Annotated in this window: 54 protein-coding genes and 1 other RNA gene (2 of these 55 running past the window's edge); 34 read left to right on the top strand and 21 right to left on the bottom strand. The window is 60.9% G+C overall.

From position 1 onward, the window contains the following. From F6S08_RS30925 to F6S08_RS30905, 5 genes are all read left to right on the top strand, one after another. On the top strand, window positions 1-684 hold the 3' portion of the coding sequence (locus F6S08_RS30925) for a FadR/GntR family transcriptional regulator (RefSeq protein ID WP_065926656.1). Its footprint begins 12 nt before the window's first position; only the last 684 of its 696 coding nucleotides appear in the window; its start codon lies beyond the left edge, outside the window; its stop codon occupies window positions 682-684. Between the two features lie 121 nt (window positions 685-805). Further along, complete coding sequence (gene trxA, locus F6S08_RS30920; protein WP_015886460.1) at window positions 806-1,135, top strand: thioredoxin TrxA; 330 nt, start codon at window positions 806-808, stop codon at window positions 1,133-1,135. Between the two features lie 234 nt (window positions 1,136-1,369). Then, window positions 1,370-2,629 (top strand): transcription termination factor Rho, encoded by a 1,260-nt coding sequence (gene rho / locus F6S08_RS30915; RefSeq protein WP_003176825.1) that lies wholly within the window; start codon window positions 1,370-1,372, stop codon window positions 2,627-2,629. Window positions 2,630-2,786: 157 nt separating this feature from the next. Next, window positions 2,787-4,253, top strand: coding sequence for a 4-hydroxy-3-polyprenylbenzoate decarboxylase (ubiD, locus tag F6S08_RS30910; protein ID WP_027608362.1), 1,467 nt, complete (start codon window positions 2,787-2,789; stop codon window positions 4,251-4,253). Further along, complete coding sequence (locus F6S08_RS30905) at window positions 4,253-5,221, top strand: CDP-6-deoxy-delta-3,4-glucoseen reductase (RefSeq protein ID WP_065926655.1); 969 nt, start codon at window positions 4,253-4,255, stop codon at window positions 5,219-5,221. The genes ubiD and F6S08_RS30905 overlap by 1 nt, the downstream gene beginning before the upstream one ends. Window positions 5,222-5,255: 34 nt before the next feature. Here F6S08_RS30905 and F6S08_RS30900 read toward each other — a convergent pair whose 3' ends face one another. After that, the gene (locus F6S08_RS30900) at window positions 5,256-5,738 is read right to left on the bottom strand and encodes a sn-glycerol-3-phosphate transporter (protein ID WP_315872737.1); all 483 of its coding nucleotides are present in this window, start codon (window positions 5,736-5,738) and stop codon (window positions 5,256-5,258) included. A gap of 329 nt (window positions 5,739-6,067) precedes the next feature. On the opposite strand from F6S08_RS30900, the gene F6S08_RS30895 reads away from it, so the two are divergent. Beyond that, window positions 6,068-8,455, top strand: a complete 2,388-nt coding sequence (locus F6S08_RS30895) for a TonB-dependent receptor (protein WP_315872736.1) — start codon at window positions 6,068-6,070, stop codon at window positions 8,453-8,455. A gap of 27 nt (window positions 8,456-8,482) precedes the next feature. Further along, entirely contained in the window at window positions 8,483-9,136 is a 654-nt protein-coding gene (locus F6S08_RS30890) for a gamma-glutamylcyclotransferase (RefSeq protein WP_065926652.1), read from the top strand. Here F6S08_RS30890 and glpT read toward each other — a convergent pair. Then, window positions 9,133-10,470 (bottom strand): glycerol-3-phosphate transporter, encoded by a 1,338-nt coding sequence (gene glpT / locus F6S08_RS30885; protein ID WP_065926651.1) that lies wholly within the window; start codon window positions 10,468-10,470, stop codon window positions 9,133-9,135. The two genes, F6S08_RS30890 and glpT, sit on opposite strands and share 4 nt — an antisense overlap. Window positions 10,471-10,700: 230 nt before the next feature. Continuing rightward, window positions 10,701-11,678, bottom strand: coding sequence for an NADPH:quinone oxidoreductase family protein (locus F6S08_RS30880; protein ID WP_074847936.1), 978 nt, complete (start codon window positions 11,676-11,678; stop codon window positions 10,701-10,703). A gap of 150 nt (window positions 11,679-11,828) precedes the next feature. Between F6S08_RS30880 and F6S08_RS30875 the strand changes: the two genes are divergently transcribed. Beyond that, window positions 11,829-12,236 carry a flagellar basal body-associated protein FliL gene (locus F6S08_RS30875; protein WP_027608369.1) on the top strand — a complete coding sequence of 136 codons (408 nt, stop codon included), beginning with the start codon at window positions 11,829-11,831 and terminating at the stop codon, window positions 12,234-12,236. 92 nt (window positions 12,237-12,328) lie between these two features. On the opposite strand, the gene F6S08_RS30870 is transcribed toward F6S08_RS30875, so the two are convergent. The 4 genes from F6S08_RS30870 to F6S08_RS30855 all read right to left on the bottom strand — a co-directional run bounded on the left by F6S08_RS30870 (window position 12,329) and on the right by F6S08_RS30855 (window position 17,712). Further along, on the bottom strand, window positions 12,329-13,447 hold the full coding sequence (locus tag F6S08_RS30870; RefSeq protein ID WP_315872735.1) for an ABC transporter permease: 1,119 nt from the start codon (window positions 13,445-13,447) through the stop codon (window positions 12,329-12,331). Next, window positions 13,447-16,164: a ribosome-associated ATPase/putative transporter RbbA gene (gene rbbA / locus F6S08_RS30865; protein ID WP_315872734.1), complete on the bottom strand. Its 2,718-nt coding sequence runs from the start codon at window positions 16,162-16,164 to the stop codon at window positions 13,447-13,449. The genes F6S08_RS30870 and rbbA overlap by 1 nt, the downstream gene beginning before the upstream one ends. Further along, on the bottom strand, window positions 16,161-17,126 hold the full coding sequence (locus F6S08_RS30860) for an HlyD family secretion protein (protein ID WP_027608372.1): 966 nt from the start codon (window positions 17,124-17,126) through the stop codon (window positions 16,161-16,163). The genes rbbA and F6S08_RS30860 overlap by 4 nt, the downstream gene beginning before the upstream one ends. Window positions 17,127-17,262: 136 nt before the next feature. Further along, a complete protein-coding gene (locus F6S08_RS30855) occupies window positions 17,263-17,712 on the bottom strand; it encodes an EVE domain-containing protein (RefSeq protein ID WP_065948758.1) in 450 nt (149 codons plus the stop codon). 121 nt (window positions 17,713-17,833) lie between these two features. On the opposite strand from F6S08_RS30855, the gene F6S08_RS30850 reads away from it, so the two are divergent. Beyond that, window positions 17,834-18,055, top strand: coding sequence for a hypothetical protein (locus F6S08_RS30850; RefSeq protein WP_162556796.1), 222 nt, complete (start codon window positions 17,834-17,836; stop codon window positions 18,053-18,055). 7 nt (window positions 18,056-18,062) lie between these two features. On the opposite strand, the gene F6S08_RS30845 is transcribed toward F6S08_RS30850, so the two are convergent. The 4 genes from F6S08_RS30845 to F6S08_RS30830 all read right to left on the bottom strand — a co-directional run bounded on the left by F6S08_RS30845 (window position 18,063) and on the right by F6S08_RS30830 (window position 19,483). Continuing rightward, entirely contained in the window at window positions 18,063-18,692 is a 630-nt protein-coding gene (locus tag F6S08_RS30845) for a 5-formyltetrahydrofolate cyclo-ligase (protein WP_065948759.1), read from the bottom strand. A gap of 58 nt (window positions 18,693-18,750) precedes the next feature. Next, a non-coding RNA gene (ssrS, locus tag F6S08_RS30840) (6S RNA) lies at window positions 18,751-18,929 on the bottom strand. A 30-nt stretch (window positions 18,930-18,959) separates the two neighbouring features. Next, the gene (locus tag F6S08_RS30835) at window positions 18,960-19,277 is read right to left on the bottom strand and encodes a cell division protein ZapA (RefSeq protein WP_027608375.1); all 318 of its coding nucleotides are present in this window, start codon (window positions 19,275-19,277) and stop codon (window positions 18,960-18,962) included. Next, window positions 19,274-19,483, bottom strand: a complete 210-nt coding sequence (locus F6S08_RS30830; protein WP_007982902.1) for a TIGR02449 family protein — start codon at window positions 19,481-19,483, stop codon at window positions 19,274-19,276. The genes F6S08_RS30835 and F6S08_RS30830 overlap by 4 nt, the downstream gene beginning before the upstream one ends. A gap of 139 nt (window positions 19,484-19,622) precedes the next feature. On the opposite strand from F6S08_RS30830, the gene F6S08_RS30825 reads away from it, so the two are divergent. The 8 genes from F6S08_RS30825 (at window position 19,623) to gcvH (ending at window position 28,543) form a co-directional block, all read left to right on the top strand. Continuing rightward, window positions 19,623-20,180, top strand: coding sequence for a YecA family protein (locus F6S08_RS30825; RefSeq protein ID WP_315872733.1), 558 nt, complete (start codon window positions 19,623-19,625; stop codon window positions 20,178-20,180). 25 nt (window positions 20,181-20,205) lie between these two features. Continuing rightward, window positions 20,206-21,528 carry a Xaa-Pro aminopeptidase gene (gene pepP / locus F6S08_RS30820; RefSeq protein ID WP_315872732.1) on the top strand — a complete coding sequence of 441 codons (1,323 nt, stop codon included), beginning with the start codon at window positions 20,206-20,208 and terminating at the stop codon, window positions 21,526-21,528. Further along, complete coding sequence (gene ubiH / locus F6S08_RS30815) at window positions 21,525-22,712, top strand: 2-octaprenyl-6-methoxyphenyl hydroxylase (protein WP_065948761.1); 1,188 nt, start codon at window positions 21,525-21,527, stop codon at window positions 22,710-22,712. The genes pepP and ubiH overlap by 4 nt, the downstream gene beginning before the upstream one ends. Window positions 22,713-22,773: 61 nt before the next feature. After that, the gene (locus F6S08_RS30810) at window positions 22,774-23,991 is read left to right on the top strand and encodes a 2-octaprenyl-3-methyl-6-methoxy-1,4-benzoquinol hydroxylase (protein WP_315872753.1); all 1,218 of its coding nucleotides are present in this window, start codon (window positions 22,774-22,776) and stop codon (window positions 23,989-23,991) included. Between the two features lie 95 nt (window positions 23,992-24,086). Next, window positions 24,087-25,091, top strand: a complete 1,005-nt coding sequence (locus F6S08_RS30805) for an extracellular solute-binding protein (RefSeq protein ID WP_053127831.1) — start codon at window positions 24,087-24,089, stop codon at window positions 25,089-25,091. 160 nt (window positions 25,092-25,251) lie between these two features. After that, the gene (locus F6S08_RS30800; RefSeq protein ID WP_315872731.1) at window positions 25,252-26,868 is read left to right on the top strand and encodes an iron ABC transporter permease; all 1,617 of its coding nucleotides are present in this window, start codon (window positions 25,252-25,254) and stop codon (window positions 26,866-26,868) included. 156 nt (window positions 26,869-27,024) lie between these two features. After that, on the top strand, window positions 27,025-28,107 hold the full coding sequence (gcvT, locus tag F6S08_RS30795; RefSeq protein WP_137211696.1) for a glycine cleavage system aminomethyltransferase GcvT: 1,083 nt from the start codon (window positions 27,025-27,027) through the stop codon (window positions 28,105-28,107). A 52-nt stretch (window positions 28,108-28,159) separates the two neighbouring features. Next, on the top strand, window positions 28,160-28,543 hold the full coding sequence (gcvH, locus tag F6S08_RS30790; RefSeq protein ID WP_065926640.1) for a glycine cleavage system protein GcvH: 384 nt from the start codon (window positions 28,160-28,162) through the stop codon (window positions 28,541-28,543). Between the two features lie 65 nt (window positions 28,544-28,608). Here the strand turns inward: gcvH and F6S08_RS30785 are convergent, their stop codons facing one another. The 7 genes from F6S08_RS30785 to F6S08_RS30755 all read right to left on the bottom strand — a co-directional run bounded on the left by F6S08_RS30785 (window position 28,609) and on the right by F6S08_RS30755 (window position 34,689). Next, window positions 28,609-29,751, bottom strand: coding sequence for a DegT/DnrJ/EryC1/StrS family aminotransferase (locus F6S08_RS30785; protein WP_065926639.1), 1,143 nt, complete (start codon window positions 29,749-29,751; stop codon window positions 28,609-28,611). Window positions 29,752-29,910: 159 nt separating this feature from the next. Beyond that, entirely contained in the window at window positions 29,911-30,582 is a 672-nt protein-coding gene (locus F6S08_RS30780) for an outer membrane protein (RefSeq protein WP_083381389.1), read from the bottom strand. Between the two features lie 163 nt (window positions 30,583-30,745). Then, the gene (locus tag F6S08_RS30775) at window positions 30,746-31,063 is read right to left on the bottom strand and encodes a DUF2388 domain-containing protein (protein WP_027608386.1); all 318 of its coding nucleotides are present in this window, start codon (window positions 31,061-31,063) and stop codon (window positions 30,746-30,748) included. A 69-nt stretch (window positions 31,064-31,132) separates the two neighbouring features. Then, window positions 31,133-31,579: an NfeD family protein gene (locus tag F6S08_RS30770; RefSeq protein ID WP_027608387.1), complete on the bottom strand. Its 447-nt coding sequence runs from the start codon at window positions 31,577-31,579 to the stop codon at window positions 31,133-31,135. Between the two features lie 10 nt (window positions 31,580-31,589). After that, the gene (locus F6S08_RS30765; protein WP_027608388.1) at window positions 31,590-32,510 is read right to left on the bottom strand and encodes an SPFH domain-containing protein; all 921 of its coding nucleotides are present in this window, start codon (window positions 32,508-32,510) and stop codon (window positions 31,590-31,592) included. A 77-nt stretch (window positions 32,511-32,587) separates the two neighbouring features. Continuing rightward, entirely contained in the window at window positions 32,588-34,267 is a 1,680-nt protein-coding gene (locus F6S08_RS30760) for a GspE/PulE family protein (RefSeq protein WP_315872730.1), read from the bottom strand. Window positions 34,268-34,350: 83 nt separating this feature from the next. Beyond that, entirely contained in the window at window positions 34,351-34,689 is a 339-nt protein-coding gene (locus F6S08_RS30755; RefSeq protein ID WP_115485533.1) for a hypothetical protein, read from the bottom strand. Window positions 34,690-34,816: 127 nt separating this feature from the next. Here F6S08_RS30755 and F6S08_RS30750 point away from each other — a divergent pair, with 127 nt between their 5' ends. Next, the gene (locus F6S08_RS30750; protein WP_033897555.1) at window positions 34,817-35,287 is read left to right on the top strand and encodes an Lrp/AsnC family transcriptional regulator; all 471 of its coding nucleotides are present in this window, start codon (window positions 34,817-34,819) and stop codon (window positions 35,285-35,287) included. 41 nt (window positions 35,288-35,328) lie between these two features. Here F6S08_RS30750 and F6S08_RS30745 read toward each other — a convergent pair whose 3' ends face one another. Then, a complete protein-coding gene (locus F6S08_RS30745) occupies window positions 35,329-36,696 on the bottom strand; it encodes an inorganic triphosphatase (RefSeq protein WP_315872729.1) in 1,368 nt (455 codons plus the stop codon). A gap of 158 nt (window positions 36,697-36,854) precedes the next feature. Between F6S08_RS30745 and argE the strand changes: the two genes are divergently transcribed. From argE to F6S08_RS30695, 10 genes are all read left to right on the top strand, one after another. Continuing rightward, window positions 36,855-38,003, top strand: a complete 1,149-nt coding sequence (gene argE / locus F6S08_RS30740; protein ID WP_074847916.1) for an acetylornithine deacetylase — start codon at window positions 36,855-36,857, stop codon at window positions 38,001-38,003. Between the two features lie 133 nt (window positions 38,004-38,136). Then, entirely contained in the window at window positions 38,137-39,438 is a 1,302-nt protein-coding gene (gene argA / locus F6S08_RS30735; protein ID WP_065926633.1) for an amino-acid N-acetyltransferase, read from the top strand. A 595-nt stretch (window positions 39,439-40,033) separates the two neighbouring features. Continuing rightward, on the top strand, window positions 40,034-41,398 hold the full coding sequence (locus F6S08_RS30730) for an OprD family porin (protein WP_065948767.1): 1,365 nt from the start codon (window positions 40,034-40,036) through the stop codon (window positions 41,396-41,398). Between the two features lie 290 nt (window positions 41,399-41,688). Further along, window positions 41,689-42,327 carry a peroxiredoxin gene (locus F6S08_RS30725; RefSeq protein WP_065948768.1) on the top strand — a complete coding sequence of 213 codons (639 nt, stop codon included), beginning with the start codon at window positions 41,689-41,691 and terminating at the stop codon, window positions 42,325-42,327. 201 nt (window positions 42,328-42,528) lie between these two features. Continuing rightward, window positions 42,529-43,122, top strand: coding sequence for an NADPH-dependent FMN reductase (ssuE, locus tag F6S08_RS30720; RefSeq protein WP_027608396.1), 594 nt, complete (start codon window positions 42,529-42,531; stop codon window positions 43,120-43,122). A gap of 99 nt (window positions 43,123-43,221) precedes the next feature. After that, entirely contained in the window at window positions 43,222-44,190 is a 969-nt protein-coding gene (locus tag F6S08_RS30715) for a sulfonate ABC transporter substrate-binding protein (protein ID WP_065948769.1), read from the top strand. A gap of 25 nt (window positions 44,191-44,215) precedes the next feature. Further along, window positions 44,216-45,364: an FMNH2-dependent alkanesulfonate monooxygenase gene (ssuD, locus tag F6S08_RS30710; RefSeq protein ID WP_315872728.1), complete on the top strand. Its 1,149-nt coding sequence runs from the start codon at window positions 44,216-44,218 to the stop codon at window positions 45,362-45,364. Window positions 45,365-45,373: 9 nt separating this feature from the next. Further along, window positions 45,374-46,162 carry an aliphatic sulfonate ABC transporter permease SsuC gene (ssuC, locus tag F6S08_RS30705; protein WP_065924365.1) on the top strand — a complete coding sequence of 263 codons (789 nt, stop codon included), beginning with the start codon at window positions 45,374-45,376 and terminating at the stop codon, window positions 46,160-46,162. Then, entirely contained in the window at window positions 46,159-46,965 is an 807-nt protein-coding gene (ssuB, locus tag F6S08_RS30700; RefSeq protein WP_315872727.1) for an aliphatic sulfonates ABC transporter ATP-binding protein, read from the top strand. Before ssuC ends, ssuB begins: the two co-directional genes overlap by 4 nt. A 28-nt stretch (window positions 46,966-46,993) precedes the next feature. Continuing rightward, window positions 46,994-47,209 (top strand): molybdopterin-binding protein, encoded by a 216-nt coding sequence (locus F6S08_RS30695; protein WP_003176783.1) that lies wholly within the window; start codon window positions 46,994-46,996, stop codon window positions 47,207-47,209. A 68-nt stretch (window positions 47,210-47,277) separates the two neighbouring features. Here the strand turns inward: F6S08_RS30695 and F6S08_RS30690 are convergent, their stop codons facing one another. Both F6S08_RS30690 and F6S08_RS30685 read right to left on the bottom strand, forming a co-directional pair. Then, window positions 47,278-47,907, bottom strand: coding sequence for a TetR/AcrR family transcriptional regulator (locus tag F6S08_RS30690; protein ID WP_065924363.1), 630 nt, complete (start codon window positions 47,905-47,907; stop codon window positions 47,278-47,280). A 214-nt stretch (window positions 47,908-48,121) separates the two neighbouring features. Next, window positions 48,122-49,498 carry a glutamine synthetase family protein gene (locus F6S08_RS30685; protein ID WP_145157896.1) on the bottom strand — a complete coding sequence of 459 codons (1,377 nt, stop codon included), beginning with the start codon at window positions 49,496-49,498 and terminating at the stop codon, window positions 48,122-48,124. A gap of 597 nt (window positions 49,499-50,095) precedes the next feature. On the opposite strand from F6S08_RS30685, the gene F6S08_RS30680 reads away from it, so the two are divergent. The 6 genes from F6S08_RS30680 to F6S08_RS30655 form a co-directional block, all read left to right on the top strand. Next, on the top strand, window positions 50,096-51,454 hold the full coding sequence (locus F6S08_RS30680; protein WP_003176780.1) for a glutamine synthetase family protein: 1,359 nt from the start codon (window positions 50,096-50,098) through the stop codon (window positions 51,452-51,454). Window positions 51,455-51,512: 58 nt separating this feature from the next. Beyond that, window positions 51,513-52,877 (top strand): aspartate aminotransferase family protein, encoded by a 1,365-nt coding sequence (locus F6S08_RS30675; protein ID WP_065924362.1) that lies wholly within the window; start codon window positions 51,513-51,515, stop codon window positions 52,875-52,877. A 181-nt stretch (window positions 52,878-53,058) separates the two neighbouring features. Continuing rightward, window positions 53,059-54,153 (top strand): polyamine ABC transporter substrate-binding protein, encoded by a 1,095-nt coding sequence (locus F6S08_RS30670; protein ID WP_065948787.1) that lies wholly within the window; start codon window positions 53,059-53,061, stop codon window positions 54,151-54,153. Between the two features lie 154 nt (window positions 54,154-54,307). Next, window positions 54,308-55,402, top strand: coding sequence for a polyamine ABC transporter substrate-binding protein (locus tag F6S08_RS30665; RefSeq protein ID WP_027608404.1), 1,095 nt, complete (start codon window positions 54,308-54,310; stop codon window positions 55,400-55,402). A gap of 66 nt (window positions 55,403-55,468) precedes the next feature. Further along, entirely contained in the window at window positions 55,469-56,611 is a 1,143-nt protein-coding gene (locus F6S08_RS30660; RefSeq protein ID WP_027608405.1) for an ABC transporter ATP-binding protein, read from the top strand. Beyond that, a protein-coding gene (locus tag F6S08_RS30655) for an ABC transporter permease subunit (RefSeq protein ID WP_027608406.1) crosses the window boundary here: on the top strand, window positions 56,608-56,913 show its 5' portion. Its footprint extends 615 nt past the window's final position; the window shows 306 of its 921 coding nt (coding positions 1-306); it begins with the start codon at window positions 56,608-56,610; its stop codon lies off the right edge, out of view. Before F6S08_RS30660 ends, F6S08_RS30655 begins: the two co-directional genes overlap by 4 nt.

Raw genomic sequence — 56,913 nt, 5'->3', positions numbered from 1 at the left:
GCCCAAGCCGTACCGGAAGCGGCCCTGCAGGCCATCCGCAAACTGATCAAGGAGCAAGGCTTCGGGCCTGGCGATGTACTGCCGTCCCAGCGCGACCTGGCGGTGCAGTTGGGCGTCAGCCGGGCGTCGCTGCGCGAGGCGCTGTCGTCCTTGAGCGCCTTGGGTGTGGTCAGTGTGCAGCCGGGCAAAGGTGTGTTCGTGCAGGCGGTGGAGGATGCGCCGGGCTTTGCCTGGCCTTTTGCAGCCCAGGCCACGCCGCTCGATATCTTCCAGTTGCGCTATGCGCTGGAAGGGTTTGCGGCGGGTTTGGCGGCGGTCACGCTGACGATCGATGAGCTGGACAGCCTGGAAGACAACGTCGAGGCCATGCGCAAGGTGCTCAAGGCCGGCGACTTCGAGGCGGCCGCACGGCTGGACTTCGAATTCCACCAGCGCATCCTGCTGGCCAGCGGCAACCAGGCGATGGTGAGCATCCTGAGTGCCAGTGCCGAGGTGTTTCTGGAAAGCCAGAAACTACCGTTCATCCGGCCGGAGCGGGCCATGGAAACCTGGCAGGAACATCGCAAAATCCTGCGCGCCCTGGCCCGGCGGGCCAGTGCGTCGGCGCAGAAAACCATGCAGGAGCACGTACGCAACGCGGCGTTGCGCACGGGGATTGCCTTCGTGACTCCCGTGACGCCCTGAGTTGGGCTATGCGCAAACTCATGCGCCATCATAGGAAGACTCAATCAGAGGCGGCTTCCTGAACGGGGGAAGGGCGGCTATGATGGGCAACGTTTTTTTTGCTTACAATCCGGAGACATCCATGAGCAACGATCTTATCAAGCACGTCACCGACGCGACCTTTGAGGCCGAAGTACTCAAGGCTGCTGGCCCGGTGCTGGTTGACTACTGGGCTGAATGGTGCGGCCCTTGCAAAATGATCGCTCCGGTCCTGGACGACATTGCAACCACCTACGAAGGCAAGCTGACCATTGCCAAGCTGAACATCGACGACAACCAGGAAACCCCGGCCAAGCATGGCGTGCGCGGTATTCCTACGCTGATGCTGTTCAAGAACGGCAACGTCGAGGCCACCAAGGTGGGTGCGCTGTCGAAGTCCCAGCTGCAAGCTTTCCTCGACGCCAACATCTAAGCGTCGTCAAAAAGCCCCGCAAATAGCGGGGCTTTTTCGTGAAACAGGGCTAGACGCTCCGAAACTCAGGTGGTACATTCGGCCCCGCACTGGTTTCTCCACTGCCCCCTGCAAGCCGTCGCCGACGCATTCCTTTTCGATTAGTACGCGATCCTGTCGCCTTCTCCGCGGCGCGGCCTCATTAAGCCAAAAGCTTAATTTCCCCCCCTCCATAAATGATTACGTCATTCCTATATGAATCTGACTGAACTCAAGCAAAAGCCGATTACCGACCTGCTCCAACTGGCCGAAGAAATGGGCATAGAAAATATGGCCCGTTCGCGCAAGCAGGACGTGATTTTCTCCCTGCTGAAAAAGCACGCGAAAAGCGGCGAGGAAATCTCCGGTGATGGCGTGCTGGAGATTCTCCAGGACGGCTTCGGCTTCCTCCGCTCTGCAGACGCCTCCTATCTCGCCGGCCCAGACGACATCTATGTCTCGCCGAGCCAGATCCGTCGCTTCAACTTGCGCACCGGTGACACCATCGTTGGCAAGATCCGCCCACCGAAGGAAGGCGAGCGTTACTTCGCCCTGCTCAAGGTCGACACGATCAACTTCGATCGTCCCGAGAACGCGAAAAACAAGATTCTCTTCGAGAACCTGACGCCGCTGTTCCCGACCGTGCGCATGAAGATGGAAGCCGGTAACGGTTCCACCGAAGACCTGACCGGTCGCGTGATCGACCTGTGCGCCCCGATCGGCAAAGGCCAGCGTGGCCTGATCGTCGCACCGCCGAAAGCCGGTAAGACGATCATGCTGCAGAACATTGCAGCGAACATCGCACGTAACAATCCTGAAGTTCACCTGATCGTATTGCTGATCGATGAGCGTCCGGAAGAAGTCACCGAAATGCAGCGCACCGTGCGCGGCGAAGTGGTTGCCTCGACGTTCGATGAGCCGCCGACCCGCCACGTGCAGGTTGCCGAAATGGTGATCGAGAAGGCCAAGCGCCTGGTCGAACACAAGAAGGATGTGGTGATCCTGCTCGACTCCATCACCCGTCTGGCCCGTGCCTACAACACCGTGATCCCGAGCTCCGGCAAGGTCCTCACCGGTGGTGTCGATGCCCACGCCCTGGAGAAACCGAAGCGTTTCTTCGGCGCCGCGCGGAACATCGAAGAAGGCGGCTCGCTGACCATTATCGCCACCGCACTGGTTGAAACCGGTTCGAAGATGGACGAAGTGATCTACGAAGAGTTCAAGGGTACCGGCAACATGGAACTGCCCCTGGACCGTCGCATCGCGGAAAAACGCGTGTTCCCGGCGATCAACATCAACCGCTCCGGCACCCGCCGCGAAGAGTTGCTGACCGCCGACGACGAACTGCAGCGCATGTGGATCCTGCGCAAGCTGCTGCACCCGATGGACGAAGTGGCAGCCATCGAGTTCCTGATCGACAAGTTGAAAACCACCAAGACCAACGACGAGTTCTTCCTGTCGATGAAACGTAAGTAATAACGACGTTTCAGGTCCGAAAAAATGGCGCCCCCAGGGGCGCCATTTTTTTTGTGTCGGTTTTTCGGTCCCTGCAACGGCCAAATGCACCTCGATAAGCTGCCAGCAGCCCTCAGAGCAGGTAGGATGTACGCCTATTTTACGGGTGGCATGGTTAATGAAATTCAAGGATCTTCGGGATTTCGTGCAGCAACTTGAGCAGCGCGGAGAGTTGAAACGTATCCAGATGCCGATTTCACCGGTGCTGGAAATGACTGAGATTTGCGACCGCACCTTGCGTAACAAGGGCCCGGCGCTGCTGTTCGAGAACCCGACCGGTTTTGACATACCGGTGCTCGGCAACCTGTTCGGTACCCCCGAGCGTGTGGCCTTTGGCATGGGCGCCGAGGCGGTCAGCGAATTGCGCGAGATCGGCAAGCTGCTGGCGTTCCTCAAGGAACCCGAGCCGCCCAAGGGCTTGAAGGATGCCTGGTCGAAGCTGCCGATCTTCCGCAAGATCATTGCCATGGCACCCAAGGTGGTCAAGGACGCGGTGTGCCAGGAAGTGGTCATCGAAGGGGATGACGTCGACCTCGCCATGCTCCCCGTGCAAACCTGCTGGCCCGGCGACGTCGGCCCGCTGATCACCTGGGGCCTGACCGTCACCAAGGGCCCGAACAAGGACCGCCAGAACCTGGGGATCTACCGCCAGCAAGTGATCGGCCGCAACAAGGTGATCATGCGTTGGCTGAGCCACCGTGGCGGTGCCTTGGACTTCCGTGAATGGTGCGAGAAGCACCCCGGCAAGCCGTTCCCGGTGTCTGTGGCCCTGGGCGCCGACCCTGCGACCATCCTCGGCGCCGTGACCCCGGTGCCCGACAGCCTGTCCGAATACGCCTTCGCCGGCCTGTTGCGTGGCAACCGCACCGAACTGGTGAAGTGCCGTGGCAATGACCTGCAAGTGCCGGCCACCGCTGAAATCATCCTCGAAGGCGTGATTCACCCCGGCGAGATGGCCGATGAAGGCCCGTACGGCGACCACACCGGCTATTACAACGAAGTCGACAGCTTCCCGGTGTTCACCGTCGAGCGCATCACCCATCGGATCAAGCCGATCTACCACAGCACCTACACCGGCCGTCCGCCAGATGAGCCGGCGATTCTGGGGGTGGCGCTGAACGAAGTGTTCGTGCCGATCCTGCAGAAGCAATTCCCGGAAATCACCGACTTCTACCTGCCGCCGGAAGGCTGTTCGTATCGCATGGCCATCGTGACCATGAAGAAGTCGTACCCGGGCCATGCCAAGCGGGTCATGCTGGGTGTGTGGTCGTTTTTGCGACAGTTCATGTACACCAAGTTCGTTATCGTTACCGACGACGACATCAATGCCCGGGACTGGAACGATGTGATCTGGGCCATCACCACGCGCATGGACCCCAAGCGCGACACGGTGATGATCGATAACACGCCGATCGACTACCTCGACTTCGCGTCGCCGGTGTCGGGGCTGGGCTCGAAGATGGGCCTGGACGCTACCCACAAATGGCCGGGTGAAACGACCCGCGAATGGGGCCGGGTGATCGTCAAGGATGAGGCCGTCACGGCACGTGTCGATGCGATTTGGAAAGAATTGGGAATAGATTGATGCGTGTAACCCTGCAACCTTCCGGCGCCGTGCTGGAGCTGGTCCCCGGCGAGCGAATCCTCGAAGGCGCGCGCCGCCTGGGCTACGAATGCCCCCAGGCGTGTCGCAATGGCGTGTGCCACGTGTGCGCCGCACTGCTGGTGGAGGGCCGGGTGCAGCAAGCCGGTGAAGTGCGCGACCATGGCGAGTTCTACACCTGCATCGCCGAGCCGCTGGAAGATTGCGTTGTGTTGTGGGATGGCGTGCTGGCGCCGGGAGAGTTGCCGTTGCGCAAGTTGTCGTGCCAATTGAGCGAGTGCGTGGAAGTGGGCGGCGATGTGTGGCGTGTGCGCCTGCGGGCCCCGGCCGGCAAGGCGGTGCGCTACCACGCCGGGCAATACCTGATGATCGAGCGGGAGAATGGCGAGAAGTCGGCATTTTCCCTGGCGTCGGCGCCCCACGCCGGTCGCGAGCTGGAACTGCATGTACTGGCCCGCGAGGACAGCGCACGCAACTTGCTGGAGCAATTGCAGCGCAACCAGATGGCGCGCATCGAGCTGCCCTTTGGCGACACCCACCTGGCCGAGCTGCCGGACGGGCCATTGGTGCTGATCGCCGCCGGGACCGGCATGGCGCAGATGCACAGCCTGATCGAGCATTGCCGCGCGTCCGGCTTCAAGCACCCGGTGCACCTGTACTGGGGCGTGCGTCGCCCGGAAGATTTCTACGAGATCGAGCACTGGGACCAATGGTTGCAACTGCCCAACCTGTTCCTGCACAAGGTGGTCAGCGACCTGTGTGGCTGGGAAGGGCGCTGCGGCCTGCTGCATGAAGCGGTGTGCGAAGACATTGCCGACCTCAAGGCGGTGCATGTCTACGCCAGCGGTTCACCGGCGATGATCTACGGCACGCTGGATGCACTGGTCGATGCCGGCATGGATGCGCACCAGATGCGCGCCGACGTATTCGCCTACGCCCCGCGGCCCTGACGCAACCGAACTGTGGAGCGGGGCTTGCGCTCGCTCAGAATCGCACTCCGGTCGTGACCATTGCCGCATTGAACCCCAGCAGCACCAGTTCCGCTGCCACCGGCCCGTAATGGGTGCCTACCGACGGGATGATCACCGGCGCCACGCCGAAACGGTTCAGGGGGATCTTGTCACGGTATTTGCCGCGATAGCCCTGGATCGCCCCGCCTGTGACCTTCAGGTACACCGCAGAGTCGGTCATCTCATAGCGCTTACCTGCATAGGCGTAGTAAGAGCGCTGGCTGAACGAGTTGCGAAACGTCGCCCCGCCATACACCAATCCTGATGCCTCATTGCGCTCCAGGCCGATCAGGTCCTGGTTGTTGTTGTGGTCTTTGTCCGGCGCGAAGTGCCGGGTATAGACGCTGGTCTGCGCGTACCAGAAGCCTTTGTCGTCCTCGGCAGGCGGTGTTTCGCCAGCCAGTGCGGTGGTGGCCTGGGCCAGGAACAGCAGGCCAGGCAGTCGAAATTTCTTCATGGGTGCGACCTCGATAGGCGGTTTGATGGGCGGCTAGGTGGGTCGTGAACGTGCGCGCCAGTTTGACGGCTTGGCGTGCTCCCAGGCTGAACCGGGGCTGAAAGTAGCCGGATTGCCCTGTGCAATCCTGACGAAAGGGCGTCGGGCTTATGCATTCGCTTATGCTTTAAAGGTATTTAATTTGTTACATAAATATCTTTAAGCTATATCTCAACGGACTACCGATTTTCTTCCAATAACCATTAACTGACCGCCACCGCCCGCCAGCCGGATCGATCTTGCGAACTCAGAACACTGACGTTCTGATTCTTGATTCAAAGGGGAGCGGTATGGGGAGCTACACGCAACACGCGCTGTACACAGCGATTTTGTCGGCTAATTTGCTGGCCGCTGTGGGCTTCAATCCTGTCCTGGCGGCCGAAGCGCCCGCCACCGATGCACCCAAACTCGACACCGTGATCGTCACCGGCACCCGCGCCCAGGAGCGTACCGCCAGTGCTTCGCTGTCTCCGATCGATGTGATTTCCGGCGATAGCCTGCGCAGCACGGGCTCTGATGAGTTGGGGGCGGTGCTGGCGCGCCTGATTCCGTCGATCAACTTCCCGCGCCCAAGCCTGGTGGATGGTGCCGAACTGGTGCGCCCTGCGCAGTTGCGCGGCCTGTCACCCGATCAGGTGCTGGTGCTGGTCAACGGCAAGCGCCGCCACACCAGTGCCTTCGTCAACCTGGGCGGTGCGGTGGGCCGTGGGTCGGCACCGGCGGACCTGAACGCGATCCCGCTGTCGGCGGTGGACCATATCGAAGTGCTGCGTGACGGTGCGTCCGCCCGCTACGGCTCGGATGCGATTGCCGGGGTGATCAACGTGATCCTCAAGCACGCCGACCATGGCGGTTCGATCTCCACCAAGTTCGGCGAATACAAGAAGGGCGATGGTATCCAGCGCAATGTCAGCGGCAATACCGGCCTGGCACTGGGCGACAACGGTTTTATCAACCTGTCGGCCGAAGGGGCCGATAACGATTACACCAACCGTGCCGGTAAAGACTTCCGGCCTGGCAGCGTTGGCTCTACCACTTACGGCCAGCAGGTGTTCCGCCAGGGTGAGCCGGCCACCAATGAAGGCAAGTTCCAGTTCAACTCCGAATATTCCTTCAACGATGCGGCCGAGTTCTACACCTTCGGCGGCTACAGCAAGCGGCGCGGCGAGACGGCGGCGTTCTACCGGGCGAGTAATGCGTCCAACAACATCCCGGCGCTCAACCCCAACGGTTACCTGCCGCTGATCAAGGGCAACCTTGAAGACACCTCATTGGTGGTGGGCCTGCGCGGTTTGCTGGCCTACGACTGGCATTACGACCTGTCGGCCAACTATGGCAAGAACGAGTACGCACTCAGCACCGAAACCATCAACACCTCCCTGGGCCTGGCCACGCCGCACAAGTTCGACAATGGCACCCTGAGCAACGACCAGAAGCAAGTCAGCCTGGACCTGTCCCGCGAGTTCGACGTGGGCTGGCTGCCTTACCCGGTGTCCGTGGCGTTTGGCGGTGAATACCTGCACCAGGGTTATGAAATCGAGGCGGGCGAGCCGGCCTCCTACTTCCAGACCGGCAGTTCCGGACTGGGTGGTTTCCGTGATGCCGACGCGGGCACCAGCACGCGCCACAACTGGGCCCAGTACCTGGACCTGGAAACCAACTTCACCGAAAAACTCAGTGCCTCGGCGGCGGTGCGCCATGAGGACTACAGCGATTTTGGCTCGAATGTCAGCGGCTCGCTGTCGGCCCGTTATGACTTCACCCCGCAGGTGGCTGTGCGCGGCAGTGTTTCCAACGGTTTCCGCGCGCCGTCCCTGGCCCAGCAGAACTTTGCCTACACCTCATCGCAGTTGATCGGCAGCACCATCCAGGAAGCCGGCACCTTCCCGGCCAACAGCCAGGTGGCGCGTTTACTCGGCGCCGAAGACCTCAAGGCCGAGAAGTCGCGCAACTACAGCCTTGGGCTGGTGCTGGAGCCGGCCGATGACCTGACGGTGACGGTGGATGTGTACCGCATCGACATCCGTGACCGTATCAGCCTGTCGTCCAACCTCGGCATAAACGCGGCGACGCGCGCCTATTTGCAGGCCAACGGTGTCGGCAATATCGACTACACCACCGCCCGCTACTTCACTAACGCCACCGACACCAGCACCGACGGCGTCGACCTGGTCGCCAACTATCGCTATCAGTTCGACAGCGGCATCCGCTGGAACAGCACCGTGGGCTACAACTACAACCACACCAAGGTGACGGATGTGAAGGCCAACCCGGCCATCCTCGACAGCCTGGGCGCGAACCTGGTGCGCGTGGACCGCCGCGAGCGCATCGGTTTGCTGGGCGATACCACGCCGCAGCACAAGCTGAGCCTGGGTAACGACTTCACTTACGGCCATTGGGCCCTGCACAGCAACCTGGTGCGCTATGGTGAATTCACCAGCTACCAGGCGGACAAGGTCAACGACCAGATCTTCAAGGCGGCCTGGGTGCTGGACCTGTCGGCGGACTACAGGCTGAAGAATTGGACCTTCACCCTGGGCGGCGACAACGTCACCGATAAATACCCGGAGAAGGTCAACGCCTTCGCCAGCAGTGGTGGCAATCTGGCCTATAGCACTTTTTCGCCGTACGGTTACAGCGGCGCGTTTTATTACGGTAAAGTTGCTTACAACTGGTAACACACAGGAGGCGTACCGCTTTTCGCCATGACCGCCATTGAATCCGATCTTCTGCAATTGGCTTACCCTCCGCGGCTCGATCTGGGGCCGCAACTCACTCACGAACAGTTAATGAGCTCGATGCAGGCCACCATGGGCCGGCACAAGGGTGGCCCGGTCTGGCTATTTGCGTATGGTTCGCTGATTTGGCGCCCGGAATGTTCGTCGACTGAGCGGGTGCGGGCACGGGTCCACGGTTATCACCGGGGTCTGTACCTGTGGTCCCACGAGCATCGGGGCACGCCGGAGTTGCCGGGCCTGGTCTTTGGCCTGGATCGCGGAGGCTCGTGCAGCGGCTTTGCCTATCGCTTGCCGGAAGATCAACTGGAGGCTTCGCTTTACGCCTTGTGGCAGCGCGAGATGCCTTACCCGTCCTACCGGCCGCACTGGCTCAGTTGCCGTCTTGAAGATGGCAGTCAGGTACAGGCGTTGGGGTTTGTGTTGGAGCGGCACTTGCCCAGCTACGCCGGCAACTTGCCGGATATCGTGCTGAACCATGTGCTGCAAAGCGCTTGCGGGCGTTACGGCACTACTCGCGATTACGTCGAGCAGACCGTCAACGCCCTGCGTAGCCACGCCATGCCAGACAAGAATCTGGAGGCGCGGCTCAAGCGTTGTGCCAAGGATTGCTCAGGCGATTAACGCGCCGAGCTGACGCTGTTGGTGTGCCACAGCGTTGGGATCAGGAACGCGATGGCCAGCAGGCATGCGCCGATCAGCAGCACGAAACCACCGTCCCAGCCGAAATGGTCCACGGTGTAGCCCATGGCCGCACTGGCTGCCACCGAACCGCCCAGGTAGCCGAACAGACCGGTGAAGCCCGCAGCCGTACCGGCGGCTTTCTTCGGTGCCAGTTCCAGCGCCTGCAGGCCGATCAGCATCACCGGGCCGTAGATCAAAAAGCCGATCGAGAACAGCGCGATCATGTCGACCATCGGGTTGCCCGGCGGGTTGAGCCAGTACACCAGGGTCGCCACGGTCACCAGCGCCATGAACACGATGCCGGTCAGGCCACGGTTGCCACGGAAGATCTTGTCCGACATCCAGCCGCACAACAGCGTGCCCGGAATACCTGCCCACTCGTAGAAGAAGTACGCCCAGGACGATTTATCCACCGTGAAGTGCTTGGCTTCCTTGAGGTAGGTCGGTGCCCAATCCAATACGCCGTAACGCAGCAGGTAGACGAACACGTTGGCGAAGGCGATGTACCAGAGCATTTTGTTGCGCAGCACGTACTTGACGAAGATTTCCTTGGCGCTGAATTCGTCTTCGTGGCTGGCGTCGTAGCCTTCCGGGTAATCATTCTTGTACTGCTCGATCGGCGGCAGGCCCACCGATTGCGGGGTGTCGCGCATGGTGATGAAGGCAAACGCCGCCACCGCCAAGGCCACCGTGGCCGGTACATAGAACGCCGCATGCCAGTCGTTGAACCAGGCCATGCCCAGCAGGAACAACGGGCCGATCAGGCCGCCGCCGACGTTGTGCGCCACGTTCCACACCGACACCACGCCGCCGCGTTCTTTCTGCGACCACCAGTGCACCATGGTCCGGCCGCTGGGCGGCCAGCCCATGCCCTGGGCCCAGCCGTTGATGAACAGCAAAATGAACATCATGGTCACACTGGACGTTGCCCAAGGTGCGAAACCGAAAATGAACATCACCCCCGCTGAAACCAGCAGGCCGAAGGGCAGGAAGTAGCGCGGGTTGGAACGGTCGGACACCAGGCCCATGAGGAACTTGGACAGGCCGTAGGCGATCGCGATCGCCGACATCGCCAGGCCCAGCTCACCGCGGGTGTAACCCTCGTCGATCAGGTAGGGCATGGCCAGGGAGAAGTTTTTGCGCAGCAGGTAGTACCCGGCATAACCGAAGAAAATACCGGCGAAGATCTGCCAGCGCAGCCGTCGATAGGTACTGTCGATTTTTTCTTCAGGCAGGGGCGCCTGGTGTGCGGCAGGACGAAAGAAAGCAAACATTCAAGAGCTCCAGATTTCTTGTTTTGACTGCGGATGCGAATGTTACAGTTTCGTTACCGAAAATAGCATTGCCTCTTATGCGCAAACACAGGAAATGAGAGCAATTGCATGTTCTCTTATGAACATGTCGTAAATGGATAAGTGTGGGTCGTTATCGATTTTAAGACCGCAGGAGATCAAAGGTGGGAGGGGACAAGCCCCCTCCCACATTTGATTGCATTTCAGGTCGGTTAGCGGGTCTGGACGACGACCTTGCCGACGGCCTTGCGCTGGCCGAGGTCATTGATCGCCTGGGCAGCCTGCTCCAGCGGATACACCTGCGACACCAACGGCTTGAGCTTGCCCTCACCGAACCAAGTGAACAGTTGCTGGAAGTTCGCCGCATTGTCCTGGGGCTGGCGCTGGGCGAACGAGCCCCAGAACACCCCGACCACCGCTGCGCCCTTGAGCAGCGCCAGGTTCACCGGCAGTTCCGGGATGCGCCCGCTGGCAAAACCCACCACCAGCAGGCGGCCGTTCCAGGCAATCGCGCGAATGGCTTGGTCAAACAGGTCGCCGCCCACCGGGTCGTAGATCACATCGGCGCCGTTGCCGTCGGTCAGGCGCTTGATCTCGTCCTTGAGGTTGGCTTCGTTGTAGTTGATCAACTCATCGGCGCCGGCGGCCTTGGCCACGGCGAGTTTGTCGGCGCTGCTCGCGGCGGCGATCACCCGCGCGCCCATGGCCTTGCCGATTTCCACGGCGGCCAGGCCCACGCCGCCGGAAGCGCCGAGGACCAGCAGGGTTTCGCCGGGTTGCAGGTTGGCGCGTTGTTTGAGCGCGTGCATGGAGGTGCCGTAGGTCATGCTGAAGGCAGCGGCGGTGTTGAAGTCCATGCTCGGCGGAATCGGCAGCACGTTGTAGCCTGGCACCGCGACCTGTTCGGCGAAGCTGCCCCAGCCAGTGAGCGCCATGACCCGGTCGCCGACTTTCAGGTGGCTGACCTTTTCCCCCACTTCGCTGACCACCCCCGACGCCTCGCCACCCGGCGAGAACGGGAAGGGTGGCTTGAACTGGTATTTGCCCTCGATGATCAGGGTGTCGGGGAAGTTGACCCCGGCGGCATGCACGTCGAGCAGGATTTCGTTCTTCTTGATCGTGGGGCTCGCGACGTCTTCCAGCACCAGGGTTTCGGCGGGGCCGAAGGCTTTGCACAGCACAGCTTTCATCGGGCTATTCCTTTTGGTGTCGTGGCCGATAAGTGTAGGAGGGTAGGCCTGTGGGTCAACGAGCATGCTCGGCCCTGATAAGTCGCCATAAGCTTGTGCTCTGCCTTGCTAGCGTTATGCTACCCGGCAACCGAATGTGAGGAATGAACTGTGAAAGCGTGGATCCTATTGATGCTGGCCCTGACCTTGCCGATGGCAGCCCAGGCCGAAGAAGCCAAAGAAGGCGAGGCGCCGAAGGTCAGTTACATCAGCCTGAGCCCACCGTTCGTGGGTAACTACGGCCTGGATGGCACAGCCAAGCTCAAAGTGTTCAAGGCCGACATCGCCCTGCGCGTGACCGGCGAAGAAGCCGCCAAAGCGGTCAAGGCCAACGACGCATTGATCCGTAACCAGTTGGTCGCGCTGTTCACCCAGCAGACCAACGAGGCCATGAGCACGGTCGACGGTAAGGAGAAGCTGCGCCAGGAAGCCCTCAAGCAAACCCAGCAAGTGATGAACGACGAGACGGGCAAGCCCATGGTGGAAGATCTGCTGTTCAATAACCTGATCATTCAGTAACGCGCTGCCCCGTAGATACCGCCTTATCCAAAACCGCGCAAACCCCGTAGCAGCTGCCTCGCTTGCGCTCGGCAGCTGCTACGGGGGCTTCGTCAGGAAGCCAGGCTCTTCCTGAACCGCGCCAACGCCACCGCAAAAAACAACAGCCCGATCCCCGCCAGCGCCAGCAAGTCCGGCCACACCACACTCACCCCCGCGTCGCGAAACAAAATCGCTGCGCTCAGGCTCACAAAGTGCGTCGACGGCGAGCCCTGCATCACCCACTGCAACCACTCGGGCATGCTGTCCAGCGGCGTGCTGCCGCCTGACAACAGCAGCATCGGGATAATCACCGGAATCGCCAGCAAGCCGAACTGCGGCGTCGAGCGGGCGAGGGTGGCGAGGAAGATCCCCAGTGCCGTACTGGCAAACAGATACAGGGCAGTCACAAACAGGAACAACCCCAGCGACCCGGCCAGCGGCACGCCGAGCAGCCCTTTGACCACCACCTCCAGCGACAGCCAGGTGCACAGCACCACCACCAGCATATTGCTCCAGATTTTCGCCAGCATGATTTCCAGTGCGGTCAGCGGCAGTACCAGCAGGTGGTCGAGGGTGCCGTGCTCGCGCTCGCGCAACAGCGCGGTGCCGGTGAGCAAGATGGCCAGGATGGTGATGTTGTTGACGATCTGGATCACGGCCAGGAACCAGCCGCCCTCCAGGTTGGTGTTGAACAGTGCTCGGGTCGTGAGCAGCGCGGGCGCCTGGCGGGTGGCGTCGGTTTGCCCGCTGTAGTTGAGCAATTCGCGCTGGAAGATCCGTCCGATATAGCCCGCGCCCATGAACGCCTGGCTCATCGCCGTGGCATCGACGTTCACCTGCACGCCAGGCTGGCGACCGGCCAACAGGTCGGCCTGGAAGTTGGCCGGTACGTTGATCACGAAGGTGTACTGGCCGCTGTCCATCACCTTGTCCAACTGGTCATAGGCCAACGGTGCCGGTGCTTGGAACTCGGGCGGTTGCAGCGCCTCGGCCATCTGCCGTGAGAGCGCGCTGTGGTCTTCATCGACAAACGCTACGCTGGCGTTGTGCACGCCGATCACCGAGCCGGCGGCTGGCATGTAGATGGCGACGGTGAAGGCGTAGAACAAAAACAGCAGCAAGACGCTGTCGTGGCGCAGGCTGGTGAGTTCCTTGATGCCCAGCCGGAAGATGTGTGCGAGCTTGTGCATCAGGCCTCCTGCTTCTTGAGCATGACCAGGCTCAACCCGGTGAACCCGATAAAGAAGCCGAACAGCGCCAGGCATTGCGGCCACAACTGGCGCAGGTCCAGGGCCTTGGTGAAGGTACCCACGGCAATATCCAAAAAGTGCCCGGCCGGAAACAGTGCGCCCATCAAGGCGGCGGCGCCTTCCAGGGACGAGCGCGGCACGATCAGCCCGGAAAACTGGATGGTTGGCAGGCTGGTGATGATCATGGTGCCGAGGATCGCCGCGATCTGGGTACGGGTGAACGCGGAAATCAGCAGGCCCATGCTGGTGGTGGCCAGCACATACAGCAGCCCGCCAAATGCCAGCGTCAGGCCGCTGCCCTTGAACGGCACACCGAACAGCCAGCGATTCATCGCCACCAGCAGCGCCAGGTTGACCAGGCTCACGGCCAGGTAAGGCGCCTGTTTACCGAGCAGGAATTCCAGGCGCGTCAGGGGTGTGGCGTAGAAGTTGGTGATCGAACCCAGTTCTTTCTCGCGCACGATGCCCAGGGCGGTGAGCATCGCCGGGATAAACGCCAGGATCAGTGCCATCACGCCGGGGCCGATGGCATTCACGCTGACCACGTCCTGGTTATAGCGAAAACGGGTTTCCAGTTTGGCGGCTGCCTGGGCGCTGCGCGGCAGGCTGCTCAGTTCGGCCAGTTGCTGCAGGTTGCCTTGGTGCACCGCCTCCACATAGTTGCGGCTGGTTTCCGCACGAAACGGCATGCCGCCATCGAGCCACGCGGCCACGGTGGGTTGGCGCCCGGCATAGAGATCGCGACCAAAGCCGGGCGGGATCTCCAGGGCCAGTTTGATTTCCGAGCGTTGCAGGCGTCGGTGTAATTCGGGGGCGTCCTGGATCGGCGCCTGCTCGGCGAAGTAGCGCGAGCTGCGGAAGGCTTCCAGATAGGCGCGGCTTTGTGGCGTCTGGTCCTGGTCGTAGACGGCGAAGGCGAGGTTTTCCACGTCCAGGGAAATGCCGTAGCCGAAGATCACCATCATGAACATCGCACCGAGCAGGGCGAAGGCCATGCGTACTTTGTCGCGCAGCAGTTCCTTGCCTTCGCGGCTGGCCACGGCCAGCAGGCGAGACAGGCTGAAACCGCGCTTGCTGATGGGCGGCGCATGGGTTTCGCTGACGGTTTTGGCCGACGTGGCGGGTTCGGCATCGCCTTGGGCTTGCTCAAGGCAGGTGACGAACGCGGCTTCCAGGGTGTCGCCGTTGAACTGCCGTTGCAGTGCATCCGGTGTGTCGCAGGCCAGTACCTTGCCGGCATGCATCAAGGAGATGCGGTCGCAGCGCTGGGCTTCATTCATGAAGTGGGTAGACAGGAAGATAGTTACCCCTTGTTCACGGGACAACTCGATCAACAGTCGCCAGAAATCATCCCGGGCTGCCGGGTCGACGCCCGAGGTGGGCTCATCGAGGATCAACACTTCCGGCCGATGCAGCACCGCCACGGCCAATGACAAGCGTTGGCGCAGGCCGAGGGGCAGCTCCCCGGAGGGCTGCTCGGCCACCTCACCGAGGTCGAAACGCTTGATCAGCTCATCGATGCGCGGGCCGCTGTCGGCCTTGGGCAAATCGAACAGTTGCGCGTGCAACACCAGGTTCTGGCGCACGCTCAGCTCGCCATACAGCGAGAAGCTTTGCGACATGAACCCTACGCGCTTGCGGGTGGCCAGGTCCTTGGCGTTTACCGGGTTGCCCAGCAGCGTGGCGCTGCCTTCGGTGGCCGGCATCAGCCCGGTGAGGACTTTCATCGTGGTGGTCTTGCCGCAACCGTTGGAGCCGAGGAAGCCGAAGATCTCGCCACGGCCGATGGCAAAGCTGACCTTGTTCACCGCCGTGAAGTCGCCGAAGCGCAGGGTCAGGTCGTGGGCCTCGATGGCGATATCGGTGTTGGCGTTTTCCCTTGGCGGGATCATCAGTGGTTGGTTGTCGTGGGCGCTGTCGCCCTGAAAGTGGGTGAAGGCCTCATCCAGTTTGCCGCTGGGGGTCGCTGCCGCCAGTTCGCTGCTGAGCCCGTCGGCGATCAGCTTGCCACGGTCGAGCATCAGGCAATGTTCGAATTGTTCGGCTTCTTCCATGTAGGCGGTGGCTACCAGCAGCGTCAGTTGCGGGCGCTCGCTGCGTACGGTCTCGACCAGTTCCCAGAAGCGCCGCCGCGACAGCGGGTCGACGCCGGTGGTGGGTTCGTCGAGGATCAACAAGTCCGGGTCGTGGATCAGCGCGCAGCACAGGCCGAGCTTCTGCTTCATGCCGCCGGAGAGCTTGCCGGCCGGCCGCTCGGCGAAGCGCGCGAGGTCGGTGGCCAGCAGCAGGTTGTGCATGCGCTGGTCGCAGTCGGCTTTGGACAGGCCGAACAGCGTGGCGAAGAAGCGGATGTTTTCGCTGATGGACAGTTCGGGGTACAGGTTGCCGCCCAGGCCCTGGGGCATGAAGGCGATGCGCGGGTACAGGCTGTTGCGGTGACGACGGTCGGCGATGGAGCCGCCGAGCACCTCCAGTTGGCCGTCCTGGAGCCTTTTAACCCCGGCGATCAACCCCAACAGGCTCGACTTGCCCGCCCCATCCGGGCCGATCAGTCCGCAGCGGGTGCCGGTGGGCAGGCTGAAGGCGATGTCGATCAAGGCCTGCTGCTTGCCGTAACGGTGGTTGATGGCGGTGGCGTGCAGCGCCAGGCCGGTCATTGCAGGTTGGCCGGCCAGTCGATGTCAGCCATGCGCACGTAGCCGGCGCCGGGCATCCCCGGTTTGGCCTGGGGTACGGCGCTGGGTTGGGTCAGGCGCAGCTTGACGCGAAACACCAGTTTCTGGCGTTCGTCGCGGGTTTCCACTTCCTTGGGGGTGAACTGCGACTTGGCGGCAACAAAGCTGATCTTGGCCGGCAACGGTTGCTGGGGCAGGGCATCGAGCAGGATGCGTGCGTCGCTGCCAACCGTCAGGCGACCGGTGACGGAGGCGGGCAGGTAGAGGTTCATGTACTGATCCTCCGGGTCGATCAGCAACAGCACGCGCCCGCCGGCACCGAGGACCTCGCCGGGCTCGGCCAGGCGCAGTTGGATAATGCCGTCGATGGGCGCGCGCAAGCTGCTGTCATCGATTTCGCTGGTCAACTGGGCGACCTGGGCCTGGGCGGCACCGATGGCGGCCTTGACCGAATTGACCTGGGCTTGCGCGGCGATCACGGCGGCGTTGCCGGTGTTCTGGCGGGCCTGTTGCTGGTCGATCAACTGGCTGCTGGCAAAGCCGCGCTTGTACAGTTCCTGGGTACGCTTGAGTTCCTGGTTGGCCAGCAGTTGCTCGCTTTGACGCAGTTGCACATTGGCCTCGGCGGCGGCGAAGTTTTCCCTGGCGCGCAGCACTTCGGCTTCGGCCTGGGCGCGCTGGGCTTCCAGGGTGCGGGTGTCCATGCGCGCCAGCAACTGGCCCTTGAGCACCTTGTCACCTTCATCCACCCGCACCTCGGCCAGGCGACCGGGGATCTTGGCGGCGATCTGCACTTCGGTGGACTCCAGTCGACCGTTGCCCATGCCCAAGCCTTCGGGCAGGCGATCCTGGGTGGACTTCCAGTAACCGAAGCCGCCGGCGGCGAGCAACAAGGCAATCAACAAAGCGGCAAACAGGTGGGAGGAGCGGGGCGTGATCGACATGGGTGCATCCTGCGGCGTTAGCGTCCTAGTTTGACCGAGGCAGCCCGAGGGGCGTTGATGCCGGTCAAATGAAGCGCAAGCCTAACCCGGTTCAGGTGCAGATGCATGCGCCGGGAGCGTGACCGCAGGGTTCTGGTCAGCGCAGTGCCAGCACCGCCGCCCATTGCTCTGCCGTGACCGGCATCACGGACAAGCGACTGCCTTTTTGTACCAGGGGCAATTCGGCGAGGGCGGTTTGCTGTTTCAGGTAGCCCAGGCCCAGCACCTTGGGAAAGGTCTGGACGTGCGCGACATTGATCGCGCTCCACGGGTTTTTCTCCGGGGTGGCCTTGGCGTCGAAGTAGTGGCTGTCCGGCTCCAGTGCGGTAGGGTCCGGATAGGCGGCCGCGATGATCTTGCCGATGCCGGCAATGCCGGGCTCGGGGCAACTGGAGTGGTAGAAGAAAAACTGGTCACCCACTGCCATGGCGCGCAGAAAGTTGCGTGCCTGGTAGTTGCGGACCCCGTCCCAGCGCGCTTCGCCCAGCGTTTCCAGGCCGTTGATGGAGAGTTCTTCGGGCTCGGATTTCATCAGCCAGTAGGCCATTTTTGCGCTCCTGAAAAAGCAGTGGGCAAGTTGTCAGGCAATTTGATGACAAACCGACAGTCGGTTGGCGTCAAGGTTTGCGTGTTGGTTCACGTTATCGCAGAATGCCGGGATTTTAAGCTTGACGCAGCTGCAACGGACTACTTGGAACGTTGTTGTCATCGTGTACGAGATGCCTGAAGGGGGGCAATCGATGCAACGTAAACCGGATTTACTATGGATATTGGTGATTTTGTTTGGTCTGGGCGTCGTGACCACCGGGTATGCGCAAAGCTTGTGGTCGAACAAGACCGATGCGCCAGTTGAACTGACTCAGCAGCAGCCGCAACCCTTCAAGCGCTGACCCTTCTTCAAGGCGCCGTAGCTTCCTGCGGCGTTTCTGCGACATACCACTGCCTGTCGGTAACGGTGCCAGCCAACGGCACATCCCAGCTGGCCTGTGCCAATCGATCGACCTTCTGACATTCATGGGCCAGGCCCAGCAGTGTCGGCTTGCGCCAGCCCTGGCGACGCGCCAGGTAGGCGAGGCTGCGGTCGTAGAAACCGCCGCCCATGCCCAGGCGGCCACCGGCATCATCGAACCCTACCAACGGCAGCAACACCAGATCCAGCGCCCACACCTTGCGCTGGCGCCTGGCATTGACCCGTGGCTCCAGAATGCGAAAGCGATTGGGCAGCAGCGTTTCCCCAGGCTTCACGCGCTGGAACACCATCTTGGTCCGTGGCCAGGCGCTGAGCACCGGCAGGTAAGTGACCTTGCCCCGGCGCTGGGCGGCGCGCAGCAGCAGGCGCGGATCGATTTCACCGTCCGTCGGTAGATACAGGGAAATATGTTTGGCCCGGCGAAACAGCGGGTGCTGTGCCAGTTGCCGATACAGGCCATGGGCGGCCTGGCGCTGCTCGCTCGGCGTGAGGGCGCGGCGGGCTTTGCGCAACATGCGTCGAAGGTGCGGACGGGAAAGCGGCGCAGGTTCGTTCATGGTTTTTCGGCTCATAAAACAATGCCAGTCCGGGGACTGGCATTGAGTTCTGGAATTCAGGCTCCCCGACAGAGCCGCTGTCGACTCAGCCCTTGAACCCGAAAGTTCAAGGTGGAAGAAGCAGTAGGCTTTAAGGCTTTCCGTCTAGCGGACATGCACACCAGCCCAACGTGCAACTTCCAGGGTAGTGCGAATCGGCTCCGGGACATCGCCGACTGGCAAGCACGCCAGGGAGTGGGGCGAGTATACCTTAAACAGTCGCGGCAATCAGCCCTTGGGTTGCTCTGTGTCGCTGGAAAGCACCAGGTCCACGCGTTCGAGCAGGTCGCGCACCTGCTCACGTGTCGAGCCGCTGGCCTGTACGTCAGGGCGCTCCTGCTTATGCAGCAGGTCGTGGGTAATGTTCAGGGCGGCCATTACGGCGATGCGGTCGGCACCAATGACTTTGCCGCTGCTGCGGATTTCGCGCATCTTGCCGTCCAGGTAGCGGGCGGCGCTCACCAGGTTGTTGCGCTCTTCCTGGGGACAGATGATCGAATATTCTTTGTCGAGGATCTGCACGGTGACGCTATTGCTTGAACTCATGAGTCTTGCTCCAGGGCCTTCAGGCGCGAAATCATCGATTCGACCTTACGCCGGGCGATTTCGTTTTTTTCAATGAGGTGAGCGCGTTCCTCGCGCCAGGTCTTTTCCTGAGCTAATAGGAGTCCGTTTTGACTCTTAAGTTGCTCGACCCGAGTAATTAGCAATTCGAGTCTGGCCATCAGCGCTTGCAGGTCGGTGTCTTCCATTGGGTTCCACTGGATTTTGTCTGATGAATGGCAACTGCAGGATAAACGATCTGACGCCCTCGATAGTCTTGGTACGTCTGCCGGTGCTAGGATACAGCGCTCCATTCTAGACATTGCGCCGTCTGGCGCCTAGCTCACCATGCCCATTCAGAACTCCCCGTACGATGCTTTTTCCAAACTGCTGAGCACCAGCGGTCATCCTTGCTCGCCTGCCGAGCTGCATGGCGTGCTGCTCGGCCGCAGTTGCACCGGTGTTGGCTTTGATGCCGACAACTGGCTGGCCGATGTGGCCGAGCTGCTGGAAACCGAACCGACCGACAACGTGCGTAACGCGCTGATCGGCCTGCAAGAGATGGTCAAGGGCGAGCTGACCGGTGATGACGTCACCGTGGTCCTGCTGCTGCCGACCGACGATGCACCTCTCACTGAGCGCGCCGCCGCACTCGGCCAATGGTGCCAGGGCTTCCTCCACGGTTTCGGCGTGAACGCCAGCGGCCTGGAACTGAGCACCGACGCCAAGGAAGTGCTGCAGGACCTGGCGGCCATCTCCCAGGTGCAAGAAGCCCTGGAAGAGTCCGAAGACGGCGAAGGCGACTACATGGAAGTCATGGAATACCTGCGCGTCGCGCCGTTGCTGCTGTTCACCGAGACCAAGAAGTCCGCTGAGCCTGCTGCACCCAAGCCTTCGCTGCACTAAATAGAGAAAGGAAGCCAATCTGCCCATGATCCATATCCCCAAAGCGGAATACACCCGGCGTCGCAAGGCGCTCATGGCGCAGATGGAACCCAACAGCATCGCGATCCTGCCGGCTGCCGCCGTGGCGATCCGCAATCGCGATGTGGAGCACGTCTATCGCCAGGACAGCGACTTCCAGTACTTGAGCGGTTTCCCCGAGCCGGAAGCGGTGATCGTGCTGATGCCCGGTCGCCAGCATGGCGAGTACGTGCTGTTCTGCCGCGAACGCAATGCCGAGCGCGAATTGTGGGACGGCCTGCGTGCCGGTACCGAAGGCGCCATCCGTGACTTTGGCGCCGACGATGCCTTCCCCATCACCGATATCGACGACATCCTGCCCGGCCTGATCGAAGGCCGCGACCGGGTGTATTCGGCCATGGGCAGCAACGCCGAATTCGATCGGCACCTGATGGAGTGGATCAACGTCATCCGCTCCAAAGCGCACCTTGGCGCCCAGCCACCGAACGAGTTTGTTGCCCTGGATCATCTGCTCCACGACATGCGCCTGTATAAATCGGCGGCGGAAGTGAAGGTGATGCGCGAGGCAGCGCGCATTTCCTGCGCGGCCCATGTGAAGGCCATGCAGGCCAGTCGCGCCGGCTTGCATGAGTTCAGCCTGGAAGCCGAGCTGGATTACGAATTCCGCAAGGGCGGCGCGAAGATGCCGGCCTATGGCTCCATCGTCGCCACCGGGCGCAACAGCTGCATCCTGCATTACCAGCAGAATGACGCCGTGCTCAAGGATGGTGACCTGGTGCTGATCGATGCCGGTTGCGAAATCGACTGCTACGCCAGCGACATCACGCGCACCTGGCCGGTCAATGGCAAATTTTCGCCGGAACAGAAGGCGATCTATGAAATCGTGCTGGCTTCCCAGGAGGCCGCCTTTGCCGAGATCGCGCCGAACAAGCATTGGAACCAGGCCCACGAGGCGACGGTGCAGGTCATCACTGCCGGGCTGGTGAGTCTGGGGTTGCTGAAGGGCGACGTCGACGAACTGATCGCCAGTGAAGCCTACAAACCCTTTTATATGCATCGCGCTGGCCATTGGCTGGGGATGGATGTGCATGACGTCGGCGAGTACAAGGTGGGTGGCGAATGGCGAGTGCTGGAAGTCGGCATGGCACTGACCGTGGAGCCAGGCATCTACATCTCGCCGGATAACCAGACCGTAGCGAAGAAATGGCGTGGCATTGGCGTGCGCATCGAGGACGACGTGGTGGTGACCAAGCAAGGCTGTGTAATCCTGACCGGCGGCGCCCCCAAGAGCGTCGTTGAAATCGAAGCCCTGATGGCGGCCGCCCGATGAGCCGGGTCAACCTGGCGATTATCGGCGGCGGCCTGGTGGGCGCGAGCCTGGCGCTTGCGTTGCAGGCCGGTGCCAAGGCGCGTGGCTGGAAGATCGTGCTGATCGAACCCTTCGCGCCCGGCGACAGCTACCAGCCGAGCTACGATGCGCGGTCTTCGGCGCTGTCCTACGGCGCCCGGCAGATTTATCAGCGCCTGGGCCTGTGGCAGCAGATCTCGCGCCGCGCCGAGCCGATCAAGCAGATCCATGTGTCGGACCGTGGGCGCTTCTCCACCGCGCGACTGTCCGCCATGGAGGAGGGCGTGCCAGCCCTCGGTTACGTGGTGGAAAACGCCTGGCTCGGTCAATGCCTGTGGCAAGGCCTGGACAAGGACGTGGTGAGTTGGCGCTGCCCGGCGGAAGTCACACGCATGGAGCCGCTGCCCGATGGCTACCGCCTGACCCTCAACGATGAAACCGTGCTGGAATGCGACCTCGCGGTGCTCGCCGACGGCGGCCGCTCCGGCCTGCGCGAGCAACTGGGCATTGGCGTGAAAACCCGTCCGTACAACCAGAGCGCGCTGATCGCCAACATCACCCCGAGCGAAGCCCACAACGGCGAAGCGTTCGAGCGTTTCACCGATGAAGGCCCGATGGCCCTGCTGCCGCTGCCGGACAACCGTTGCGCACTGGTATGGACCCGTATCGGCATGGACGCACAGCGCCTGGCCAGTCTCGATGAACGCAGCTTCCTGAGCGAGTTGCAGGGCGTGTTCGGCTACCGCCTGGGCACCCTCAAGCAAGTCGGCGCCCGTCATCTGTATCCGTTGACCCTGGTGGAAGCCGAAGAGCAAGTGCGCTCGCACCTGGCGATCCTCGGCAATGCCGCCCACAGCCTGCACCCGATTGCCGGGCAGGGGTTCAACCTGTCCCTGCGTGATGCGCACGCCTTGGCCGAGGCCTTGCTGGCCGGGCCGGCGGTGCCGGGCGACCTGGCGACGTTGCAGGCTTATCGCGAGCGTCAGCGCATGGATCAGAAGTTGACCGTGGGTTTCTCCGACCAGGTCACGCGGCTGTTTGGCAGCGCGCAACCGCTGGTCGCCCTGGGCCGCAATATGGGCCTGCTGGGCCTGGACCTGCTGCCACCGGCCAAGCGTTGGTTCGCCCGTCAGGCCATGGGCCTGGGTACCCGTCCCGATGCGTGAGACTTATCAATCCTTTTACGTGCGGTGCAAGCCGCCAGCGAGACAGGCTTAAAGCATGGACATGCGCGCAGATGTGCTGATTGTCGGGGCCGGAATGGTCGGAAGCGCCCTGGCGCTGGCATTGCAAGGCAGCGGCCTGCAAGTGTTGCTGCTCGACGGCAGCCCGCTGAGCGTCAAGCCGTTCGACCGCGCGGCGGCCTTCGAACCCCGTGTGAGTGCCTTGTCGGCGGCCAGCCAGCGCATCCTCGAGCGCCTCGGTGTGTGGGATGGCATCGTTGAACGACGCGCCAGCCCGTACGGCGAGATGCAGGTGTGGGACGGCAGCGGCACCGGGCAGATTCACTTTTCGGCGGCCAGTGTGCATGCCGAAGTGCTCGGGCATATCGTCGAGAACCGTGTGGTCCAGGATGCCTTGCTCGAGCGTCTGCACGACTGCGACCTGGGCCTGCTGGCGAATGCGCGCCTGGAGCAGATGCGCCGTTCCGGCGATGACTGGCTGCTGACCCTGGCCGATGGCCGCACATTGCGCGCGCCGCTGGTGGTGGCCGCCGATGGCGCCAACTCCGCCGTGCGCCGCCTGACCGGCACCGCGACCCGTGAATGGGACTACCTGCATAACGCCATCGTTACCAGCGTGCGCAGCAGCCAGCCGCACCAGCGCACGGCCTGGCAACGCTTTACCGACACCGGCCCGCTGGCGTTTTTGCCGCTGGAGCGGGACGGGCAGCAAGATTGGTGCTCGATCGTCTGGTCGACTACGCCGGTTGAATCCGAACGCCTGATGGCGCTGGATAATGAAAGCTTCTGCCGTGAACTGGAGCGCGCCTTTGAAGGGCGCCTCGGTAGCGTGGTCAGCGCCGATCCGCGTGTGTGCGTACCCTTGCGTCAGCGCCACGCCAAACGCTATGTGGCCGAGGGCCTGGCATTGATCGGCGACGCCGCCCATGTCATCCATCCATTGGCCGGGCAGGGCGTCAACCTGGGTTTCCTCGATGCGGCGGTGCTGGCCGAAGTGTTGTTGTCGGCCACCGAGCGCGGTGAACGTCTGGCCGATGTGAAGGTGCTCAGCCGTTACGAGCGCCGACGAATGCCCCATAACCTGGCCCTGATGGCGGCGATGGAAGGCTTTGAGCGCCTGTTCCAGGCCGATCAACTGCCGCTGCGCTGGTTGCGTAATGCCGGGTTGAAGATGGTCGACCAGATGCCCGAAGCCAAGGCCGTGTTTGTGCGCCAGGCCCTCGGGTTGAGCGGGGATCTGCCGGACCTGGCCAAGCCCTGACAGGTTTGTGCAACATTTGGTAACGGCTCCGCCGAGCGTTACCAAATGTGAGTCCCTATCATTTGCGCTTATTTTGCAAATGAGAGACCGCCCCCATGTTGGCACCCAAGCGCCTCCTGACTGCCCTGGCACTCACCCTGATCGGCAGCACCACCGTGCAGGCAGCCGACGAAGTGGTGGTCTACTCCTCGCGTATCGACGAACTGATCAAACCGGTGTTCGACGCCTACACCCAAAAGACCGGTGTCCAGGTGAAGTTCATCACCGACAAGGAAGCCCCGCTGATGCAGCGCATCAAGGCCGAGGGCGAAAACGCCACCGCCGACCTGCTGCTCACCGTGGATGCCGGCAACCTCTGGCAGGCCGAGCAAATGGGCATTCTGCAACCGTTTACCTCGCCGGTAATCGACAAGAACATTCCCCTGCAATACCGCTCTTCGGCGCATGCCTGGACCGGTTTGAGCCTGCGCGCGCGGACCATCGCGTACTCCACCGACCGGGTCAAACCGGGTGACCTGACCACCTACGAGGCCCTGGCCGACAAACAGTGGGAAGGCCGCCTGTGCCTGCGCACGGCGAAAAAGGTCTACAACCAATCGCTGACCGCCACCCTGATCGAAACCCACGGCGCGGCCAAGACCGAAGAAATCGTCAAGGGCTGGGTGAATAACCTGTCCACCGACGTGTTCTCCGATGACATTGCGGTGCTGGAGGCAATCAACGCCGGGCAATGCGATGTGGGTATCGTCAATACCTACTACTACGGCCGTCTGCACAAGCAGAAGCCGGACCTGGCGGTGAAGCTGTTCTGGCCGAACCAGGGCGACCGTGGCGTGCATGTGAACCTGTCGGGTATCGGCTTGACCAAGCACGCACCACACCCGGAAGCCGCCAAGGCATTGGTGGAGTGGATGACCACGCCTGAGGCGCAGAAGATCTTTGCCGACGTGAACCAGGAATTCCCGGCCAATCCGGCGGTACCGCCGTCGGCTGAAGTGGCGACTTGGGGCAAGTTCGTGGCGGATACATTGCCGGTGGAAGTGGCGGGCAAGCGCCAGGCTGAAGCCATTCGCCTGATGGATCGGGCGGGCTGGAACTAAGTACAATTTGTAGGACGCCGCAGATCCAAATGTGGAGGGGCTTGCCCCCGATGTCGGAGTGTCAGTCTACTCATCGTGGACTGACACTCCGACATCGGGGGCAAGCCCCTCCCACATTGGATTGTGGTGATTTGAAGATTTCATTATTGAGAACCCACCCTTGGCCCACCCCGCCCAACGCCGCTGGTACCTGCCGGTCTTCAGCGTCGCCGCCCTGGTGCTACTGCCGCTGAGCGTGCTGTTGCTGTCCTGGCAAAGCATCGACGCGCAAATCTGGTCCCACCTGTGGGAAACCCAGATGCCGCGGTTGCTGGGCAACACCCTGACCCTGGTGCTGGGGGTCGGCGTCGGTGTAACCCTGTTGGGGGTCAGCCTCGCCTGGCTCACCAGCCTCTGCGAATTCCCCGGCCGGCGTTGGCTCGACTGGGCGTTGATGCTGCCCTTTGCCATTCCCGCCTATGTGCTGGCTTTCGTGTTTGTGGGCCTGCTGGATTTTTCAGGCCCCGTGCAGACCCTGCTGCGCGAATGGTTCGGCACCGGCTTGTGCCTGCCACGGGTGCGCTCCACCAGCGGCGTGATCATTGTGCTGGTGCTGGTGTTCTATCCCTACGTGTACCTGTTGGCGCGCAGCGCATTCCTCGCCCAGGGCAAGGGCCTGATGGAGGCGGCACGGGTGCTGGGACAGTCGCCCTTGCAGGCATTCTGGCATGTGGCCCTGCCCATGGCGCGGCCGGCGATAGGGGCCGGGGTGGCGTTGGCACTGATGGAGACCCTGGCGGATTTCGGTGCGGTGTCGGTGTTCAACTTCGATACCTTCACCACCGCTATCTACAAGACCTGGTACGGCTTTTTCAGTCTGTCCAGCGCGGCCCAACTGGCCAGCCTGTTGCTGTTGGTGGTGATGCTGGTGCTGTATGGCGAACGGCGTGCCCGGGGCGCCAGTCGGGCTAGCAATGAACGGCCACGGGGCAAGGCGCTGTACCACTTGCGCGGGTTCAAGGCGGCGGCTGCCAGTGCCTGGTGTGGATTGGTGTTTGCCTGTGCCTTTGTCATCCCGGTGCTGCAACTGGTGGTCTGGTTCTGGCAGCGTGGACGGTTCGATCTGGATGAGCGCTATTCGGGCCTGATCGTCCACACCCTTTACCTGGGCGGCATTGCGGCACTGATCACGGTCAGCGTGGCGCTGGTACTGGCGTTCGCCAACCGTTTGGCGCCGACCCGGGCGATTCGCTCCGGTATCAGCCTGGCCAATGTCGGCTATGCCTTGCCGGGCTCGGTGCTGGCGGTGTCGATCATGCTGGCGTTCAGTTACCTGGACCGTGAGCTGGTGGTACCGCTGTCCGGCTGGCTCGGCGGGGCGGGCAAGCCATTGTTGCTGGGCAGTCTGTCGGCGCTGGTGCTGGCGTATCTGGTGCGCTTTCTGGCCGTGGCCTACGGGCCGCTGGAAAACAGCCTGGCGCGCATCCGGCCTTCGTTGCCGGAAGCAGCGCGCAGTTTGGGCGTGAGTGGGCCGCGACTGTTTTGCAAAGTGTATCTGCCGCTGTTGCTGCCCGGCACCCTGAGTGCAGCACTGCTGGTGTTCGTAGACGTGCTCAAGGAAATGCCCGCAACCCTGCTGATGCGCCCGTTCGGCTGGGACACTCTGGCGGTGCGGATCTTTGAAATGACCAGCGAAGGCGAGTGGGCGCGGGCTTCTCTGCCAGCGTTGACGCTGGTGCTGGTGGGGCTGCTGCCGGTCATCGGGCTGATCCGACGCTCCGCCCGACCAATCGGTTAGGTGCCAGTCCTACGGCTTGCGGCTACAATGCGCGGCATTCGGTGCGGTCCGTCCTTCGGATCGAGTCGCTGTACGTGGCTGCAGGCCTTGTCATTCAAGGTGTCCGGCACGGGCAACGACGCTGCGCACCTTCGCCAAGCCCGGAAGGAGAAACCCATGGGACAGCGTACGCCTCTGTATGACCTGCATCTCGCCCTCGGCGCGAAAATGGTCGATTTTGGCGGTTGGGATATGCCTTTGCACTACGGCTCGCAAGTTGAGGAGCACCATCAGGTGCGGCGCGACTGCGGGGTGTTCGATGTATCTCATATGACCGTGATCGATGTCACCGGCCCCCAGGCCAAGGATTGGCTCCAGCACCTGCTGGCCAATGATGTCGAGCGTTTGCACGGCTGTGGCCGTGCGTTGTACAGCGCCATGCTCAACGAGCAGGGCGGCGTGGTGGACGACATGATCGTCTACCGCACCGAGACCGGATACCGGCTGGTGGTCAACGCCGCCACCCGAGACCAGGACATGGCCTGGATCCAGGCGCAACTTGGCAGCTATCAGGTGCACCTGCATGAGCGGCCCGAGTTGGCCATGCTCGCCATTCAAGGTCCCCACGCCCGGCAGAAGATTGCCGAGTTGGTCACCCAGTCTCGCGGTACCCTGATCCACCAGCTCAAGCCCTTTGAAGGGCATGCCGACGGCGATTGGTTTATCGCACGCACGGGTTACACCGGTGAAGACGGCCTGGAAATTGTCCTGCCTGCCGATCAGGCGCCGGGTTTTTTCAACGATCTGGTCGGTGCGGGGATTTCCCCCATAGGCCTCGGCGCGCGGGACACCCTGCGGCTGGAAGCCGGCATGAACCTGTACGGCCAGGACATCCATCAGAACGTTTCGCCCCTGGCGGCCAACATGGCCTGGAGCATCGCCTGGGAACCTGCCGAGCGCAATTTCATCGGGCGTGCGGCGCTGGAAGCAGAGTTGGCCGCCGGTGTGCAGTTCAAACTGGTCGGGCTGGTACTGGAAGAACGTGGGGTTTTACGTGCTCACCAGGTGGTTCGCATCGCCAATGTTGGCGAAGGGGAGATCACCAGTGGTAGTTTCTCACCTACGCTGAGCAAATCCATTGCCCTGGCGCGTGTACCGACGGCGACTGCCGATCGGGCCGAAGTGGAAATCCGCGGCAAGTGGTACCCGGTTCGAGTGGTCAAACCGACCTTCGTGCGCCATGGCAAAACCTTGATCTAACTATTTCCGGCAGGCCAATGGCTGCTGACATTTCTTCTTGAGGACACAGACTATGAGCGATATCCCTGCCGACCTGCGTTTTGCCGAAAGTCACGAATGGGCCCGTCTGGAAGCTGACGGTACGGTGACCGTCGGGATCTCCGACCATGCTCAGGAAGCTTTGGGTGATGTGGTGTTTGTTGAGTTGGCCGAAGTCGGCGCTACGTTTGAAGCCGAAGGCCAGGCGGGTGTGGTTGAGTCGGTGAAGGCTGCTTCGGATATCTACGCCCCGGTTGCCGGTGAAGTGATTGCCGTCAACGAGGAGCTGGGTGGCAGCCCTGAGCTGCTGAACTCCGACCCTTACGGCGCGTGGATCTTCAAGCTCAAGCCAAGCAACCCGGCTGATCTGGAAAAACTGCTGGATGCGGCTGGCTACAAAGCCGCCATCGGCGAGTAACCGCAAGACCCATGTGGGAGGGAGCAAGCTCCCTCCCACATTCAATCGTCGTGAGCCGTGAGTGTTCAGTTCGCTTTCAGGACTGCCTTTACCGCCGCCACCGACCGCTCCACATCTGCCTCTGTCATCGCCGTGAACATCGGCAACGACACGATCAAACGTCCAACCTTTTCCGCTACCGGGAACATCCCTTCCTTGAACCCCTGTGCCCGATAAAGGCTCAGCAGGTGAATCGGCGGGTAGTGATAGCCAATGCCAACACCCTGTGCCTGCATTTTCTCCATGAAGGTTGCGCGGGCCGGCAGGCCATCGTGACGCTCCGGCAGCACCAACTGGAACAGGTGCCAGTTGCTGTTTTCGAAGTCAGCCGGCGGCAGTTGCGCGCCGTACTTTTCTTCGAAATCACTGCCGAAACATTTGAAGTAGTGCTGTGCCAGGTGCTGGCGATGGGCGGTGATCTTCTCGATGTGGGCAAACTGCCCCAGGCCGATGGCCGCAGCGATGTCGGTCATGTTGAACTTGCCGCCCAGTACATCCACGTCCAGGCCGTCGAAGCCGGTGCGGGTGACGCCCTGCAGGCGGTATTTTTCCGCCAGGCGGGCTTCTTCGGCATTGTTCAACACCAGGCAACCGCCCTCGGAAGAGGTGATGTTCTTGTTGGCCTGGAAGCTGAACGATACAAAGTCCCCGGTGGAGCCGATGCGCTCGCCATCCCAGCTGGAGCCCAGGGCCTGGGCGGCGTCTTCGACGATGCGCAGGTTGTACTTGTTGGCCAGTGCGTACAGCATCGGCATGTCCAGGGGCAGGCCGGCCAGGTACACCGGGATGATCGCCTTGGTGCGCGGGGTGATTGCGGCTTCCACCTGGGCCAGGTCGATATTGCGGGTGACCGGGTCGATGTCGGCGAATACCGGCGTGGCACCTACTTCCAGGATCACGTTGGCTGTTGCGACCCAGGAGATTGGTGTGGTGATGACTTCATCGCCGGGCCCGATACCGGCGATACGCAAGGCGATCTCCATGGTGCAAGTGCCCGAGTTGAAGGTGCGCACCGGCCGGCCGCCAAAGTATTCCGACAGCTGTGCTTCGAACGCCTGCACTTTCGGCCCGCTGGTGATCCAGCCCGAGCGCAGTACATCGCCGACCGCCGAGATGGTGGCTTCATCGATGGTAGGTTTGGAGAACGGCAGAAAGGGCTGTTGGCTCATGACGACGAAGGCATCCGTTTCAGATTGGCGATGAGTAAGCGAGGGTTCAGTCCCGGCATGGTGGCACGGTTAGACTGAATATAGCCTGTCGCCTGTGAATGAATCGTCATGCCACGGACACGGAAGTGCCGCTTGAACGGCGGCATTTCCTGTTGCCGGTCAGAAGTACACACGGGTTTCAAAGAACACACTCTGCTCCTTGAGCTTGCCCTTGAGCTGTTCATCACGAGCGTTTATCCGGTTGGTGAAGGTGTTGTAGCCGGTCTCGATACGGCCCATGTCCACGTAGCGCCAACCTGTGCCAAAGGAAATGCGGTCGTTGACCTTGGCATCCAGGCCCAAGCCTACGCTGTAGGCAAAATTATATTGGCGGTGGCTGGCAAAGCGACGGGTGTCATTGCTCTGAAAACCCTCGGCATCAATTTGTGCGACGCCCATCCCCGCCATGCCGTAGAACGACAGCCAATGGGTGAGCGGTATGTTTTTATAGCCGTTGACCATCACGCGCTGACTGTCCGCTTCAAGACGGTTGACGTTGGCATTGAAGGGCGACCAGAAGGAGTCGAAGGTCGAGCTGCCGGAGAGGGTGTATTCCCCTTCCGCGCGCCAGCCATTGGCGAAGGCATAACCTACTGCGTAGGATCCGGTGAATGTTTTAGTGCTATCAGGCGCTTCCACTCGTTCGGTGACGCGCGGGCTGGTCAACAGTGCACTGGATAGATTCTGGCGTGCACTGTTAAATTTTGCCGAGCCGTACCAGGCCTCTGCCTGTGCATAAGGCGTTGCAATAGCAGTGAGGAACAGAAAGGAAGATAGTTTTCGCATGGTTATCGATTCACTGAGGGGAAGGGTGGAATCGATAGCTTGTCGCCGGGTGAGCGCAGTGATCGAGAGGACTTCTCCTGTTCAATCGTCAACTCATCAGTCTTTGCTGTAGGAAGAAAAGCGGCACAAAAAAGCCGCTCCCAGGGAGCGGCTGTTTTAACCGGCGGTTTTACTCGGCGGCGATAGCGTTTTTCGCCAGGATAGCGTTGGCCAGCTCCATATCCGTGGCCTGCAGGCCAGGGTTATCGGCGCGGACTTTTTGCATGGCGGCTTCCAGGTACGGGCCGCGGATACCGCCGTCGCTGGCAACGAAGCTGCCTGCGTCGTCTTGTGCGGCAACCACCAGCTTGTGGTCCTTGAAGGTCAGGTAGGTCGAGCCGGTAGTGGCGCCCGACGAGATGACATTGCGCCAGAAACTGTCGGCCATGGCTGAACCGACAGGAAGGGAAAGCACAGCGAGGGTAGCGACAGCATATTTAAGACGCATGATGGGTGACTCCGGGTGGGTGATCTGTACCGTTTGATTGCAGTTAGCCCAGCCGAGTTCCATCACTGACTAAACAGTTTCTACCTTCAAGATCACGCCATCCAGGCCCACCACACGCACTTGAGCGCCTACTGGGCTGTCAGGCCCGGTCACCATCCAGACGCCATCACCGACTTTTACCTTGCCCCGGCCCTCCACAATCGCCTGATGCACCACGAACACGCGGCCGATCAGCTCCGAGCCACGCTCGTTGAGCCCCGGCTGGTCACTGGCTTTGGCACTGCTGCGCTGGCGTTTCCACCAGTACACCGCCGTCAATATCGACAGCACAGCGAACAGCAACAGTTGCCACTCCAGCCCGAGCGGCGGCACCAGAAACTTGATCACGCCCACGGCTGCCGCAGCTATGCCCATCCACAGCAGGTAGCCACCGGCGCCGAATACTTCAAGAATCAATAGCACTGTACCCAGTGCGAGCCAATCCCAGAACGAAAGATGCTGCAGGAAATCCCACATGGCGATCGCCTCAGGCTTTCTTGTTGTCGAAGGTTGCCTTGACGATTTCGCCGATGCCGCCGACAGCGCCGATCACCTGGCTGGCTTCCAGCGGCATCAGGATCACTTTGCTGTTATTGGCCGACGCCAATTTGCCAAGGGCATCGATGTATTTCTGCGCGACGAAGTAGTTGATGGCCTGTACGTTGCCGGTGGCAATCGCTTCGGAAACCACCTGGGTCGCGCGGGCCTCAGCCTCTGCCTGACGCTCACGGGCTTCAGACTCCAGGAACGCGGCCTGGCGTCCACCTTCGGCTTCAAGAATCTGTGCCTGCTTCTTGCCTTCGGCCGTCAGGATCGCCGACGCCCGCAGGCCTTCGGCTTCCAGGATCTGTGCGCGCTTGATCCGCTCGGCTTTCATCTGGCCGGACATGGCGGCCATCAGGTCGGCGGGCGGGCTGATGTCCTTGATTTCGATCCGGGTGATCTTGATGCCCCACGGCGCCGTGGCTTCATCGACGGTGCGCAGCAGTTTTTCGTTGATGCCGTCGCGCTGGCTGAGCATGGCATCCAGCTCCATGGAGCCGAGCACGGTACGGATATTGGTTTGCAGCAGGTTGCGGATAGCGTGTTCGAGGTTGTTGACCTCGTAGGCGGCCTGGGCGGTATTGACCACCTGGAAGAAGCACACGGCGTCGATCTGCACGGTGGCGTTGTCGGCGGTGATGACTTCCTGGGGCGGGATATCCAGCACGCTTTCCATCACGTTGATCTTGCGGCCGATGCGGTCCATGACCGGGATGATGATGTTCAGACCCGGCTTGAGGGTGTTGGTGTACCGGCCGAAGCGCTCGACGGTCCACTGATAGCCCTGGGGTACCACCTTGAAGCCCATGAACAGGATGGCGATGGCCAGGCCCACGAAAAGAAGCAGTACGGTTCCGATCTGCATAGCGATTCCCTATCTGTTGGTGTCAGTTAAACGACGTTCGGCGGATTGTAACGGTCTTGTCACCGATAAGGACGGTTTCAGCACGGGGTAATCAACGCATTTGTTACCGAATCCCCAGGCGTCACTCGCAATACCTCGGCCATTGTGGTCAGCCCCGCCTTGACTTTACCCACGCCGGCCATGCGCAGGCCGCACATGCCTTGCGCCACCGCCTCCCTGCGCAGGGACTGCGCGTCGGCGCCTGGCGTGATCAGCGCCTTGAGCGAGTCATTCAGCACCATGATCTCGTAGACCCCGGCGCGCCCGCGAAACCCGCTGTTTCGGCATTCTGCACACCCTACCGCTTCGTGAGCATCGCCCGCCACCCGCTTGCAATGAGGGCACAGCAAGCGCACCAAGCGCTGCGCCATTACGCCCAATAACGTGGCCTTGATCAAATAATGAGCAATGCCCAGTTCCTGCAAGCGGCTGATGGCGCTGGGCGCATCGTTGGTGTGCAGCGTCGAGAGCACCAAATGCCCGGTCAATGCGGCCTGGATCGCCATCTCGGCGGTTTCCTGGTCGCGGATCTCGCCGATCATGATGATGTCCGGGTCCTGGCGAAGCAGGGCTCGGATGCCGTTGGCGAACGTCAGGTCGATATTGGGCTGTACCTGCATTTGATTAAACGCCGGCTCGACCATCTCGATCGGGTCTTCCACGGTGCAAAGATTGACCTCCCGGGTCGCCAAGTGTTTGAGCGTGGTGTAGAGGGTGCTGGTCTTGCCTGAACCGGTAGGCCCCGTGACCAGGATGATGCCGTTGGTGTGGCGCGTCATGTCGTGCCATCGCTGCTGGTCCTCGGCCGACAAGCCCAGCTCGTCAAAGTCCTTGAGCAGCACCTGCGGGTCGAAAATCCGCATCACCAGTTTCTCGCCAAAGGCAGTGGGCAAGGTCGACAGCCGCAACTCGACTTCTGTGCCGGCAGGGCTTTTGGTCTTGACCCGACCGTCCTGGGGTTTGCGTTTTTCCGCCACGTTCATCCGCCCGAGGCTTTTCAGGCGGCTGACCACCGCCATCGTCACTTGGGGTGGAAATTGATAGACGTCGTGCAGCAGCCCATCAATGCGAAAGCGCACGCGTCCTTGCTCACGGCACGGCTCGATATGAATATCACTGGCCCGCTGGGCGAACGCGTATTGCAACAGCCAGTCGACGATATTGACGATATGCGCGTCGTTGGCGTCCGGCTCCTGGTCGCTGGCGCCGAGGTTGAGCAACTCGACGTTGCCAGGCCCCGCCACCTTTTGATCCGCACCGCTGACGGACTTCGCCAGCCGGTAGAATTCGCTGATACAACGCTGAATGTCCTGGGGGTTGGCAACCACGCGCCTGATCGAGCGCTGGAGCACTTGTGCCAGTCCCGATTCCCAGCTGGTGACATGGGGCTGGGCGCTGGCAACGGTGACGGTCTGCGCGTCCACGGCTACCGCAAGGATGGCGTGGCATTGGGCAAACGCGTGGGACATCAGCGGCACGACCGTTGCGACATCGATCTTCAGCGGGTCGATACGCCAATAAGGTTGCCCCACATGTTGGGCAAGCCACTGGGTCAGGGTTTCCAGGGAAGGCCCATGGGCGGCGATGCACTCCAACGGATGCTGGGCGTTGCCGGCGGGCAGCGCTGATAAGCGCTTCGCGATGTCGGGAGCAATCACCCCTCCCTCGACCAGCGCCGGGAGCAACTGATGCAGTTCCAATCGGTGATCAACAGACATGAAGGTGTTCCTGGGTAGCCTCGGACGACATTTCAGGCTAGCCAGCCGCCGAATATCTTCCTCCCCGCGTATGTTGCAGGCCTTTACCGAGCTGCTGCCGCCACGGCCGCAGGCCCCACGGAATCAGCGCGCCACACGTGCAGCGTGCACACGCTGATCAGGTTTCGAATCTTTTCGGCGATCACTTGGGCGCGATGCCAGCTCAGGCTATCCATCACGATATCGATGTTCAGCAGGTCTTCCTGGCGGCTCACGTTGACCTGGCTCGGTGTCAGGAACTGCAACGCAAAATAGTTGAGTACCCGACACAACACATCGGGCTCCGCCTCGGCGACGATCCGGTAATGCGCCTGGCAATGGGCGCTGCTGGCAGCCCACGCATCGACGCGGGTCATGGGGTAGGTGGTTTCGACGGCATGCATGCTGATTCTCCAGATTCGACTGGAGAAATTTTTACATTCGCTTCGGGAGATTTCTTATCTAAGATGAGCCTGATTTGCGTTTTATTGAATCAATCAATTCATAAAATCCATACATAAAGGTATTTTTATGCACAGCGAATTGGACGTCTACGACCGCCGCATCCTGGCCCTGCTGCAAGAGGACGCCTCGCTGTCCAGCGCGCAGATCGCCGAACAGGTCGGACTGTCCCAGTCGCCGTGCTGGCGACGCATCCAGCGGCTCAAGGAGGAAGGAGTGATTCGCGGCCAGGTCACTCTGCTGGATCGCAAGAAGATCGGCCTGAATACGCAGATCTTTGCCGAGGTCAAACTCAACGCCCACGGCCGATCCAATTTCACCGAGTTCACCGACGCGATTCGTGGGTTTCCGGAAGTGCTGGAGTGCTATGTGCTGATGGGGGCGGTGGATTTTCTGCTGCGCATCGTGACGTCGGACATTGAGGCGTACGAGCGGTTTTTCTTCGAGAAGTTATCGATGGTGCCGGGGATTCAGGAGGTCAACTCGATCGTGGCGCTGTCCGAGATCAAGTCGACCACCAGCCTGCCAGTATTGCGCTGACAGGATCGGCCTCATCGGGGGCTAGGCCCCCGATGGCGATATTACAGGCGCAGCAGGGTCTTCCAGGCACGGTTCTGATACACCGCAATCGCCTGATGCATGCGCGCATCCAGCGACTCGTCGGTGATCGGCTGGTTGGCCAGTTGCGCCAGCTTGTTCAGCTCGCCGTACAAACGATCCAGTTCCGCAATGTCCACCACGTTACGCGCATGGTGCAGCCAGGCCTGGATGCGTTCGATGCGCGGCAGTTGCTCGGCCAGGTCTTCCGGTTGCTGCTGGTAGCGCGGCAGTTGCAGGGCGACGGCATCGTCGGCCAGCAGGCGCGGCAGCCAGTTGGTGATTTGCGCGGCGCCCTGGCGGTTGCCGCGCACGTTGCGGTCGGCAGTCCAGGTGCGGGCCATCAGCCAGCGTGACATGTTCAGCGAGAACAAGCCCCAGCGCACGTCGTCCAATTCTTCGGCAAACTGCTCGGGTGCGGCTTTGCGGATGTCTTCGTCGTCGTCACCGGCCTGGACCAGTGGGCGCCAGTCTTCCAGCAGTGCATCGAGTGCGCTGCGCAGTTCGCTGGTGGATTGACGCGGCGCGGCCTGGCCGAGGCTGCCGATCAGGGCGCGCAGTTCGCCGAGGTTTTCGACCCAGTCCTGCAGCAGACGCCAGTGGCCATTGAAGCGGTATTGCTCGGCCAGGCGCTGGCTGCTGCCGAGCAGGTGCCACATGATTGCGGCGAAGGCGTCGTCCAGCGGCATTTCGGCGTGGATCTGCGGCGCCGGCAGGCTCAGGGAGTAGCTGCTGGCGTCGTACAGGCGGTAGCCGCGCTCGGCCTTGCTGATGTCACACGGCATCAGTGCGAGGGTGGCGGCCAGCTCGGCGGCCAACTCCAGCAGCGCAGCCGGCTCGCCTTCGCGCAGTTCCAGTTCCAGCTCGCAGATTTCTTCTTTCTGCTTACCCACGACCACATGGCCCAGGTCCAGGGCGGCTTCGATCACCACCTTGGCCTTGCCACGGCCCCAGGCGATTTCTGCGCGCTCGCGCACGAAGTCGGTGGTGAAGATCGGCTTGAGGGTCTTTTTGTCCAGATCGGCCAGTTGCTCGGGCCAGCAGTCGCCGTCGAGTTTCTTCACGTCGAGCTTGGCCTTGGGCAGGTCCCAGTTGTACTCATTGCGTTCCGACAGGCCGGCGACGCTTTGGCCACGGGTCTTGAGGGTCTGGATAATGTCGTCACCGTCCTTGCGCAGGCGCAGGGCGACTTTGGCCTGGGCCAGGTCACGCTCGGGGGTGTCGAAGTACTGGTTCATCAACTCACGGCGTTCCCAGCCACTTTTGTTGCGTTTTTTCAGTAGCGGGTGCTCACGCAGCGCGGCGAGTGTTTCGCGGCTGACGCGGAGCTTGATTTCGGTTTCTTTCTGCATGGCCGGAAAATCCAGGATCGGGAGCGCAGCCGGGGAAAAGAGTGGCTGCCAAGGTCGTGCAGTGTACAGGACTGAGCCCGGCAACGCGCCGCAACGGTTTATTGTCTCGTGCAGATGCCTCTATAGTGGGGCTCATCCGGGAAGTTGGGAGACCGCGTATGCCGTTACCGTCCATGAAAGAGCAGTTCGCCGCGCTGATTGCCGCGCCTTCGGTGAGTTGCACCCAAGTGTCTCTCGACCAGACCAACCGCCCGGTGATCGATTTGCTCGCCGGTTGGTTGGGCGACCTGGGGTTCTCCATTGACATCCAACCGGTCAGCCCCGGCAAATTCAACCTGCTGGCCAGCTTTGGCACAGGCCCCGGCGGCCTGGTATTGGCCGGCCATAGCGACACCGTTCCTTATGACGCTGCGTTGTGGAAGACCGATCCGCTCAAGCTGACGGAAGTCGACGGCCGCTGGGTAGGATTGGGCAGTTGCGACATGAAGGGTTTTTTCGCGCTGGCGATTGAAGCGGTGTTGCCGCTGCTGGACCAACCGTTCAAGCAACCGTTGCTGATCCTCGCCACCTGCGATGAAGAAAGCTCCATGTCCGGTGCCCGGGCATTGGCCGAAGCCGGGCGCCCGTTGGGCCGCGCGGCGGTGATCGGTGAACCGACCGGCCTCAAGCCGATCCGCCTGCACAAAGGCGTGATGATGGAGCGTATCGACATTCTCGGCCAAAGCGGCCATTCGTCGGACCCAAGCCTGGGACACAGCGCCTTGGAAGCCATGCATGACGCCATCGGCGAGCTGCGCGGCCTGCGCCTGGCCTGGCAGCGCGAGTACCGCAACCCACAATTCAGCGTGCCGCAACCGACCATGAACTTCGGCTGTATCCATGGTGGCGACAACCCCAACCGTATCTGCGGCCAGTGCTCCCTGGAATTCGACCTGCGGCCCTTGCCGGGCATGGATCCCGAAGTGCTGCGTGCGGCTATCCGGCAAAAGCTCGAACCCCTGGCCGAGCGCCATAAGGTCAAGATCGACTACGCGCCGTTATTCCCCGCAGTGCCGCCGTTCGAGCAGGTCGAAGACGCCGAGTTGGTGCGGGTCGCGGAACGATTGACCGGGCATCGTGCCGAAGCAGTAGCGTTCGGCACCGAAGCGCCTTATCTTCAGCGCCTTGGTTGTGACACCCTGGTGCTCGGCCCTGGCGACATCGCCTGTGCCCATCAACCGGGCGAGTACCTCGAAATGTCACGCTTGACGCCTACAGTGCGTCTATTGCGGGAACTGATCGAACATTACTGCCTGAAACCTGCGTAAATTAACCCCTGTCCATTCGTACATAAGGAGAGCGAGCGTGTCGCCAAGCCTGTTCCGACGATAACCATCAGCCCGCTGTGCGTTTTCACGACTCATCCTTTTTCGGCTGCTTTTTATTACAGGCCCAGGTTCCATGCCCGACTACGTTAATTGGCTTCGTCACGCTTCGCCCTACATCAATGCCCACCGCGACTGCACCTTTGTGGTCATGTTGCCCGGCGACGGTGTGGATCATCCGAATTTCGGCAATATCGTCCACGACCTGGTGCTGCTCCACAGCCTGGGCGTGCGTCTGGTGCTGGTGCACGGTTCGCGCCCACAGATCGAAGCGCGCCTTGAAGCGCGCGGCCTGGTCCCGACTTACCATGAAGGCATGCGCATCACCGATGCCGCGACGCTGGAGTGTGTGATCGACGCGGTCGGCCACCTGCGTATCGCCATCGAAGCGCGCCTGTCGATGGACATGGCCTCGTCGCCGATGCAGGGCTCGCGCCTGCGGGTGGCCAGCGGCAACCTGGTGACGGCGCGGCCTATCGGTGTGCTTGACGGCGTGGATTACCACCACACCGGCGAAGTGCGCCGGGTCGATCGCAAGGGCATCAATCGCCTGCTGGATGAGCGCTCCATTGTGCTGCTGTCGCCCCTGGGCTATTCGCCGACGGGGGAGATCTTCAACCTGGCCTGCGAAGACGTCGCCACCCGCGCCGCCATCGACCTGGGGGCGGACAAGCTGCTGCTGTTCGGCGCTGATCTCGGCCTGATCGATGAAAATGGCCGCCTCGTCCGCGAACTGCGCCCGCAACAAGTACCGGCACACCTGCAACGCCTGGGCAGCAGCAACTACCAGTCCGAATTGCTCGATGCGGCGGCCGAGGCCTGTCGTGGCGGGGTAGGGCGCAGCCACATCGTCAGCTACGCCGAAGACGGCGCCTTGCTCACCGAACTGTTCACCCGCGATGGCGGCGGCACGCTGGTAGCCCAGGAGCAATTCGAACGGGTGCGCGAGGCGGCGATTGAAGACGTCGGCGGCTTGCTCGACCTGATCAGCCCCCTGGAAGAACAGGGCATCCTGGTGCGCCGTTCGCGGGAAGTGCTCGAGCGTGAGATCGAGCAGTTCAGCGTGGTGGAGCGCGAAGGCATGATCATCGCGTGTGCGGCGTTGTATCAGATCGCCGATTCGGACGCGGGTGAACTGGCTTGCCTGGCGGTGAACCCGGAGTACCGCCACGGCGGGCGGGGTGACGAGCTGCTGGAGCGTATCGAAACCCGTGCCCGGGCCCAGGGGTTGAAGACGCTGTTCGTACTTACCACGCGGACTGCCCACTGGTTCCGTGAGCGTGGCTTTGTGCCGAGCAGCGTGGATCGCCTGCCATCGGCACGGGCCTCGCTGTACAACTACCAGCGCAACTCGAAGATTTTCGAGAAGGCCTTGTAGAGCCCTACCCCCAAGTCACCGGGCAGGCTCGTGCAAGAGCCTGCCGTCACGCACGACTAAAGTTTAAGCATTCTTGATCTGACGCCGATAACAGGTGGACGGCTATGGATAGAGTGTGGACGCTCGCAACACCTGAACCTTCGAATGGGCGGCTTGGACAGCAAAAGAAACGATTAGTGACACAAAAACTGTAACAAATTGACGGGAGGATGTGCCTTTGGCCATGATGGCGTCGCCTTTTTGATCGTGGGTGACGTATGCAACAGCGCGGCCACACTAATCGATCTAAAAAAGCTCTAACAAATACCCTTTAGGAATTAGCGTGTGTGGCGAGTGGTCTATGCTGGCCTGCCCACGTCACGGAAAGTCTTATTCCTGAATCGTATGAAAAATAATGAAATAATTCTTTTTGGGTGTATGAAAAACTCATTACCCTGCAGGGACCAAATCAACGGTGGTTAGACGAAGGTAGTAGACACACAAGGTTACGATTGACTTGTCAGTCACTATCCGGTGCTAATCGCGCATCTGTGGATCGAGGGCGTCAGACCCGAGACCAAAGAAATACAAAAATTAGAAACGAGAGGAGCGGTACATGAAGAAGTCCACCTTGGCACTGTCTGTAGCTTTGGGCGTAATCGCTCAGCAAGCAGGCGCTGCCGGTTTCATCGAAGACAGCAAGGCCACACTGGGTCTGCGTAACTTCTACATCAACACTGATAACCGTGATGGCGCCCCTGGTGCCACCACCCGCAGCAAGAACGCCGAGTGGGGCCAAGGCTTCGATCTGCGTTTCATCTCGGGTTACACCCAAGGTACTGTTCAGTTCGGCGTTGATGCAATTGGCCTGTATGGCGTGCGTCTGGATTCAAGCCGTGCAGAACATGGTAACTACAGTGGCACCGCTTCCGGTGGCACCGTGTTCCCAAGTGACGGCAATACCGCTGTCAACGATTACGCCAGCCTGGGCGTGACCGGCAAGGTCAAGATCTCCCAAACCGAGCTGAAGCTGGGCACCCTGCAGCCTAAGCTGCCCGTTATCGTGACCAACGATGGTCGTCTGCTGCCGCAAACCTTCCAAGGTGGCCAGATCACTACCAACGACATCAAGGATTTGACCTTGGTTGCTGGTCAGATCGAGCATGCCAAGGGCCGTAACTCCAGCAACAACGAAGGCTTGTCGCTGGGCGGCGCCAACGGTAGCTCCAACTACAACACAGGCACTTTCGTTAACAAGTTCTACTATGCGGGTGGTGACTACAAAATCACCAAAGACCTGACTGCCCAGTACTACTACGGCAACCTGGAAGACTTCTACAAGCAGCACTTCCTCGGCCTGACGCACAACTGGGCAATCGGCCCGGGCGTTTTGAAGTCTGACCTGCGTTATTTCAACAGCTCTGACGATGGTAAAAACGGCAACACCCCTGCTTACTACACCAACGGTAACTACAACGGCTTCAACGCCGGCAAGGGTAAGGTCGACAACAACCTGTACAGCGGCCTGTTCCTGTACACCGTTGCCGGTCACACCTTCGGTGGTGGTTATCAGGTCAGCAACGGCAGCAGCGACTTCCCTTGGCTGAACCAGGGTGACGGTTCGTCGGCTTACCTGACGACCGACATGCAGATCCAAAAGTTCGCCCGTGCCGGCGAACGTACCTGGCAAGCTCGCTACGCGTATGACTTCGCCAAAGTTGGCGTACCTGGCCTGACGGCGGGTGTTGTTTACCTGAAAGGTAGCGACATCGACACTATCGCCAACAACAACGGTCGTGCTGAAACCACCGGCCAGTCCGAGTGGGAACGCGACATCACCGTTGCCTACGTGATTCCAGAAGGTCCGCTGAAAAACCTCGGCGTTGCCTGGAAAAACGCTATGTGGCGCACCGACCTGGCGAACACCCGTTCCCAGGACGAAAACCGCCTGATCGTCAGCTACTCGCTGCCACTGTTCTAGTAGCGTAAAGCTGTTGTAAGACTGTAAACCTTGCCCGGCGCACGCCGGGCAAGGTGTCTTGCTTTTCAAGTCGGGCTAAACCCCCGCAAGCCCTTCCTGAACCCCTCTTTGTACAGCGTCTCAAGGCCTTCTCGAACCTTGGAAACGATGTTGCGCCTCGCCCTTTCCCGCGTCCAATGAACAGATTTTTAATATTCCTTTATCGTCTAGATAAATCGATATTTATTCTTTTTAAATAATCCGCAATCCATGCACAGTGGGCTCCATAAGCACTCACCAGGAGCCACACCATGAGCCTAAGACTGGGCGATATCGCCCCCGACTTCGAACAGGATTCCAGCGCCGGCAAGATTCGTTTCCACGAATGGCTGGGCGACAGCTGGGGTGTGTTGTTTTCCCACCCGGCGGACTTTACCCCGGTGTGCACCACGGAGCTGGGCTTCACCGCCAAGCTCAAGGACGAGTTCGCCAAGCGCGGCGTCAAGGCCATCGCCCTGTCGGTGGACCCGGTGGACTCGCACCACAAGTGGATCGAAGACATCAACGAAACCCAGGCCACCGTCGTCAACTTCCCGATCCTGGCTGACGCCGACCGCAAGGTTTCGGACCTCTACGACCTGATCCACCCGAATGCCAGTGACACCCTCACCGTGCGTTCCTTGTTCGTGATCGACCCGCACAAGAAGATCCGCCTGACCATCACCTACCCGGCCAGCACCGGCCGTAACTTCCACGAAATCCTGCGGGTCATCGACTCGCTGCAACTGACCGACAACTACAAAGTCGCCACCCCCGCCAACTGGCAGGACGGTGATGAAGTGGTGATCGTGCCGTCGCTCAAGGATGAGGAAGAAATCAAGAAGCGCTTTCCGAAGGGGTATCGGGCGGTGAAGCCGTATTTGCGGCTTACTCCACAGCCTAATCGTTGAAACTGAATCACAGCAGGGGTTTTCAGGCCGTTTCTACGGCCTTTTTTTTCGCCTGGCGGTTTATAAATCTCATATGCATTTAAAGAATAAACAAATGAAAAAATAAGATTTATAGATATATTAATCTGCTGATAAGGTCTGTTCCATCTTGGCGCCATCGCCACACAGCGAACCGCCGGCACTTGCTCAAGGAATTCCTGCATGTTGGTCGTAACACTTGGAGGCAGTCCCAGCCAGCGTTCCCGCTCCGGGGTCTTGCTGGAAAAAACCCGTCAGTGGTTGCAAGACAAAGGCGTTGAAGTGGTGAGTTACCAGATACGGGACTTCCCGGCTGAAGACTTGCTGCATGCACGCTTCGACAGCCCCAAGGTCATTGACCTGCTGCAACAGGTGGCTAACGCGGATGGCCTGGTGATCGCCACGCCGGTGTACAAGGCTTCGTTCTCCGGGGCGTTGAAAACCGTGCTCGACCTGCTGCCCGAGCGCGCCCTGGCCCACAAGGTTGTGCTGCCGATGGCGACCGGCGGCAGCATCGCCCACATGCTGGCGGTGGATTACGCCCTGAAGCCGGTATTGTCGGCCCTCAAAGCCCAGGAGCTGCTCCACGGCATCTTTGCCGAAGACAGCCAGATCGCCTACGGCGAAGGCAGTGCCCAGGCACAACTGGTACCGGTCCTCGAACACCGTTTGCACGAGGCCCTGGAGACGCTTTATGGCGCCATGGCCCGTCGTCCGAAACCGTTGGACCCGCATGTGTTGAATGAACGTTTGTTGAGTGCTCGCTGGAGCATTTAAGTCAGCCTCACCGCTATATAGATGTACTCACCTTACTCAGCCGCCAACGGCCAAGCAGGTGCAGCCAACCCCCTCATCGCATTATTTGGAGAGAGCGCCATGCGCACTGTCATCTTGCGTCGTGGTCTGGTCGCACTGTTTGCTGCGGCTGTGTCCTTCGGCGCCATTGTTCAGGCTCAAGCTGCCGAGACCCTGCGGATCGGTTACCAGAAATACGGCACCCTGGTGCTGCTAAAGGCCAAGGGTACCCTGGAAAAACGCCTGGCCGCCCAAGGTGTGCAGGTGCAATGGACCGAGTTTCCCGGCGGTCCGCAACTGCTCGAAGGCCTGAACGTGGGTTCCATCGACTTCGGTGTCACCGGCGAAACCCCGCCGGTCTTCGCCCAGGCCGCCGGTGCCGACCTGCTCTACGTGGCCTACGAGCCGCCAGCGCCCACCAGCGAAGCGATCCTGGTGCCGAAAGACTCGACGATCAAATCGGTGGCCGAGCTCAAGGGCAAGAAAATCGTGCTCAACAAAGGCTCCAACGTGCACTACCTGCTGGTGCGTGCCCTGGAAGACGCCGGCCTGAAATACACCGACGTGCAGACCGTGTTCCTGCCGCCCGCCGATGCCCGTGCCGCCTTCGAGCGTGGCAGCGTGGATGCGTGGGTGATCTGGGACCCGTACCAGGCCGCCGCCGAGAAGCAACTGCAAGCGCGCACCCTGCGTGACGGCACCGGCATCGCCGACAACCACCAGTTCTACCTGGCCACCAAGCCGTACGCCGAAAAACACCCTGAAGTGGTCAAGGCGCTGATCGAAGAAGTGCGCGCGGTGGGCGAGTGGTCCAAGGCCAACCCCCAGGAAGTGACCGAACAGGTCGCGCCGCTGCTGGGCCTGCCGGCAGACATCACCCTGACCTCGGTAAAACGCCAGGGCTACGGCGCGCTGTTCCTGACCCCGGAAGTGGTGGCGGCCCAGCAGAAAATCGCCGATAGCTTCTACCAACTCAAATTGATCCCCAAGCCCTTGAACATCAAGGACGTGATCTGGACGCCACCGGCTGCCGTGGCTAAAGCGCCGTAATCCGATTTCTTCAGGAGACAACTCCATGAGCCTCACTATTTTCTGGTTCCTGCCTACCCACGGCGACGGCCATTACCTTGGCACCGCCGAAGGCGCTCGCGCCGTTGATCACGGTTATCTGCAGCAAGTGGCCCAGGCCGCTGACCGCCTGGGATTCGGCGGGGTACTGATCCCCACCGGCCGTTCCTGCGAAGACTCCTGGCTGGTGGCCGCCTCGCTGATCCCGGTGACCCAGCGTTTGAAATTCCTTGTCGCGCTGCGCCCCGGGATCATTTCCCCGACGGTGGCCGCGCGTCAGGCCGCGACCCTGGATCGCCTGTCCGGCGGCCGTGCGTTGTTCAACCTGGTAACCGGTGGTGACCCGGAAGAGCTGGCCGGCGATGGCTTGTTCCTCAGTCACGAGGAGCGTTATCAGGCTTCGGTGGAATTCACCCGCATCTGGCGTCGTGTGCTGGAAGGCGAAACCGTGGACTACGACGGCGAGCACATCAGCGTCAAAGGCGCCAAGTTGCTCTACCCGCCGATCCAGCAACCGCGCCCGCCGCTGTACTTCGGTGGTTCATCCGAAGCGGCTCAGGACCTCGCCGCCGAACAAGTGGAGATGGTGCTGACCTGGGGCGAGCCACCGGCTGCAGTCGCCGAGAAGATCGAGCAGGTGCGGGCCAAGGCGGCGAAACTCGGGCGCACCGTGCGCTTCGGCATTCGTCTGCATGTGATCGTGCGCGAAACCAACGAAGAAGCCTGGAAAGCCGCCGACAAACTGATCTCCCATCTCGACGACGCCACCATCGCCCGTGCCCAGGCTTCCCTGGCGCGCTTCGATTCCGTCGGCCAGCAGCGCATGGCGGCCTTGCATGGCGGCAACCGCGACAACCTGGAAGTCAGCCCCAACCTGTGGGCCGGCGTCGGCCTGGTGCGTGGCGGTGCGGGCACCGCGCTGGTGGGCGATGGCCCGACGGTTGCAGAACGGGTCAAGGAGTACGCCGCGCTGGGCATCGACACCTTTATCTTCTCCGGTTATCCACACCTGGAAGAGTCCTATCGGGTCGCCGAGCTGCTGTTCCCGCACCTGGATATCGAACGTCCGGAGTTGCCGAAAAGCGCCGGTTACGTGAGCCCGTTCGGTGAGATGGTCGCCAACGATATCCTTCCCAAAGCTGCGTCACAGAGCTGAGGCGGCGCCATGACTTTTGAAAAATTGAGCCATCGCGTGGCGCCCTGGGTGCTGCCGATTCTATTGCTGGCGGTGTGGCAGTTGTCGGTGTCGGCGGGCTGGTTGTCGACACGCATCCTGCCGGCGCCCAGTGCGGTGATTGAGGCTGGGGTCAACCTGGTGCGCAGCGGCGAAATCTGGACGCACCTGGCCATCAGTGGCTGGCGTGCCGGCCTGGGCTTTGTGATCGGTGGCAGCATCGGCCTGGCGCTGGGGTTTATCACCGGCCTGTCGACGTGGGGCGAACGCCTGCTTGACAGCTCGGTGCAGATGATCCGCAACGTGCCGCACCTGGCGCTGATTCCGCTGGTGATCCTATGGTTTGGCATCGACGAGACCGCGAAGATTTTCCTGGTCGCCCTCGGCACGCTGTTCCCGATCTACCTCAACACCTACCACGGCATCCGCAACGTCGACCCGGCGCTGGTAGAAATGTCGCGCAGCTATGGCTTGTCCGGTTTCAGCCTGTTCTGGCAAGTGATCCTGCCGGGCGCGCTGCCATCGATCCTGGTGGGCGTGCGCTTTGCCCTGGGCTTTATGTGGCTGACGCTGATCGTGGCGGAAACCATTTCCGCCAGCTCGGGTATCGGCTACCTGGCGATGAACGCCCGCGAATTCCTGCAAACCGACGTGGTGGTGTTGGCCATCGTGATGTACGCCATCCTCGGCAAGCTGGCCGACCTGGCCGCTCGCGGTCTGGAGCGTGTATGGCTGCGCTGGCACCCGGCTTACCAAGTGAATAAAGGCGGTGCGGCATGACGGCTCAACAACCTCCGCGCCTGCTGAAGGGGATTCCCCTGGCGGTGCGCAAATTGCGCAAGGCCTTCGGCGCGCGGGAAGTGCTCAAGGAAATCGACCTGCACATTCCGGCGGGACAGTTCGTGGCCGTGGTCGGTCGCAGTGGCTGCGGAAAAAGTACCTTGCTGCGCCTGTTGGCCGGCCTGGACAAAGCCAGCGGCGGCGAGCTGCTGGCCGGTTCGGCGCCGCTGAGCGAGGCGATTGAAGATACGCGCTTGATGTTCCAGGAAGCGCGCCTGCTGCCGTGGAAAAAGATCATCGACAACGTCGGCCTGGGCCTCAAAGGCAACTGGCGCCCTAAAGCCTTGGACGCCCTGGAAGCGGTCGGCCTGGCCGAGCGCGCCAATGAGTGGCCGGCGGCCTTGTCCGGTGGCCAGAAGCAGCGTGTGGCCCTGGCCCGCGCCTTGATTCACCAGCCACGCCTGCTGCTGCTCGACGAACCGCTGGGCGCCCTGGACGCCCTCACCCGTATCGAGATGCAGCAACTGATCGAAAACCTCTGGCAAAAACACGGTTTCACCGTGTTGCTGGTGACCCATGACGTCAGCGAAGCCGTGGCCATTGCCGACCGGGTGATCCTGATCGAAGACGGCGAAATCGGCCTCGACCTGATCGTCGACCTGCCGCGCCCACGGGCCCGAGGTTCACATCGCCTGGCGGCGTTGGAAGCCGAAGTGCTCAACCGTGTGCTGTCGTTGCCCGGCACACCGCCGGAACCCGAACCTGTTTCACCGCTGCCTACGCAACTGCGTTGGGCTCAATAACTCACTTGTCCTACGAAGGAAGTACACCATGACTATTAAAGCCATCAACGTGCGTAACCAGTTCAAAGGCACCATCAAGGAAATCGTCGTCGGCGACGTGCTGTCGGAAATCGACGTGCAGACTGCATCCGGTATCGTCACGTCCGTGATCACTACTCGCTCGGTCAAAGAGCTGGAACTGGTGATTGGCAGCGAAGTGATTGCCTTTGTGAAGTCGACTGAGGTGTCGATCGCCAAGTTGTGATTTGCGTCGCTCTTGAGGCCGTCATCGGGGGCTTGCCCCCGATGAGGCCAGTCCGGCCAGCACAAAACTCAGCGCTTGGGCAGGTAAGCCGGCAAATACAGCCCCACATACGCATCAAAAACCCGCATCCCTTCCTCCGCCATACGCGGCGTAATCAGCCCATGCTGATGCACCGAACGCGCATACACGCGATCACTCAATTCCAACGCCAGCGCAAACACATCCACATCGGTTGGCAAGCTCGGCACTTCAAAGTGGCGGTCGAACACCTCCAGCATCAAATCCCCCAACTCCAGATCATGCTGGCGGTCCGCCTGGGTCACTTCGGTCAGCCCGTGCTGGGCCAGGATCAACTGGCGCGCGGCGGCGTCGTTGCTGTAGATGGTCAGCATGCGCTGTTCGACGATGTAGGACAGGTCGCGCCAATGCTTGAGTGAATCATGCTCGATGGGGGCCTGGATGGCGCAGCGGAAGGCTGCATGTATATCGGCGGTCAGTGCCTCCAGTAGCGCCGGCACACTGGCGAAAAAGTGATACACCGACGACGGCGGAATCTGCGCGCGCTCGGCCACGCTGTAGATCGACAAACTCGCCACGCCTTCGGCGGCCAGCAAGGTGCGGGCGGCATCGAGAATCGCGTCGATCCGTGCCTGGCTGCGGGCGCGGGGTTTGCGAGGGGCGGCGGGGCGGGTGGGCATGGAAGTCTCCTACAAGGCAGCGGGCATTGTACGCAGAGCCTGGGGATGATCCATACCGCTTGTTGTGGTGAGCGGGCTTGCCCCGCGCTGGGCTGCGAAGCGGCCCCAATAAAAACGCCGCATTCTGACAGGCAGAATGCGGCGTCTGGTTTTAGGGCGGCTTCGCCACCCAGCGCGGGACAAGCCCGCTCACCACATTTAATGCAGCCGTCGTTTAGACGGTATGCAGGTACCAGTTGTACTCAAGGTCGGAGATGGAGTGTTCGAACTCTTCCAGCTCACTTTCCTTACAGGCGACGAAGATATCGATGTATTTAGGATCGATGTACTTGGCCATCACCTCGCTGTCGTCCAACTCGCGCAGGGCATCGCGCAGGTTGTTCGGCAGGCTCTGTTCGTTCTGCTCGTAGCTGTTGCCTTCCACGGGTGCGCTCGGTTCGATCTTGTTGGTCAGGCCGTGGTGCACGCCTGCCAGGACCGAAGCCATCAGCAGGTAAGGGTTGGCGTCGGCACCGGCCACACGGTGTTCGATACGTACGGCGTCGGACGAGCCGGTCGGTACGCGAATCGCCACGGTGCGGTTGTCCAGGCCCCAGCACGGCGAGTTCGGCACGTAGAACTGTGCGCCGAAACGACGGTAGGAGTTGACGTTAGGGCACAGGAACGCCATTTGGGCGGGTAGGGTCTCGAGCACACCGCCGATCGCGTGACGCAATGCGGCGTTCTGCTCGGGATCCTCGCTGGCAAAGATGTTCTTGCCGTCCTTGTCCAGGATCGAGATGTGTACGTGCAAACCGTTGCCAGCCTGGCCTGGGTAAGGCTTGGCCATGAAGGTGGTGTCCATCTCATGGTCGTAGGCGATGTTCTTGATCAGGCGCTTGAGCAACACTGCGTAGTCGCAGGCCTTGATCGGGTCGGCCACGTGGTGCAGGTTCACTTCGAACTGCGCCGGGGCACTTTCCTTGACGATGGCGTCGGCCGGGATGCCTTGCTCTTTGGCACCTTCCAGGATGTCCTGGAGGCAATCGACGTATTCGTCGAGGTCGTCGATCAGGTAGACCTGTGTCGAGTGCGGGCGTTTGCCGGAGATCGGCGAGCGGGGCGGTTGTGGGCGGCCGTTCACGTTCTCCTGGTCGATCAGGTAGAACTCAAGCTCGAAGGCGGCGCAGATGGTCAGACCGAGGTCGTCAAACTTGCTTACAACTTGGCGGAGCACTTCGCGCGGATCGGCGAAGAAAGGTTCACCTTCAAGTTCGTGCATGGTCATCAGCAATTGCGCGGTAGGGCGCTTTTGCCAAGGTTCATTGCACAGGGTGTCAGGGATCGGATAACAGATTCGGTCAGCATCACCGATGTCCAGGCCCAGGCCGGTGCTTTCCACCGTCGAGCCATTGATATCCAGGGCAAATAAAGAGGCAGGCAGGTTAATGCCCTTCTCGTAAACCTTGTGGAGGCTGGTGCGTTCGATGCGCTTACCGCGCACCACACCATTCATATCCGCAATTAGAAGGTCTACGTACAGAACCTCAGGATGATCCTTAAGGAACGCGTTCGCTTCGTTAAGCTGAACGGCACGCGGGGGTACCGACATGATGCAACACCTTTGTTGTTAAAAATATCAATCATTGATCTTTTCTGGTTTCAGTCAACCCGAACGGCATGCCGAAGTCAAGCGAGGCCTTTTTTGCCCTAAAAAAGCGCCGTGACCGCACTTTTGGGGCTTTTTGGGGCGGTTTTTTCGGTTTGACCGGCTTGGGACTCGCAGGCTTGAGCGGGCCGTGTTGTATTTTTTACGGGGGTGTTGTGTAAAAAAATGAACAAGGCTAAGCTCGATTCAAACCCATAACAGCAATAATACCGGGGTGCTTCATGTCTCGCCTGCCGCCACTCGGCGTCTCAGCCTGCTTCAGCCAGGCTTTGTCCGCAGTCCGTTCGTCCCGCGTGAATGCCCACGCACCGGCCAATATTCTTGACGGCCCATCCGCTCTCTTTTTTGCCTCCTCGACTGTCACTGACCGGCTCCCCTCTGCGCGGCCGCTCATGATTCTGCACGACTTTGGCTTGAGGAATGCAACGCTGCAGCAAATGGCAGGTAAGCTCCTACCCTGAACGAAAAAACGACGCGGATGCTGCGTCAACCAACGCCTGGCCTTTAATGGATGCCAGGAAACCCAGCCCAGAGGCATTTATGAGTAACAACCTCGACCAGCTCACCGATTGGTTGAAAGACCACAAGATCACAGAAGTCGAATGCATGATTGGCGACCTGACCGGTATCACCCGGGGCAAGATCTCGCCGACCAACAAGTTCATCGCCGAAAAAGGCATGCGCCTGCCCGAGAGCGTTCTGTTGCAGACCGTGACCGGCGACTATGTCGAAGACGACATCTATTACGAATTGCTCGACCCGGCAGACATCGACATGATCTGCCGCCCCGACCAGAACGCGGTGTTCCTGGTGCCCTGGGCCATCGAGCCGACCGCCCAGGTGATCCACGACACCTACGACAAGCAAGGCAACCCGATCGAGCTGTCGCCGCGCAACGTGCTCAAGAAAGTCCTCAAGCTCTACGCCGACAAAGGCTGGCAGCCCATCGTGGCGCCGGAGATGGAGTTCTACCTGACCAAACGCTGCGAAGACCCGGACTTCCCGCTGCAACCGCCGATCGGTCGGTCCGGGCGCCCGGAGACCGGCCGCCAGTCCTTCTCTATAGAAGCCGCCAACGAATTCGACCCGCTGTTCGAAGACGTCTACGACTGGTGCGAGCTGCAGGAGCTGGACCTCGACACCCTGATCCATGAAGACGGCACGGCCCAGATGGAAATCAACTTCCGTCACGGCGATGCCCTGTCCCTGGCCGACCAGATCCTGGTGTTCAAGCGCACCATGCGTGAAGCCGCGCTCAAGCACGACGTGGCGGCCACCTTCATGGCCAAGCCGATGACCGGCGAGCCCGGCAGCGCCATGCACCTGCACCAGAGCATCATCGACATCGCCACCGGCAAGAACGTCTTCTCCAATGAAGACGGGACCATGAGCCAGCTGTTCCTCAACCACATTGGCGGCCTGCAGAAGTTCATCCCTGAGTTGCTGCCGCTGTTTGCCCCCAACGTGAACTCGTTCCGTCGCTTCCTGCCGGACACCTCGGCGCCGGTGAACGTGGAGTGGGGCGAAGAAAACCGCACCGTCGGCCTGCGCGTACCGGATGCCGGCCCGCAGAACCGTCGCGTGGAAAACCGCCTGCCGGGCGCCGACGCCAACCCGTACCTGGCGATTGCCGCCAGCCTGCTGTGTGGCTACATCGGCATGGTCGAAGGCCATAACCCCAGCGCCCCGGTAGTGGGTCGTGGTTACGAGCGACGCAACCTGCGCCTGCCGTTGACCATTGAAGACGCCCTGGAACGCATGGAAAACAGCAAGACCATCGAAAAATACCTGGGTCAGAAATTCATCACAGGGTATGTCGCGGTCAAGCGGGCCGAGCATGAAAACTTCAAGCGCGTGATCAGTTCGTGGGAGCGGGAATTCCTGCTCTTCGCCGTCTGATGCGCCGGGCGCGCCCGTCACACGGCGCGCCCCTCACTGAAAAGTCTAGGAGATTGGTATGTCCAGCAACAACCCGCAAACCCGCGAATGGCAAGCCTTGAGCAGTGATCACCACCTGGCGCCGTTCAGCGACTTCAAGCAATTGAAAGAGAAAGGCCCACGGATCATCACCAAAGCCCACGGCGTGTACTTGTGGGACAGCGAAGGCAACAAGATCCTCGACGGCATGGCCGGCCTGTGGTGCGTGGCGATCGGTTACGGTCGCGATGAACTGGCCGACGCCGCCGCCAGGCAAATGAAAGAACTGCCGTACTACAACCTGTTCTTCCAGACCGCTCACCCGCCGGTGCTGGAGCTGGCCAAGGCGATTTCCGACATCGCGCCTGCCGGCATGAACCACGTGTTCTTCACCGGCTCCGGCTCCGAAGGCAACGACACTATGTTGCGCATGGTCCGCCACTATTGGGCGATCAAGGGCCAGCCGAACAAGAAAACCATCATCAGCCGCAAGAATGGCTACCACGGCTCCACCGTGGCTGGTGCCAGCCTGGGCGGCATGACCTATATGCATGAACAGGGCGACTTGCCGATCCCGGGCATCGTCCATATCGCCCAGCCGTACTGGTTCGGCGAAGGCGGCGACATGAGCCCCGAAGAGTTCGGGGTCTGGGCCGCCAACCAACTGGAAGAGAAGATCCTGGAACTGGGCGTGGACAATGTCGGTGCCTTTATTGCCGAGCCGATCCAGGGCGCCGGTGGCGTGATCGTGCCGCCGGACAGCTACTGGCCGCGCATCAAGGAAATCCTCGCCAAGTACGACATCCTGTTTGTGGCCGACGAAGTGATTTGCGGTTTCGGCCGTACCGGTGAGTGGTTCGGTAGCGATTTCTACGACCTCAAGCCCCACATGATGACCATCGCCAAGGGCCTGACCTCGGGCTACATCCCCATGGGCGGCCTGATCGTGCGCGACGACGTGGTGGCCGTGCTCAACGAAGGCGGTGATTTCAACCACGGTTTCACCTACTCCGGTCACCCGGTGGCGGCGGCCGTGGCCCTGGAAAACATCCGCATCATGCGCGATGAAACAATCGTTAACCGCGTCCACGACGAAACGGCACCGTATTTGCAGAAACGTCTGCGGGAGCTGGCGGATCACCCGTTGGTGGGTGAGGTGCGCGGTGTCGGCATGCTCGGTGCAATTGAGCTGGTTCAGGACAAGGCGACGCGCAAGCGTTACGAGGGCCGTGGTGTCGGCATGATCTGCCGAACCTTCTGCTTCGAGAATGGCCTGATCATGCGCGCCGTGGGCGACACCATGATCATTTCGCCGCCTCTGGTGATCAGCAAGGCTGAAATCGACGAGCTGGTGACCAAGGCTCGTCATTGCCTGGACCTGACTTTGGCGGCATTGCAGGGCTAAGTGCTAGGCTCAGTGCGCAGCGCACCGGGCAGTTATAAATCCAGGGGCTTTGGTTGAAAGCCGGCCCCTGAACTTGCCAGACTGTCGCCCTGTTTTGCTGCCCTCTGGAAGGGTCGCTGAACATAAAAGAACGTGGCCCAAAAAAGAAAAATTGGAGCATCACCAAATGAAGGCATTAGGTTTGAAGAACGCTGGCAAGACCCTCCTCGCCTTGTCCCTGATGGGCGCAATGGCGGGCGCGGTCCAGGCAGACGATAAAGTGCTGCACGTCTACAACTGGTCCGACTACATTGCACCGGACACCATCGCCAACTTTGAAAAAGAGTCGGGCATCAAGGTGGTGTACGACGTTTTTGACAGCAACGAGACACTTGAAGCCAAGCTGCTGGCAGGCAAGTCCGGCTACGACATCGTCGTACCGTCGAACAACTTCCTCGCCAAGCAGATCAAGGCCGGTGTCTACCAGGAGCTGGACAAGTCCAAGCTGCCCAACTACGGCAACCTGAACACCTCCCTGCTTAAAGCCGTGTCGGTCAGCGACCCGGACAACAAGCACGCTTTCCCGTACATGTGGGGTTCGATCGGCATCGGCTACAACCCGGACAAGGTCAAGGCCGCGCTGGGCGTGGACAAGATCGATTCGTGGGACGTGCTGCTCAAGCCTGAAAACATCGCCAAGCTCAAAAGCTGCGGCGTGAGCTTCCTCGACTCGCCGACCGAAATGCTGCCGATCGCGCTGCATTACCTGGGCCTGCCAACCGACAGCCAGAAGAAGGCCGACCTCAAGCAAGCCGAAGACCTGTTCCTGAAAATCCGTCCTTCGATTGGCTACTTCCACTCGTCCAAGTACATCTCCGACCTGGCCAACGGCAACATCTGCGTAGCCGTGGGTTACTCGGGTGACATCCAGCAGGCCAAGTCCCGTGCGGCTGAAGCCGGTGGCAAGGTCAAGGTGGCCTACGACATTCCGAAAGAAGGTGCCGGTAGCTTCTTCGACATGGTCGCCATCCCTAAAGATGCCGAAAACGTCGACGCCGCTTATAAGTTCATGAACTACCTGCTCAAGCCGGAAGTCATGGCTTCGATCACCAACAGCGTGCGTTTCCCGAACGGTAACGAGAAGGCCACCGCACTGGTCGACAAAGACATCACCAATGACCCGGGCATCTACCCGCCAGCGGATGTGCAAGCCAAGCTCTACGCCATTGCGGACTTGCCGGCTGCCACCCAGCGTGAAATGACACGCAGCTGGACCAAGATCAAATCCGGTAAATAAACCGGCCTTCATTAACCACCGCGCGCCCCGCGGTGGTTAATGAAACAAATAAATGACAGAAAGTTTTGCCGGATCGGTTTATCGAGGGTAAGTTGCGCGCCGGTTTTGTTGCCGGGCAACAACTTTGGGCCCAACTATTTAAGAGGACCTCCACTTGCCAATTTCTTTGTTTCGCCAAGCCTTGCTGGTAGGTGCAGGTCTCACGCTGGCTGTCAGCGTGCAGGCCGCACCGACCGTGCATATTTATAACTGGTCGGATTACATCGGTCCCGACACCCTGGCCAACTTCGAAAAGGCCACCGGCATCAAACCCGTGTATGACGTGTTTGATTCCAACGAAACCCTGGAAGGCAAGTTACTGGCCGGGCGTACCGGCTATGATGTGGTAGTGCCGTCCAACCACTTCCTTGGCAAGCAGATCAAGGCCGGGGCGTTCCAGAAACTCGATAAGTCGCTGCTGACTCATTACGCCAACCTGGACCCTGTGCTGCTCAAGCGCCTGGAGAAGAACGACCCGGGTAACCAGTACGCCGTGCCGTACCTGTGGGGTACCAACGGCATCGGTTACAACGTCGACAAAGTGAAGGAAGTGCTGGGTGTCGACAAGATCGACTCCTGGGCCGTGCTGTTCGAACCGGAAAACATGAAGAAGCTGGCCACCTGTGGTGTGTCGTTCATGGACTCGGCGGATGAAATGCTGCCGGCGGTGCTCAACTACATGGGCCTGGACCCTAACAGCACCAACCCTGAAGACTACAAGAAGGCCGAGGAAAAGCTGCTCAAAGTGCGGCCCTACGTGACCTATTTCCATTCTTCCAAATACATCTCGGACCTGGCCAACGGCAACATCTGCGTGGCCGCCGGGTTCTCCGGCGACGTGTTCCAGGCCAAGGCTCGCGCAAGCGAAGCGGGCAAAGGCGTGAACATCGCCTACGCAATTCCGAAGGAAGGCGGCAACCTGTGGTTTGACGTGCTGGCGATTCCCAAGGACGCCACCAACATCAAGGAAGCCCACGCCTTCATCAACTATTTACTGCAATCTGAGGTGATCGCCCAGGTCAGTGACACCGTCGGTTACGCCAACCCTAACCCAGGGGCGGACAAACTGATGGAGCAATCGATACGCACCGACGAAGCGGTTTACCCACCGCAGGCGGTTCTCGACCGGACATTCGTCAACTTCGAGCTACCCCCGAAAGTGCAACGTTTAATGACCCGTAGTTGGACCAAGGTCAAGACGGGCAAGTAAGGCTCAAACTATCCAAGGTTCGCCCGCCTCGGGCGAACTGCACTCTTTTTTTTGGGAGTTTCGTAAATGGCAGTTGCCTCCGGCGCCTATAAGAAAGCCCTCGAGGGCGACCAGACACCGAAAAAGGTGCTGGTCAAAATCGACCGGGTCACGAAGAAGTTCGACGAGACGATTGCCGTGGACGATGTGTCCCTGGAAATCAAGAAAGGCGAGATCTTCGCCTTGCTCGGCGGTTCGGGTTCGGGCAAGTCCACCCTGCTGCGCATGCTCGCAGGCTTCGAGCGCCCGACAGAAGGTCGGATTTACCTCGACGGCGTGGACATCACCGATATGCCGCCCTACGAGCGGCCGATCAACATGATGTTCCAGTCCTACGCCTTGTTCCCACACATGACCGTGGCGCAGAACATTGCGTTCGGCCTGCAACAGGACAAGATCCCCAAGGCCGAAGTCGATGCCCGCGTGGCCGAAATGCTCAAGCTGGTCCAGATGAGCCAGTACGCCAAGCGCAAGCCGCACCAGTTGTCCGGTGGCCAGCGTCAGCGGGTGGCGCTGGCCCGCTCCCTGGCCAAGCGCCCGAAACTGCTGCTGCTCGATGAGCCCATGGGCGCCCTCGACAAGAAGCTGCGTTCGCAGATGCAACTGGAACTGGTGGAGATCATCGAGCGCGTCGGCGTGACCTGCGTGATGGTGACGCACGACCAGGAAGAGGCCATGACCATGGCCGAGCGCATCGCGATCATGCACCTGGGCTGGATCGCCCAGATCGGCAGCCCGATCGACATCTACGAGACGCCGACCAGCCGCCTGGTGTGCGAATTCATCGGTAACGTCAACATCTTCGACACCCAGGTGGTGGATGACGCCGAAGGTCACGCGGTGCTCAAGTGCCCGGACCTGGACCGTGACATCTACGTGGGCTACGGCATCGCCACCTCGGTGGAAGACAAGTCGGTGACCTACGCCATCCGCCCGGAAAAACTGCTGGTCACCACCGAAATGCCGACCTGCGAACACAACTGGTCCAGCGGCAAGGTGCACGACATCGCCTACCTGGGCGGCCACTCGGTGTTCTACGTCGAGCTGCCAAGCGGCAAGCTGGTGCAGTCCTTCGTCGCCAACGCCGAACGCCGTGGCCAGCGCCCAACCTGGGGTGACCAGGTGTACGTGTGGTGGGAAGACGATAGCGGCGTGGTACTGCGCACATGAACATGAAGAAGCTCAAGCGGCGCTTGCACCGCATCGTCCCCAGCGGCAAGCAGGTGGTCATCGGGATTCCGTTCCTGTGGCTGTTCCTGTTTTTCGCCCTGCCGTTTTTCATCGTCCTGAAAATCAGCTTCGCCGAAGCCGACGTGGCGATCCCGCCGTACACCGAGATCTACACCTACGTCGAGCAGAAGCTGCAGGTGGTGCTGAACCTGGCCAACTACAGTTTGCTGGCAGGTGATGAGCTGTACATCGCGGCTTACCTGGGCTCGCTGAAGATGGCGTTCTTCAGCACACTGTTGTGC

The organism is Pseudomonas sp. JV449 (assembly GCF_032424295.1).
GTDB classification, from domain to species: domain Bacteria; phylum Pseudomonadota; class Gammaproteobacteria; order Pseudomonadales; family Pseudomonadaceae; genus Aquipseudomonas; species Aquipseudomonas marginalis.
This window is presented reverse-complemented; position numbering and strand designations above follow the sequence as displayed.

Coding starts and splice junctions, on each gene's coding strand:
- argE (WP_074847916.1), top strand. CDS start 36,855: ATGCCGTTACCGTCCATGAAAGAGCAGTTCGCCGCGCTGATTGCCGCG.
- F6S08_RS30730 (WP_065948767.1), top strand. CDS start 40,034: ATGAAGAAGTCCACCTTGGCACTGTCTGTAGCTTTGGGCGTAATCGCT.
- ssuC (WP_065924365.1), top strand. CDS start 45,374: ATGACTTTTGAAAAATTGAGCCATCGCGTGGCGCCCTGGGTGCTGCCG.
- F6S08_RS30830 (WP_007982902.1), bottom strand. CDS start 19,483: ATGGAAGACACCGACCTGCAAGCGCTGATGGCCAGACTCGAATTGCTA.
- F6S08_RS30845 (WP_065948759.1), bottom strand. CDS start 18,692: ATGAACGAACCTGCGCCGCTTTCCCGTCCGCACCTTCGACGCATGTTG.
- F6S08_RS30745 (WP_315872729.1), bottom strand. CDS start 36,696: ATGCAGAAAGAAACCGAAATCAAGCTCCGCGTCAGCCGCGAAACACTC.
- F6S08_RS30765 (WP_027608388.1), bottom strand. CDS start 32,510: ATGCAGATCGGAACCGTACTGCTTCTTTTCGTGGGCCTGGCCATCGCC.
- gcvT (WP_137211696.1), top strand. CDS start 27,025: ATGGGACAGCGTACGCCTCTGTATGACCTGCATCTCGCCCTCGGCGCG.
- F6S08_RS30905 (WP_065926655.1), top strand. CDS start 4,253: ATGCGTGTAACCCTGCAACCTTCCGGCGCCGTGCTGGAGCTGGTCCCC.
- F6S08_RS30715 (WP_065948769.1), top strand. CDS start 43,222: ATGCGCACTGTCATCTTGCGTCGTGGTCTGGTCGCACTGTTTGCTGCG.
- F6S08_RS30690 (WP_065924363.1), bottom strand. CDS start 47,907: ATGCCCACCCGCCCCGCCGCCCCTCGCAAACCCCGCGCCCGCAGCCAG.
- trxA (WP_015886460.1), top strand. CDS start 806: ATGAGCAACGATCTTATCAAGCACGTCACCGACGCGACCTTTGAGGCC.
- F6S08_RS30725 (WP_065948768.1), top strand. CDS start 41,689: ATGAGCCTAAGACTGGGCGATATCGCCCCCGACTTCGAACAGGATTCC.
- ubiH (WP_065948761.1), top strand. CDS start 21,525: ATGAGCCGGGTCAACCTGGCGATTATCGGCGGCGGCCTGGTGGGCGCG.
- F6S08_RS30860 (WP_027608372.1), bottom strand. CDS start 17,126: ATGTCGATCACGCCCCGCTCCTCCCACCTGTTTGCCGCTTTGTTGATT.
- F6S08_RS30685 (WP_145157896.1), bottom strand. CDS start 49,498: ATGTCGGTACCCCCGCGTGCCGTTCAGCTTAACGAAGCGAACGCGTTC.
- F6S08_RS30760 (WP_315872730.1), bottom strand. CDS start 34,267: ATGTCTGTTGATCACCGATTGGAACTGCATCAGTTGCTCCCGGCGCTG.
- F6S08_RS30680 (WP_003176780.1), top strand. CDS start 50,096: ATGAGTAACAACCTCGACCAGCTCACCGATTGGTTGAAAGACCACAAG.
- F6S08_RS30890 (WP_065926652.1), top strand. CDS start 8,483: ATGACCGCCATTGAATCCGATCTTCTGCAATTGGCTTACCCTCCGCGG.
- ssuD (WP_315872728.1), top strand. CDS start 44,216: ATGAGCCTCACTATTTTCTGGTTCCTGCCTACCCACGGCGACGGCCAT.
- F6S08_RS30900 (WP_315872737.1), bottom strand. CDS start 5,738: ATGAAGAAATTTCGACTGCCTGGCCTGCTGTTCCTGGCCCAGGCCACC.
- F6S08_RS30895 (WP_315872736.1), top strand. CDS start 6,068: ATGGGGAGCTACACGCAACACGCGCTGTACACAGCGATTTTGTCGGCT.
- F6S08_RS30825 (WP_315872733.1), top strand. CDS start 19,623: ATGCCCATTCAGAACTCCCCGTACGATGCTTTTTCCAAACTGCTGAGC.
- F6S08_RS30775 (WP_027608386.1), bottom strand. CDS start 31,063: ATGCGTCTTAAATATGCTGTCGCTACCCTCGCTGTGCTTTCCCTTCCT.
- F6S08_RS30660 (WP_027608405.1), top strand. CDS start 55,469: ATGGCAGTTGCCTCCGGCGCCTATAAGAAAGCCCTCGAGGGCGACCAG.
- F6S08_RS30870 (WP_315872735.1), bottom strand. CDS start 13,447: ATGCACAAGCTCGCACACATCTTCCGGCTGGGCATCAAGGAACTCACC.
- F6S08_RS30855 (WP_065948758.1), bottom strand. CDS start 17,712: ATGGCCTACTGGCTGATGAAATCCGAGCCCGAAGAACTCTCCATCAAC.
- F6S08_RS30805 (WP_053127831.1), top strand. CDS start 24,087: ATGTTGGCACCCAAGCGCCTCCTGACTGCCCTGGCACTCACCCTGATC.
- F6S08_RS30750 (WP_033897555.1), top strand. CDS start 34,817: ATGCACAGCGAATTGGACGTCTACGACCGCCGCATCCTGGCCCTGCTG.
- F6S08_RS30785 (WP_065926639.1), bottom strand. CDS start 29,751: ATGAGCCAACAGCCCTTTCTGCCGTTCTCCAAACCTACCATCGATGAA.
- F6S08_RS30880 (WP_074847936.1), bottom strand. CDS start 11,678: ATGAAAGCTGTGCTGTGCAAAGCCTTCGGCCCCGCCGAAACCCTGGTG.
- F6S08_RS30770 (WP_027608387.1), bottom strand. CDS start 31,579: ATGTGGGATTTCCTGCAGCATCTTTCGTTCTGGGATTGGCTCGCACTG.
- pepP (WP_315872732.1), top strand. CDS start 20,206: ATGATCCATATCCCCAAAGCGGAATACACCCGGCGTCGCAAGGCGCTC.
- ssuB (WP_315872727.1), top strand. CDS start 46,159: ATGACGGCTCAACAACCTCCGCGCCTGCTGAAGGGGATTCCCCTGGCG.
- F6S08_RS30675 (WP_065924362.1), top strand. CDS start 51,513: ATGTCCAGCAACAACCCGCAAACCCGCGAATGGCAAGCCTTGAGCAGT.
- rho (WP_003176825.1), top strand. CDS start 1,370: ATGAATCTGACTGAACTCAAGCAAAAGCCGATTACCGACCTGCTCCAA.
- ubiD (WP_027608362.1), top strand. CDS start 2,787: ATGAAATTCAAGGATCTTCGGGATTTCGTGCAGCAACTTGAGCAGCGC.
- argA (WP_065926633.1), top strand. CDS start 38,137: ATGCCCGACTACGTTAATTGGCTTCGTCACGCTTCGCCCTACATCAAT.
- F6S08_RS30835 (WP_027608375.1), bottom strand. CDS start 19,277: ATGAGTTCAAGCAATAGCGTCACCGTGCAGATCCTCGACAAAGAATAT.
- ssuE (WP_027608396.1), top strand. CDS start 42,529: ATGTTGGTCGTAACACTTGGAGGCAGTCCCAGCCAGCGTTCCCGCTCC.
- glpT (WP_065926651.1), bottom strand. CDS start 10,470: ATGTTTGCTTTCTTTCGTCCTGCCGCACACCAGGCGCCCCTGCCTGAA.
- F6S08_RS30755 (WP_115485533.1), bottom strand. CDS start 34,689: ATGCATGCCGTCGAAACCACCTACCCCATGACCCGCGTCGATGCGTGG.
- F6S08_RS30810 (WP_315872753.1), top strand. CDS start 22,774: ATGCGCGCAGATGTGCTGATTGTCGGGGCCGGAATGGTCGGAAGCGCC.
- F6S08_RS30695 (WP_003176783.1), top strand. CDS start 46,994: ATGACTATTAAAGCCATCAACGTGCGTAACCAGTTCAAAGGCACCATC.
- gcvH (WP_065926640.1), top strand. CDS start 28,160: ATGAGCGATATCCCTGCCGACCTGCGTTTTGCCGAAAGTCACGAATGG.
- rbbA (WP_315872734.1), bottom strand. CDS start 16,164: ATGACCGGCCTGGCGCTGCACGCCACCGCCATCAACCACCGTTACGGC.